We start from the raw sequence: 57223 nt of genomic DNA, 5'->3' as shown, positions 1-57223 counted from the left end.
GCACGACCACGGCACCGACCCCACCGACGCCGACTACGCCTACCTCCTGATGCCGGGTGCCACCCGGAGCGCCCTCGCCGCCCGCGCCGCCGACCGGCACTGGCTGACCGTCCTCGCCAACGACACCGACCACCAGGCGATCGCCGTGGACCCGCTCGGCGTAACCGCCGCCAACTTCTGGCGGGCCGGCACCGCGGGCCCGCTGGCCGCCGACGGCCCGGCCAGCGTGCTGCTCCACGAACGCCGCACCCCCGGCCCGGACGGCCGGACCGCGACGGTGTGCGCCGCGGCCCCCACCCGCACCGGCGACACCCTGGAGCTCACCTGGTCCCGGCCGGTCCGCGCGGTCCTCCGCCACGACCCGGCCGTCGAGGTCCTGGCCGCCGGCGACACCCTCCGCCTCCGCCTGACCCCCGGCACCGCCTGCGCCACCCACACCTGCACCGTGCTGCTGCGCTGACCGCCGCGCCCCGCCGCCAACCGTTGACCGACACAACATCACCCGGCTGGCGTTTGTCGGCACCACACAGACGCTGGACACCGCGTCCACCCCGCCACAGCCCAGTAGGAGGGCCACGGTCAGCGCGGTTCTGTACTGCCTGCCCACGAAATCGCGCCCGACGTTGTACGAAACCGACATCGGTGTGGGAGCCCTCGCCCACGTACCGTCGATACATGACCACTGTCGAAGATGTGCCCGCCGGCGCCAACGATGCCCGCGGGCGCGTCGCCGAACTGCACGCGATCCGTGAGCAGGTGCGGCGAGGCCCCAGCGAGCGAGCCACCGAAGCGCAGCGTGCCAAGGGCAAGCTGACGGCCCGCGAGCGGATCGACCTGCTGCTGGACGAGGGTTCCTTCAACGAGGTCGAGCCGCTGCGCCGGCACCGCGCCACCGGTTTCGGCCTGGAGTCCAAGAAGCCGTACACGGACGGTGTGATCACGGGCTGGGGCACGGTCCACGGCCGGACCGTCTTCGTCTACGCGCACGACTTCCGGATCTTCGGCGGTGCGCTGGGCGAGGCCCACGCCACCAAGATCCACAAGATCATGGACATGGCCATCCAGGCCGGTGCGCCCCTGGTGTCGCTCAACGACGGCGCCGGCGCCCGCATCCAGGAAGGCGTCTCCGCGCTCGCCGGCTACGGCGGCATCTTCCAGCGCAACACCAAGGCGTCCGGTGTCATCCCGCAGATAAGCGTCATGCTCGGCCCGTGCGCCGGCGGTGCCGCCTACTCGCCGGCCCTCACGGACTTCGTCTTCATGGTCCGTGAGACCTCACAGATGTTCATCACCGGCCCCGACGTGGTCCGCGCCGTCACCGGCGAGGAGATCACCCAGAACGGCCTGGGCGGCGCCGACGTGCACGCCGAGACCTCCGGCGTCGCGCACTTCGCCTACGACGACGAGGTCACCTGCCTCGAAGAGGTCCGCTACCTGCTGTCGCTCCTCCCCGCCAACAACCGGGAGAACCCGCCGACGGTGGCCTGCGAGGACCCCGCCGACCGCAGCTGCGAGGCGCTGCTCGACCTGGTCCCGGCGGACGGCAACCGCCCGTACGACATGCGCAAGGTCATCGAGGAGATCGTCGACGACGGCGAGTACCTGGAGGTCCACGAGCGCTGGGCCACCAACATCATCTGCGCGCTGACCCGCTTCGACGGCCGGGTGGTCGGCATCATCGCCAACCAGCCGCAGTCGCTGGCCGGCGTCCTGGACATCGAGGCGTCCGAGAAGGCCGCCCGCTTCGTCCAGATGTGCGACGCGTTCAACATCCCGATCGTCACGCTCCTGGACGTCCCCGGCTTCCTGCCCGGCGTCGACCAGGAACACGGCGGCATCATCCGGCACGGCGCCAAGCTGCTCTACGCGTACTGCAACGCCACCGTCCCGCGGATCTCCATCGTCCTGCGCAAGGCGTACGGCGGCGCCTACATCGTCATGGACTCCCAGTCCATCGGCGCCGACCTCACCTATGCCTGGCCCACCAACGAGATCGCCGTGATGGGCGCCGAGGGCGCGGCCAACGTCATCTTCCGCAAGCAGATCGCCGAGGCGGACGACTCCGAAGCCATGCGCACCCGCATGGTCAAGGAGTACAAGTCCGAGCTCATGCACCCGTACTACGCGGCCGAGCGCGGCCTGGTCGACGACGTCATCGACCCGACCGACACCCGTCGCACGCTCGTCCGCGCCCTGGAGATGCTGCGCACCAAGCACGCGGACCTGCCGGCCCGCAAGCACGGCAACCCGCCGCAGTAGCCCCGCCGCGCACGTACTTCCCCACACCCCGCCACGGAGAATCGAGACCGCCGTGAACCCTGCTCATGCCAGTGCCGTCACCGCCGCTCCCATCCGCGTCGAGAAGGGCCAGGCCAGCGAGGAGGAGCTCGCCGCCCTGACCGCCGTCCTCCTGGCCCGCGCCGCGCACCGGCCGTCGGCCTCGACCGGCCCGCGCCCCACGGCCGCCCGCTGGCGCCGCCTGGAACGCCAGATGGGCTTCCACGCCGCCACCAGCTGGCAACGCTGACGCGACGCCGACCCTGACGTCCACACGACGGCCCCCACACGGAAGTGCGGGGGCCGTCGTGCGTTGTGGTTGCGCGCGCCGTGGCGGCGGAACCCTCAACTCCGCGCCACCGCGGCGGGGGAGGGGGCTTCCTCAGGCCGTGCCCCCGGCGCATCCGGCAGCTTCAGGTACAGCGTCAGCACCGCCGCGACGACGTACAGCCCGGCGAAGATGAGGACGACCCCGGCGGGGCCCAGCGGGTCGAGGAAGACGCTGACGATGGCGGGGCCGACGAACGCCGCGCCGCCCGCGCCGAGGTTGAGGAGCGCCATCGCGCCGCCCTTGTTGTCCGGAGCGAGCGCCGGTACCAGCGCGGAGATGGAGACGAAGCCGGCGAGGGTGACGCCGTAGAGCATGCCGACGACCAGGGCGACCCCGTAGTGGGAGCCGACGGCCTTGGGGACGAAGTACAGGGTGAGGGTGGTCACCGCGCAGCCCAGGCCGCCGAAGGTGGCGATCGTGCGGCGCCAGCCGATCTTGTCGCCGATGACGCCGAAGAGCAGGTTGCAGAAGACGTTGGTGCCGTAGATGACGGCGAGCAGGGTCAGCCAGCGGCCCTCGCCGAATCCCAGTTCCTTGCCGAAGAAGGTCGGCAGGAAGACCAGGAAGCCGAACTCCGGGGCGGTGTTGATGATGCGGACGACGCAGCCGACGGCGACCTTGGGGTGCGTCCAGGCGATGGAGAGGCTGGAGACCAGCGACGGGACGGGGCGGACGTCCGGCGGGGCGAGCCGGGCGAAACCGGTGCGTTCGCGGACGCCGAGCAGGCAGCAGGCACCGCCCACGGCGATGATGCCGAGGGCGATCCAGAGGGTGCCGAAGGGGCCGAACCAGGGGTTGGTGGCGCCGGCGACGAGCGAGCCGAGGGTGGGCAGCCCGCCGGTGAAGGCGACGTAGAACCAGCCGACCGCGGTGCCCATCCGGGCCGCGGGCGCGGTGGCGGTGATCCAGACCAGGAAGCCGAACGCGAAGAGCGGGTAGCCGAAGCCGCGCAGGCCGTAGAAGACCAGCATCAGCGGGTAGTTCCGGGGGCCGAGCGCGAGGGTGAGGTAGAGGACGTCGAAGACGATCCAGACGGCCAGGCCCAGTTGCATCACCCGGCGCGGGCCCCACAGGTCGGAGAGTGCGCCGGAGAGCCAGGAGGCGAGCATCACCGTGACGCCGTAGGCGGTGATGACGTAGGAGGCGCGGACCTCGGTGCCGGCGCCGTGGTCGGCCATGAACGGCGCGATGAAGCCGGACTCCACCCCGTCGCCGACCATGAACAGCAACACGCCGAGATAGCCGAAGACCAGTGCCTTGGGGATGCCGATCCGGTCGAGGAGAGTGGGTGGTGCCATGGCGCGCCTCCGGCGGGTGCGGGTGGGGCGGGTGTGATGGGAGCAGCATGAATCCTGTGAACTTCACATGCAAGGTGTGATGCAGGGAATTCTTGGCGGCGCTTCTCACGGGATTGCCGGTGTTTTTGGCCGCCAGGGGTGACGCATCTGTGATCTGGGTGTTAAATCCAACAGGGACAGAAACAAAGGAGTGTGCCTGATGACCACCGAACACGCCGGCCTCGGACACCACCCCGAGACCTTCCGTGAGGACTGGCTGGAAGGACTGGCCGACGCCTACGCGCGCACGGTCCGCCGCGTCCCGGGCGCCTACGGAGTGGTCGGCCGGCACGCGCCCCGTCCCGGCAAGGTCGCACTCGTCATCGGCGGCGGCTCCGGTCACTACCCCGCCTTCGCCGGCCTGGTCGGCCCCGGCCTGGCCGACGCCGCGGCGGTCGGCGACGTGTTCGCCAGCCCCAGCGCCGAGCAGGTCTACCGCACCGCCCGGGCCGCGGACGGCGGCGCCGGCGTCCTGCTCTGCTACGGCAACTACGCGGGCGACGTCATGCACTTCGGCCTGGCCGCCCGCCGGCTCGCCGCCGAGGGCGTCGCGACCCGCACCGTACTGGTCACCGACGACGTGGCCAGCGGGCCGCCGCCGGTCGAGGGGCAGCCGATCGACCCGTCCCGGGACCGCCGCGGCGTGGCCGGCGACTTCTTCGTCTTCAAGGTCGCGGGCGCGGCCGCCGAACGCGGCGACGACCTGGCCGCCGTCACCCGGATCGCGACCCGCGCCAACGCCCTGACCCGCACCTTCGGCGCCGCCTTCGCCGGCTGCACGCTCCCGGGCGCGGCCGAGCCGCTGTTCACCGTCAACGCCGGCACCACCGAACTCGGCATGGGCATCCACGGCGAACCGGGCCTGCGCACCACCCGCCACCTCACCGCCGCCGAACTGGCCGACGAACTCGTCGGCAACCTCCTGCCCGAACTCCCCGAGCCCCCGGCCGGCGGCCGCGGCCGGGTCGCGGTCCTCCTCAACGGCCTGGGGCGCACCAAGTACGAGGAACTGTTCGTCGTCTACCGGCAGGTCGACCACCGCCTACGGGAGGCCGGCCTGCGCCCGTTCCGGCCCGAGGTCGGCGAGTTCGTGACCTCCTTCGACATGGCGGGCGTCTCGCTGTCGCTGATGCTCCTCGACGACGAACTGGCCGCGCTCTACGACGCCCCGTGCGACACCCCGGCGTTCCGCCGCCTGCCGGGCACGTACGCGGACGGCGACGACGAGCGGACGGACCGGGCCGATGGGCGGGCGGACCGGGCCGATGAGCGGGCGGACGGGGACGACGAGCGGGGCGCCCTCGCCGCTCCCGTACGGGACGCCGCGGCGCAACCCCTACGGGACGACATTTCCCCCACCGGGGGCATGCCCGTCGCGGCGGCGCTGCATGCCGCCCTGGAGCTGGTCGCCGCCAACGAGGACGAGTTGGGGCGGCTGGACGCGGTCGCCGGCGACGGCGACCACGGCATCGGCATCGTCCGGGGGCTGCGGGCCGCCGCCGCGGCGGCCCGGAAGGCCGAGCCGGGACCGGCCGACGACCCGCGGTCCGCCGGGGCCGCGCTGCTCGCCGCCGGCCTGGCGCTCGCCGACGCCTCCGGCGGCGCGTCCGGCGCGCTCTACGGCGCCCTGCTCGCCGAGACCGGCGCCGTCCTCACCCGGGCCTCGGACGGTGCCCGCGGCGCCGAACTGCTCGCCGACGCGATGGACGCCGCCCAACGGGCCGTCGCCGAACTCGGCGGCGCCGAGGTGGGGGAGAAGACCATGCTGGACGCCCTGGACCCGTTCCGCCGGGAACTGCGGGCCCGCATGGCGGAGGGCCTGCCCAAGGCATGGCGGGCCGCCGCGGAGGCGGCCACCCGGGCCGCCGCCGACACCGCCCACCTCACCCCGGCCCGCGGCCGCGCCGCCCGCATGGGCACGCTCGGCTACGGCCACCCGGACGCCGGCGCGGTCTCCCTCGCCCTACTCCTCACAGCGATCGGCACCACGCTGAACTGACCGCCGACCGCCGACCGCCGACCGCCTGACGCTCGACGTGCGCCGAGCGTCAGGCGGAGCGCTTCCCGGAGTCGCTCCCCGCCCCCGGCCAGATGAGCCACGCCTGCGTATCCGCCGGCTTCCCGAACCACCGCACCGCGCTCTCCGGCGAGCTGAGGCTGTAATACGCCCGGCCGCCGGCGCTGATCACCTGCGCCCGGCCGTCCTCGTACGCCAGCCCCCAGGCGGCGATATGCCCGTCGAACTCCCCGCCCCCGACGGGGTACTGCTGCGCGACGGCGAACAGCCGCGGGGCCAACTCGTTCGCCATGCTGACGAGTTCGGGGTGGAGGGTTCCCGTGTGCTCGGGGTTGTTGGCCTGTGACGCTACGGTTTCCATCAAGTCCTCCTGCTCGGGGAGTTGGGGGAGCCGGTGGAGTGGCTCACGTCACACACGGTAGCCCAGTTGGATATATATTGCTCTAGTGCCGAGTAGAAGAATTTATAGTCCACCTGTGTGGGTGACGGCGGTCGTTCCCGCCAGGTGAGGAGAGGGAAGCGGATGCCGTCGAGCAAGCCAGTCACCCTGCGGCAGCAGCGACTTGCCCTTGAGTTGCGGAGACTGCGGGAACGAGCGGGTCTCTCGTCGAGTGACGCGGCCAACCGTCTTGGCATCAAGCCAGCGCAGATCAGCAACATCGAAGCGGCCCGTCACGCAGTGAGTGCCGATCGGGTGCGGGCCTTCGCGGCGGGCTATGGCTGCGCGGATCTGGACTACATCGAGGGACTCGCTCGGATGACCGGAGGGCGGACGCGGGGCTGGTGGGAGGAGTACCGCGAGTTCCTGCCTGGTGGACTGGTCGATGTAGCGGAGCTTGAGCACTCCGCGACGGCCTTGCGCGTAGCAGTCGTGATCCACATGCCTGGGCTGCTACAGACGCCGGAGCACGCACGCGCGACCTTCCGTGCGAATGTTCCCCCTTTGCCGGCGCACGAATTGGAGCACCGCACCTCCTTCCGCATCAGAAGGCAAGTGGTGCTATTTGGCGATCGGCCGACTCCGTACACCGCGATCGTCCATGAGGCTGCCCTGAGGATGGGCTTCGGAGGTCCTGAAACGTCTCGCGGTCAGCTCAACTACCTTGCCGAGATGAGCGAACACGACCACATCTCGGTCGTCGTCATCCCGTTCGGTGACGCTTCAGTTCCCGTGTCTGGTCAGCCATACGTCTACGCCTCCGGCCCAGTTCCTGGACTGGATACCGTCGAAGTCGATACCGAGTACGGCTGTGATTTCATGCACGCCGAGGATCAGTTGGAGAAGTACCGGACTGTGCTGGACTACTTGGAATCCCGAGCTCTCACACCAGCCAAGTCGCGTGATCTGATCCACCGGATCGCAAAGAACGTCTGAGAGGAACGCCATGCCCATGCACGAGTGGCAGAAGTCTTCGTTCAGTGGCGAGGGCGCCCAGTGCCTCTACGTAGCGGCCCCCGACCGCGACACGATCAAACTCCGCGAGAGCGACGCCCCCGACGTCATCCTCACCACCACCCCCGCCAACCTCAAGGCGTTCATCCTGGGCGTCAAGGCCGGGGAGTTCGACCACTTCGTGGACGACTGAGGCGGCTGACGAGTACCTCCGGTGGCTACCCCCGGCCGGCATGACGAAGGCCCCCGCACCAACAGGTGTGCGGGGGCCTTTCGTCGTACCGCCGGGCGTCGGAGAACCGCGCCGTCAGGCGTTACCGGAGCCGGGCCATCAGCGCGTGCTCCACGAGCGTGATGAGCGCGCTCTTGGCCTCGCTGCGGTGCCGTGCGTCGGTGGTGAGGATCGGCGCGTCCGGGCCGATCTGGAGCGCTTCGCGGACCTCGTCGGGCGTGTACGGCTGGTGGCCGTCGAAGCCGTTGAGGGCGATGACGAAGGGCAGGCCGCTGTTCTCGAAGTAGTCGACGGCGGGGAAGCAGTCGGCGAGGCGGCGGGTGTCGACCAGGACGACGGCGCCGATGGCGCCGCGGACCAGGTCGTCCCACATGAACCAGAAGCGGTCCTGGCCGGGTGTACCGAAGAGGTACAGGATCAGGTCCTGGTCCAGGGTGATCCGGCCGAAGTCCATCGCCACGGTCGTGGTCGTCTTGTCCGGTGCGTGCGTGAGGTCGTCGATGCCCGCCGACGCGGAGGTCATCACGGCTTCGGTGCGCAGCGGGTTGATCTCTGAGACGGCCCCGACGAACGTGGTCTTGCCCACGCCGAAGCCGCCCGCCACCACGATCTTCGCCGAGGTGGTGGAGCGGGCTGCACCGCTAGAGCTTGCGAAGTCCACTGAGCACCCTTTCGAGCAGTGTCACATCTGGCTGTCCGCCGGCGGTCTCGTCCCCGCCGGGCTGATGGATGGCGACGAGTCCGGCCTCCGCCAGGTCGGCGACGAGGATCCGGGCGACGCCGAGGGGGATGGAGAGGAGGGCCGAGATCTCGGCCACTGATTTGATCTCGCGGCACAGGTGGCAGATGCGCTGGTGCTCCGGCAGCTGACCCTGCAACTTCGCGGGATCGGCGGTCGTGCTGACCAGCGCCTCGATGGCGAGCTGGTAGCGCGGCCGGGTCCGGCCTCCGGTCATCGCGTACGGCCGCACGAGCGGGTTGTTCATTCCGCCGGTGGGGGCGGGCTCGGGCTTCGGCCGCGGCGGCTGCACCGGCTGGATGCGCGGCGGCTGCGGCTGGTCGTACGGCGAGGGCTCGGAGGGCGGGGGCCCGTAAGGCTGGGAACGGTACGGGCCCTGCTGCTGAGCGGGACGCTGCGGCGACTGCGGCGGCTGGGGCCGCTGCGGCCTGCGGCTGGGCGTGGACGGGAAGTTGAAGCGGTTGTGATGGGTCTCGCCCTGGGGGCCGGACTGCTGTCCGGATCCATACGGGTAGCCGCTCGGGGGCGTTGCCACGTTTCCTCCTCCAACTTGCCTGTCTGACGCCGGTCGCGCCACCGAACCCTATGGTGCGGTGGCGGGAAACGCACTGCCTGTCTGCTAGTTGAGAAGGCTGCCCTGCAGTTCTGCGCGCAGATCGGGCGTCAGGACGGTGCCCGCGCGGTCGACCAGCAGGGCCATCTCGTAACCGACGAGGCCGATGTCGCACTCGGGGTGCGCCAGTACGGCCAGCGACGATCCGTCGGAGACGGACATGATGAAGAGGAAGCCGCGCTCCATCTCCACCACGGTCTGGTTGACGCTCCCGCCCTCGAAGATGCGGGACGCGCCGGAAGTCAGCGACGTCAGACCGGAGGCCACCGCCGCCAGCTGATCGGCTCTGTCACGAGGGAAGCCCTCGGACATCGCGAGGAGGAGACCGTCCGCGGAGACCACGACCGTGTGGGACACCCCGGGGGTGTTCTCCACGAAGTTGGTGATCAACCAGTTCAGATTCTGCGCCGCCTGGCTCATCGGGCTCACACTAACGCTCCTGATCGTAGGTGCTGCCGGGGCCGAAGCCCTGTTGGTCATTCTGGGGGACCCCCGAGGAGGGATCCGTGCCGGTGCCGGCGTTGCGCCCCTGCTGGACACCGCGGCGCAGATTGCTCAACCTGCCGCGGACGTCCTCCGGGGCGCGGGAGACCTGGGGGCCGCCCTGTGAACTCTGCTCCGCGGTGCCTTCGACCAGGTTGGCCTTGGGCACCCGCCGAGGGAGACCGGAAGCGGTGACCCCGCCCGCCGCCGGCTGGCGCAGTCGCCCCGCCCGCTGCCAGCGATCGTCGTTCTCGCTGCGCCAGATGGAGTCGTTGTCCTGACCGGTCTCCGGTGCGGGTTCCTGCTGGCCGTGCGGCGAGCCGGCTCCGCGGCGCGGAAGACCAGCCTCGGTCAGCGAGTGGATCACGCTCGCGGCGGGGCCGGGACCCTCGAATGTTACGCGCTCAGACGCATCAGCGGGAGCGGCAGTTGTATTCCGGTCAGATTCCGCTTCGGTTCCGAAGTGGCCCTCGTACGCAGGCGGTTCGGCCCAGCCGTTCAGCTGGCCGGTGTCCTGCGGGGCGTAGGGGTACTGGCCGGTGGTCTCGGCGGTGGTCGGTTCGCCGAACGCCTCGCCGCCGAAGGAGCGGTCGTCGTAGAGCGGCTGACCGGGCTCCGCATAGGGCGCGTGGTGCTCCGCGTAGGGCGCGGGGCGCTCCTGATACGGCGCGTGGTGCTCCTGGTGGCCGTCGAACGGCACCTCGTCGCGGAACAGCGGCCGGTGGTCCGTCGATTCGGGCGCCATCTGGCCGCCGGTCGCCTGGGCCTCCAGGGCCGCCCGGCGCTCCTCGCGCAGCCGCGAGCGACCCACCGGGTCCAGCTCGGCCGGGGCCGCGGGCTGCCCGTGGAACCCGTCGTCGAAGCCCAGCTCGGCGGCCGTGTGGAGGCTGCCCTCGTAGGCGGTCTGCTGGTGCTCGGGGACGATCCGGGAGACGGTGAAGGTGTCGTCGAACTGCTCTTCGTCGCCACCACCGCCGTGGGTGATCGCATCCGGCAGCATGACCAGCGACGTGGTGCCGGCCTGCTCGCCCGAGGGGCGCAGCTGGACCCGGATCCCGTGCCGGTCGGCCAGCCGGCCGACCACGAACAGGCCCATTCGCTGGGAGATCGCGGCGTCCACGCTCGGCGGGTTGGCCAGCTTGTGGTTGATGTCCGCGAAGTCCTCGGGGGTCAGCCCGATGCCCTTGTCGTGGATCTCGATCATGACCCGGCCGTCCGGCAGTCGGGTCGAGGCCACCTTCACCTTGGTCTGCGGGGAGGAGAACGTGGTGGCGTTCTCCAGCAGCTCGGACAGCAGGTGGATGAGGTCGGTCACGGCGGTGCCGTGGATCTCGCTCTCGGGGACGCCGCTGAGCTCTATTCGCTCGTACGACTCCACCTCGGACGTGGCCGCCCGCAGCACGTCGATCAGCGGCACCGGCTGGTTCCAGCGGCGGCCCGGCTCCTCGCCGGCGAGGATCAGGAGGTTCTCGCCGTTGCGGCGCATGCGCGTGGCGAGGTGGTCGAGCCGGAAGAGGTTCTCCAGCTGGTCCGGGTCGGCCTCGTTGTTCTCCAGGTGGGTGATCAGCTCCAACTGGCGCTCGATCAGGCCCTGGTTACGGCTGGAGAGGTTGGTGAAGATCGCGTTGACGTTGCCCCGCAGCAGCGCCTGCTCGGCGGCGAGCCGGACCGCCTCGCGGTGCACCTGGTCGAAGGCGCGGGCGACCTCGCCGATCTCGTCGGTGGTGGAGATCGGGATCGGCGTCACGCGGGTGTCGACCCGGCCCGGGTCGGTGCGGGAGAGCTGGTCGACCAGCAGCGGCAGCCGCTGCTCGGCGACGCCGAAGGCCGCGTTGCGCAGCTCCCGCATGTTGCGGCTCATCCGGCGGGCCATCAGCCCGGCCACCACGAAGGCGATGGCCAGCGCGGCCAGCACGATGCCGGAGTCGACGAAGGTGGACTGCTTGGCGTCCGAGGAGATCTGCGCGGCCTCGTTCACCGCCTTGTCCGCCAGGTCCTTCTCGATGGACCGGTACATGTCGAACTTGCCGGTGGCGGCCTGGAAGTAGGAGTCCGGAGTGATGCCCTTGAGGGCCAGCTCGTCCGGTGCCGCGCCGGAGGCGATCAGGGTGGACATCTGGTCCACCGACGGCGGGGCGTGGAACGGCTGGCCGGCCGCCTCCGCCTGCGACTTCGCCCGGGCGATCTGCTGCTGCGCCGCCTGCTGGAGCTTGGCGGCGTCCCCCTTCAGCCGCGCCACGTCGTCGGGCGTACCGCCGGAGGTGTACTCGCCGATGGCGATGCCCTCCAGGTAGCGATACGACGCGAACGCGGTCAGCTGGAGCTTGTGCTCCTTGCCGCCCTGCGGGGACGCCGGGTCGACCAGGAGGTGGGTGCCGATCGAGCGCTCCAGCGACTCGGCGGCCTTCGCCAGTGCGACGGCGTAGACGGTGCGCCCGTAGGAGGTGATGTTGCCGGTGCCCAGCCCGAGTTCGTTGGCGAACTCCATCAGCGGGTGCTGGATCTCGACGTAGCCCTCTTCGGTCTGCACACCGTGGAGCTTGGCGGTGAAGGCGACCTGCCGCAGCTGCGCCAGCTTGGGCTCGGTCTTCTGGAACAGCGCGAGCCGGCGGTTCAGGCCCGGCTTGTCCGGCATGTTCTTGGCAGCGTCGTGGAACGCCTGGCCGGCCGCGTCGGTGGCGTCCCGCGCCTCCTGGACGATCGGGTCGTCCTTGCGGCCCTTCAGCAGCGGGGCCGCGGTGCGGTCCCGCTCGTCGATGAGGGCGTTGCTGTAGGAAAGCGCGGCGCGAACGAGCTTCGCGGTGTTCTCCGCGTCCTGCGCCTCCTGCCAGGTGGCGAAGGAGTTGTTGACCCGCAGCCCGCCGAAGACCAGACCGACGAGGACCGGGATCAGCAGGATGGCGTTCAGTCGCGTGGCCACCCGCCAGTTGCGCGGGGAGTACTTACTGCCGCTCGCCGGAGGCTTCGCGGCCGAATTCTCGGGCGCGTCGGAAGCCGGAACGCCACCATCGCGGGGTGGCGGCGTGAAGTTGCCCCGCCGCGGTTCCTGCGGCTCGGGGCTCGTGGTGCTTCGCCTCACTCGACCAACAACCTCTCGGCGACGGCACGGTCTTGCAGTGCCGTTTCTTCTGGGCGTTACTACTCCGGAGTTCAGCGAATTTCAGCACGTCAGGGCAGTGCGTTCCAAACACTGCACAGAGCCGGAGCAGCTGATCAAGAGCGCCAGATAAAAGGGGCGTTAAGGGCGAGGCGCGGCAAAAGGCGGGAGAAATGTGAGCGCAGCGAAGCCGGGCATGCGCGTGCGGTGTCGAAGGCGAGCCGATTCACTGTCGAAACGTTATGAAGGCCCGGGCAGGCGTGTCGAAGGACACAGATCACCGTCCCCGCGATGCGGAACCGGTCCAGGGCAGGCGTCAGGAACCCCCGGTGACAACCCCCGTACGGCCCGCGCCGGACAACGGGCGGGCCGTCCGGCCGCCGCTACCGCAGCCGGGCCATCAGCGCGTGCTCCACGAGCGTGATGAGCGCGCTCTTGGCCTCCCCGCGATGCCGTGCGTCCGTGGTGATGATCGGGGTCCCCGGGCCGATCTGCAGCGCCTCCCGGACCTCGTCCGGGGTGTGCGCCTGCTGGCCGTCGAAGCCGTTGAGGGCGATGACGAAGGGCAGGCCGCTGTTCTCGAAGTAGTCGACGGCGGGGAAGCAGTCGGCGAGGCGGCGGGTGTCGACCAGGACGACGGCGCCGATGGCGCCGCGGACCAGGTCGTCCCACATGAACCAGAAGCGGTCCTGGCCGGGTGTACCGAAGAGGTACAGGATCAGGTCCTGGTCCAGGGTGATCCGGCCGAAGTCCATCGCCACGGTCGTGGTCGTCTTGTCCGGTGCGTGCGTGAGGTCGTCGATGCCCGCCGACGCGGAGGTCATCACGGCCTCCGTGCGCAGCGGGTTGATCTCCGAGACCGCGCCGACGAACGTGGTCTTGCCCACGCCGAAGCCGCCCGCCACCACGATCTTCGCGGACGTGGTGGAACGGGCCGGGCTCTGGCCGTGGCCGCCGTCAGAGCTTGCGAAGTCCACTGAGCACCCTCTCCAGCAGGGTCACGTCCGGCGTGCCGCCCGCCTCACCGCTGCCGCCCGGCTGGTGGATGGCCACCATCCCGGCTTCCGCCAGGTCCGCCACCAGGATCCGCGCCACGCCGAGCGGGATGTGCAGCAGCGCGGAAACCTCCGCCACCGACTTCACCTCGCGGCACAGGTGGCAGATCCGCTGGTGCTCGGGCAGCAGGCCGGGCAGCTGGGACGGGTCGGCGGTGGTGCTCACCAGCGCCTCGATGGCGAGCTGGTAGCGGGGCCGGGTCCGGCCTCCGACCATGGCGTAGGGGCGCACCAGCGGCTGGTCACCTTCGCTCCCGTACGGCGCTGAGCTGTAGGCGCCGTACGGGCCGGAAGTGGCGGGTGGCGGGGTCATGGATCCTCCGGACGGGACAACTGACGTGTCGTCGGGTTGGGCCGGTGGGGGGTACGGCGTGGATGGATGAGGGGTTACCGGGTGCGGTGCGGCGCTGCGGACGCCGCGGGCACTCAGTTCAGCAGACTTCCCTGGAGTTCTGCACGGAGATCGGGCGTCAGGACGGTGCCCGCACGGTCGACCAGCAGGGCCATCTCGTAACCGACGAGGCCGATGTCGCACTCGGGGTGCGCCAGTACGGCCAGCGACGATCCGTCGGAGACGGACATGATGAAGAGGAAGCCGCGCTCCATCTCCACCACGGTCTGGTTGACCGTGCCGCCCTCGAAGATGCGGGAGGCGCCGGAAGTCAGCGACGTCAGACCGGAGGCCACCGCCGCCAGCTGATCGGCGCGGTCGCGAGGGAAGCCCTCGGACATCGCGAGGAGCAGTCCGTCCGCGGAGACCACCACCGTGTGGGACACCCCGGGGGTGTTGTCCACGAAGTTGGTGATCAACCAGTTCAGATTCTGCGCCGCCTGGCTCATCGGACTCAACTAACGCTCCTGCTGGTGAGAGGGGTCGACAATGCCGTGGTTGCCGGTGGACGACGTCCCGGCCTGCCGGCCCTGCTGGATGCCCCGGCGGAGATTGGTCAGCCGGCCGCGCACGTCGCCGGGCGCGCGGGAGACCTGCGGACCGCCCTGCGGGGCCTGCTGCTGCGCGGTACCGGCGACCAGGTTGGCGCGCGGCACCCGACGGGGCAGCCCGGAGGTGGTGATCCCACCCGAGGCCGGCTGGCGGATCTGCTCCGCCTGTCGCCACGCGTCGTCGTTGGGCGAGGTGCGCCACTGCGCGGAGGCGTCGGCCGGTGCGCTGTCGCGGCGCCCGCCCGTCGGCACACCGCCCGTTGGCGCACCACCCGTCGGTACGCGGCCCGTCGGCACGCCTGCGGCCGGCACACCGCCGGCCGGCGTGTCACCGGGCGCGGCACCGTCCTGGCCGGCGTCGCGGCGCGGCATCGGCGGTACACCGGCGGCCGCCGAGGCCGGGGTGTTGAACCAGTTGGACTCGATGGTGTCGAAGATCGGCGTACGGCCGTCACCGGCGCCGGTGTCCGTGGCGCCGAGCGGACCATTGCCGAGCGGGTCGCCGCCGAGCGGGTCGCTGAGCGGATCGGCACCCAGCGGGTCACGGCCCGCCGGGGTACGACCGACGGCCGGCTGACGGCCCTGCCCGGCCTGCTCCGCCCGCTCGCCCTGGGGACGCGGGAACTGCCCGGTGGTCTCGAACGGTCCGGTTTCGAACTGTCCGGTGTCGGCGTTCGGTCGGGGGAACTGCCCGGTGGAATCCCGCTGCCCGGTCTCGAACGGTCCGCTGTCGAACTGTCCGGTGTCGGCATCGGGTCGCGGGAACTGCCCGGTGTCGGCGTTCGGCCGCGGGAACTGCCCGGTGGTCTCCCGCTGCCCGATGCCGAACTGTCCGGTCTCGAACTGTCCGGTGTCGGCATCCGGTCGCGGGAACTGTCCGGTGTCCCCGGGCCCGCCGGCCGCCCGGACCGGCTCGCGGCCGGCGGCGGGGGCGTCGTTCCGGCCCGCGCCGGGCCGCGGCCCGCCGAAGTCGGGCCGCGGGAACGCGGCGGTGTCGCCGGGGCCGGCGGCCGGCGCAGGCCGCTGGAAGGTGCCGGTGGTCTCCGGCTCCTCGTGGCCCCGCGGCCGGTCCTGCGCCTCGCGGGGCGCCAGCGGCCAGTCGTCCTGGGCGCCGCGGTCCCGGCGTACGCCCAGCGGCGCGCCGCCCGGCTGCTCGGTGTTCGCGGGAGCCGGTGCGGCCGCGCCGCCCGGCAGTTCGGCCGCCGGCCCGGAGTTCCGCGGCGGCAGCTGCGGGCGCTCCTCGCGAGGGGGCAGGCCGGTGGGCGGTGCCACGGTCGGGGTGCGGCCGTCGTCGGCTCCGCGGTCCGCGTCCGAGCCGCGGACCGGCAGCGCGGGCCGGGCACCGCCGGCGTCCGGACCGGCGTCGCCACCGCGGGCCGGCGCGGCCGGTGCGGTACGACCGCCGGGCGCCGGCGAGCCGAAGGCGTTCGGGGCACCACCGGCACCACCGGCACCACCGGGGCCGCCGCGGCCGGGCAGCGCGGGCCGCCCGCCGGGGCCGGAGCCGACCTGGCCGCGCGGCTGGAGCCCGGCGAGTCGGCTGGTGGGCGCGCCACCGCCGTCACCGGCGCTCTTGGCGGGGGTCGGTGCCGACTTCTTGCCGCCCTGGGCGAGATCGACCGGCAGCATGACGAGGGCGGTGGTGCCGCCGGAGTCGGACGGCCGCAGCTGGATGCGGATGCCGTGTCGCAGCGACAGCCGGCCGACCACGAACAGGCCCATTCGCCGGGACACCGAGACGTCCACGGTCGGCGGGCTGGCCAGCCGCTCGTTGATCGCCGACAGGTCCTCGGGGGAGAGGCCGATACCGGTGTCGTGGATCTCGACCAGGACGCGGCCGTCGGGCAGCGCGTGACCGGTCACCTTGACCTTGGTCTGCGGTGAGGAGAACGACGTGGCGTTCTCCAGCAGCTCGGCGAGCAGGTGCACGAGGTCGTTGACGACCCGGCCGGCGACCTCGGTCTGCGGGACCGCGTTCAGCTCGATCCGCTCGTACTGCTCCACCTCGGACGCGGCGGCCCGGAGCACGTCGACCAGCGGGACCGGACGGGTCCACCGGCGACCCGGCTCCTCACCCGCGAGGACCAGCAGGTTCTCGCCGTTACGGCGCATACGGGTGGCGAGGTGGTCGAGCTTGAAGAGCGAGGAGAGCTGGTCCGGGTCGGCCTCGCGGGACTCCAGTTCGGAGATCAGCGAGAGCTGACGCTGGATCAGACCCTGGGAGCGGCGCGAGAGGTTGGTGAACATCGCGTTGACGTTGCCCCGCAGCAGCGCCTGCTCGGACGCCAGCCGGACCGCCTCGCGGTGGACCTCGTCGAACGCCGCGGCCACCCGGCCGATTTCGTCCCGGCTGTGCACACCGACCGACTCGACGGAGGTGTCGACGTCCTGCGGGTCGGACTCGGACAGCTGCTTGACCAGCTCGGGCAGCCGGTCCTGGGAGACCCTCTGCGCGGTGTCCTGGAGCCGGCGCAGCGAGCGCACCATGGACCGGGCCACGACGAACGCGCCGATCAGCGAGACGCCGAGGACGAGCAGGATCACCGCACCGTTGATGATCGCGTCCTGGGTCGCGGCGTTGCGCAGCTCGCGGGACTTCTGGTCCATCTCGGAGAGCAGCGAGGTCTCGATCCGCGACATCTCGTCGATCTTGACGGTGTCGGAGTCGTACCAGTCGAGGTACTTGTACTCCTGGCTGCGGATGCCGCCCGTGCTGGAGAAGGCGCGGTGCGCGAACGCGTACGCGGCCTTGATCTCGTCGTTGTTGCCGTCCAGGCCGCGGGTGAGCGCACCGGCGTTGCCGCTGTAGATCTGCGAGAAGCGGTCCCGGGCCGCCTTCTCGTCGTCCTCGGCGGTACGGCCGGCCAGCCGGTCGTTGGCGGAGAGCTGCGGGCCGCCCGAGTGCGCCAGACCGGCACTGACCAGGGCGCGCTGCATCGACGCGTACTCCTTGGCGGACGAGAACGCCGCCAGGGCACGGGTGCTGCGGATCATCTCCGGGTTGCTGGTGGCCTGTGCCATGTCCTGCGAGAGGTCCAGCAGGGAGGAGATGAGCTGGTTGTAGGCGGTGACGGTCCGCGCGACGTTGTTGTCGTCCTTGTAGGCGTCGCCGCGGATCTGGTTGAGGGTGTTGAGCTGGCGGCCGATCTCCAGGATGGTCGCCCGGACGCCGGCCATGGTGGCGTCGTCCGGCTTGATGTCGCCGGTGGCCTGGTTGAAGGAGACCTTGGCCCGGTCGGTGGCCTCGCGCGGGGCGACCACACTGGCGTCGTCCTTGACGTTGCCGGTGCCGGCCAGCGGGCCGGCCGACTTGTCGCGCTCGACCTGGAGGGCGTCGGCCAGCTCGGTGGCCTGCCGGGTCATCTCCGTGAGCAGCTGCATCTTGTCGAGCTGGTCGATGTTGTCCAGCTCGGTGTTGACGCGCAGCGCGCCCAGGGTCGTCGCCGCGATCACGGGGAGCGCGAGCAGGGAGACCAGCCGGGTGCTGATGCGCCAGTTGCGCAGCGCTATTCGGTTGCCGGGCCCACTGGGGCCGTTCTTGGGCTTGCCGCCGTCCGCGGCGTCATCGCCCGGAGTCTGGCCGCGGTCTTTCCCGCCGCGCAGCTCCGGGTCCGCCGCAGCGTTGCCATCCCTCTTGAAACGTCCCTGCACTAGCGTCGCAACCTCTGGACCAGGCGTCCCACCGCGTGAACGGCGGGACGGTGTCGAGTCGAAAGGGGACCGCGAAGTCCCCCATGGCGGTCGTGAGTGACCGGCGGGCCGTCCCCTCTGGCCGAGAGAGCGACACCACCGCGCGGCGCTCCTTCGCACCCTGCGCGCCGGTGGAAACGTGCGGCGGTCCGTGGAATTCCAGCACAGTGCAGGATCTCCAACAAGAGCGGAGCCGGCCGCTGTGACATGGGTGACGCAATGTATGGAATGCGTTACGACCGGTAGAAGACGCTGCCCCTGATTTCGGACTTATGTCCGCGAGTCGCCCGCCCCCACCCCTTGTCCCAGGTGCGGTGATCAGGAGCGGAACGTGCGGTTCGATCCGTCAATGTCCGTTTCCGCCCTGGATGTTGATCACGCGAAATGCGGCATATGTCACATCCCTCGTGAGGAAACTCACAGGGAGATCGTCGACTTTCCCGCTGATCCGCAGGGAATAGCGCGCTTAGCCTGACGCTTTACACAGTTGCGTAAAACGACAACGCGCAAAAATGCAACGTTCGGCAACTCTTCCCGACCAGACGCGAGGCATACCGCAGTGAAGACGACGACGATGTTCCGCAACATAGCCAACCCGCGGCGCACCACCCTGGCCCACCTCAAGGACGCCGAGGACCTCGGCACCCCCGAGGTCCAGGAGCACACCGTCGACCTGCCCCGCCAGACCGCCAACCCCCGCCGCACCGTCCTGAACGACCTGCCGAAGCAGGACGTCACGGCCTGAATGGACGGCGGTGCGCCCATCCCCCCGCGATAGCCTGGAGTGTCAACTCCGGCCAATGATCATGAGGGGCAGCGGCAACCCGTGCGCATCGCCAGATTCTCCATCGACGGCAACGTCGGCTTCGGCGTCCTCGAAGGAGACGAACTCGACGTCATCAAGGGGCATCCGTTCGCGGAATTCGAGCGCTCGGGCCAGAAGGTCCCCCTCGAAAAAGTGCGGCTGCTGCCGCCGGTCCTTCCCAACAAGGTCGTGGCGATCGGCCGCAACTACGCCGAACACGCCGCCGAACTGGGCAACGAGGTCCCGGAGACGCCGGTCACCTTCTTCAAGCCGTCCACATCGGTGATCGGCCACGGCGACCCCATCGCCTACCCCTCCTTCTCCCAGGAGGTGCACCACGAAGCGGAGCTGGCCGTCGTCATCGGCCGGATGTGCCGCGAGGTGCCCCGCGAGCGGGTCAAGGACGTCATCCTCGGCTACACCTGCGCCAACGACATCACCGCGCGGGACGTCCAACGCCGCGAGAAGCAGTGGGCCCGGGCCAAGGGCTTCGACAGCTCCTGCCCCCTGGGCCCCTGGATCGAAACGGACCTGGACCCGAGCGACCTCACCATCCAGTGCACGGTCAACGGCGAACAGCGCCAGCTCGGCCGCACCAGCGACATGATCCGCCCCATCGAGGACCTGATCGTCCACATCACCGAGGCGATGACGCTGCTCCCCGGCGACGTCGTCCTCACGGGCACCCCGGCCGGAGTCGGCCCGCTCAACGTCGGCGACACGGTCGCCGTCACCATCGAAGGCATCGGCACTCTCACCAACAAGGTGATCAAGCGTGGCTAACGCGACCCCCGGAACCCCCGTCCGCGTACGTTTCTGTCCCTCCCCGACCGGCAACCCGCACGTCGGGCTGGTCCGTACCGCCCTGTTCAACTGGGCCTACGCCCGGCACACCGGCGGTCAGCTGGTCTTCCGCATCGAGGACACCGACGCGGCCCGCGACTCCGAGGAGTCCTACAACCAGCTGCTGGACTCGTTCCACTGGCTCGGCTTCGACTGGGACGAGGGCCCCGAGGTCGGCGGCCCGCACGAGCCCTACCGCCAGTCGCAGCGGATGGACCTCTACAAGGACGTCGCCGAGAAGCTGCTCGCCGCCGGCCACGCCTACCACTGCTACTGCACCACCGAAGAGCTCGACGCCCGCCGAGAGGCCGCCCGCAAGGCCGGCAAGCCCTCCGGCTACGACGGCGCCTGCCGCGACCTGACCGCCGAGCAGAAGGCCGCCCACGAGGCCGAGGGCCGCTCCTCGATCGTCCGCTTCCGGATGCCCGACGCGCCGATCACCTTCACCGACCTGGTCCGCGGCGAACTGACCTTCACCCCGGAGAACGTCCCGGACTACGGCATCGTCCGCGCCAACGGGGCGCCGCTCTACACCCTCGTCAACCCGATCGACGACGCCCTGATGGGCATCACCCACGTCCTGCGCGGCGAGGACCTGCTCTCCTCCACCCCCCGCCAGATCGCCCTCTACGGGGCCCTGATCGAGCTGGGCCTGGCCTCGGCCGTCCCCGCCTTCGGCCACCTGCCCTACGTCATGGGCGAGGGCAACAAGAAGCTCTCCAAGCGCGACCCCCAGGCCAACCTCAACCTCTACCGGGAGCGCGGCTTCCTCCCCGAGGGCCTGCTGAACTACCTGTCCCTGCTGGGCTGGTCGTTCTCCGCGGACGAGGACATCTTCACCATCCCCGAGATGATCGAGAAGTTCGACATCGCGGACGTCAACGCCAACCCGGCCCGCTTCGACCTCAAGAAGGCCGAGGCGATCAACGCCGAGCACATCCGCCGCCTGGACCTCAAGGACTTCATCGCGGCCTGCGCGCCCTGGCTGACGGCCCCGTTCGCCAACTGGGAGCCCGAGGACTTCGACCGGGCCGCGTGGGAGGCCATCGCCCCGCACGCCCAGACCCGCCTCACCGTCCTCTCCGACATCACAGCCAACGTCGACTTCCTCTTCCGCAAGGAGCCGGTCGACGACGAGGCGTCCTGGACGAAGGCCATGAAGGGCGACCCGGTGGCCCTGCTCACCACCGCCCGCGCCAACCTCGCCGCCGCCGACTGGACCGCCGGCCCCGAGCCCCTCAAGCAGGCCGTCCTCGCCGCCGGCGAGGAGCACGGCCTCAAGCTCGGCAAGGCCCAGGCCCCGGTCCGGGTCGCTGTCACCGGCCGCACCGTCGGCCTCCCGCTCTTCGAGTCCCTGGAGATCCTGGGCAAGGACCGCACCCTCCAGCGCATCGACGCGGCCCTGGCCCGGCTCACCGCCTGACCCGACCGCACCCCACGGGACCCACGGGCCCGGAAGCCACGAGCTTCCGGGCCCACTCCTTCTTCCCGCCCGCCCCTTGCCGCTAGATTCCCGATATGCCCCTCCACGCCGTCCTCTGGGACATCGACGACACCCTCTTCGACTACATCGGGTCCGACCGCACCGGCGTACTGCGCCACCTACGGACCGAGGGGCTGCTGGCCGCGTACGGCGGCGAGGCGGTGGCACTCACCCGCTGGCAGCAGGCGATGGAGACCGAGTTCGCCCGTTTCCTCGCGGGCGAGCTGGGGTTCCTGGACCAGCGCAGGGCCCGCGCCCGGACGTTCCTGGGCACCCCGCTGACCGACGCCGAGGCGGACGCCTGGTTCGGCCGCTACCTCGCCCACTACGAGGCGTCCTGGGAGCTCTTCCCGGACTCCGTGCCGGCCCTGGAGGCACTGGCCCCCCTGGTACGCCAGGCGGTGCTCTCGAACGCCTCCACCGCCAACCAGGAGCGCAAGCTGACCGCCCTGGGCATCCGGGAGCGCTTCGAGGCGGTGCTCTGCGCCGACGACCTGGGACACGCCAAGCCCGCCCCGGAAGCCTTCCAAGGGGCCTGCGCGGCCCTGGGACTGCCGCCGTCCGAGGTGCTCTACGTCGGCGACCGGCTCGACATCGACGGCCTGGGCGCCAGGGACGCCGGCCTGGCGGCCGTATGGCTGGATCGCACGGGCACCGACGAACAGCCGCCAGCCGGGGTGCACCGCATCCGCGGGCTGGCCGAGCTTCCCGAGTTGGTGCGCGGGGTTATCGGTTTTGGAGCACCCTCCACGATCAGGTAATGTTCTTCCTGCGCCGCCCGAGAGGGCCGAAAGGCCCGGACCGGAAAGCGCAGATCAAGGCAAAACCCCCGACTGGGGGTTGCACTTTGATGGCCTATGGTGTAATTGGCAGCACGACTGATTCTGGTTCAGTTAGTCTTGGTTCGAGTCCAGGTAGGCCAGCTCGCAGAGCTCATCTGCAAAGCCCCCGTTGTGTAGCGGCCTAGCACGCCGCCCTCTCAAGGCGGTAGCGCCGGTTCGAATCCGGTCGGGGGTACAGATCCTTCCCGGGGAGGCAGTACGGGTCGCACCCGCTGCCACTCACGCAGGATCGCTAGGGCCCCCGTTGTGTAGCGGCCTAGCACGCCGCCCTCTCAAGGCGGTAGCGCCGGTTCGAATCCGGTCGGGGGTACTGGTCTACACCACTATGGCCTATGGTGTAATTGGCAGCACGACTGATTCTGGTTCAGTTAGTCTTGGTTCGAGTCCAGGTAGGCCAGCTCGCAGAGCTCATCTGCAAGGCCCCCGTTGTGTAGCGGCCTAGCACGCCGCCCTCTCAAGGCGGTAGCGCCGGTTCGAATCCGGTCGGGGGTACATCGAGGAAAGGCCCTCCGCGTGATGCGGAGGGCCTTTCTGCTGTTCCGGGGAACTCCGGCGTTCAACGGCTCTGCGCGGCCGGGGAGTTGGTCCCGGTGCGGCGGCAGTGGCCCGTGGTGGGCGGGTAGTTGGGGCGGCCGGGGGCGGGGCGTCGAGAAGGTCGAGAAGTGGGCCGGCCGGCCGCCGCGGGGGAGCGGGGCCGGCCGGTGGGCGTCTCAGGAGCCGTTGCGGCGCAGGCCCTCGGAGAGGCGGGCGGCGGCGTCGATGACCGCCTGGGCGTGCATGCGGCCCGGGTGGCGGGTCAGGCGCTCGATCGGGCCGGAGACCGAGACGGCGGCCACCACGCGGTTGGAGGGGCCGCGGACGGGCGCGGAGACGGAGGCCACGCCGGGCTCCCGCTCGCCGATCGACTGGGCCCAGCCGCGGCGCCGCACGCCGGAGAGGGCGGTGGCGGTGAAGCGGGCGCCCTGGAGGCCGCGGTGCAGTCGCTCCGGCTCTTCCCAGGCCATCAGGATCTGGGCCGACGAGCCGGCCTTCATGGTCAGTGTGGAGCCGACCGGGACGGTGTCCCGCAGTCCGGACAGTCGTTCCGCCGCCGCGACGCAGATCCGCATGTCGCCCTGCCGGCGATAGAGCTGGGCGCTCTCGCCCGTCACGTCGCGCAAGTGCGTGAGCACCGGTCCGGCCGTGGCCAGGAGGCGGTCCTCGCCGGCCGCCGCGGCCAGCTCGGAGAGTCGCGGGCCGAGGATGAACCGGCCCTGCATGTCCCTCGCCACCATCCGGTGGTGTTCCAGAGCCACGGCCAGCCGGTGGGCCGTGGGTCGTGCAAGCCCGGTCGCCGCGACCAGCCCGGCGAGGGTGGCCGGACCGGACTCCAGAGCGCTCAAAACCAGAGCTGCCTTGTCGAGAACGCCGACGCCGCTAGAGTTGTCCATGCAACGATACTCGCGTCTCACAGTGTGAAACGCAAGTTCAATTTTCCAGCGAAGTCGTCACTCTGTAGATGCGGCCCTCGACCAGGGCCCGGCGTCACGCCCGCCAGGGGATATTCGCGGGTCACCGCGCACAGACGAGCAAGGCCGGCAAAGCGGCCGGCCGGAGGGAATGCGATGGGACGGACACTCGCGGAGAAGGTCTGGGACGACCACGTCGTCCGGCGCGCGGAAGGCGAGCCCGACCTCCTCTTCATCGATCTGCACCTGCTGCACGAGGTCACCAGCCCTCAGGCGTTCGACGGCCTGCGCAAGGCCGGCCGCGGAGTGCGCCGCACCGACCTGACCATCGCCACCGAGGATCACAACACCCCGACCCTCGACATCGACAAGCCGATCGCCGACCCGGTCTCGCGCACCCAGCTGGAGACCCTGCGCAAGAACTGTGCGGAGTTCGGTGTCCGGCTGCACCCGCTGGGTGACGTCGAGCAGGGCGTCGTCCACGTCGTGGGACCGCAGTTGGGGCTCACCCAGCCCGGCACCACCGTGGTCTGCGGTGACAGCCACACCTCCACCCACGGCGCCTTCGGTGCGCTGGCGTTCGGCATCGGCACCAGCCAGGTCGAGCACGTCCTGGCGACCCAGACGCTGCCGATGGCGCCGTTCAGGACCATGGCGATCACCGTCGAGGGTGAACTGCCCGAGGGCGTCACCGCCAAGGACCTGATCCTGGCGATCATCGCCAAGATCGGCACCGGTGGTGGCCAGGGATACGTGCTGGAGTACCGCGGCCCGGCCATCGAGAAGCTGTCGATGGAAGCCCGGATGACCATCTGCAACATGTCGATCGAGGCGGGCGCCCGGGCCGGCATGATCGCCCCCGACCGGACCACCTTCGACTACCTCCAGGGCCGCGACCACGCCCCCCAGGGCGAGGAGTGGGACGCCGCCGTGGCGTACTGGAAGACGCTGCGCACCGACGACGACGCGGTCTTCGACGCCGAGGTCGTCATCGACGCCGCGGCGCTGTCGCCGTTCGTCACCTGGGGCACCAACCCCGGCCAGGGCGCGCCGCTTTCGGCGAACGTCCCCGACCCGGCTTCGTACGAGGACCCCTCGGAGCGGTTCGCCGCCGAAAAGGCCCTGGAATACATGGGGTTGACGGCGGGTCAGCCGCTTCGCGAGATCTCCGTGGACACCGTCTTCGTAGGTTCGTGCACCAACGGACGGATCGAGGACCTGCGCTCCGCGGCGGCGGTTCTGGAAGGCCGTTCGGTCGCCGAGGGCGTGCGCATGCTGATCGTTCCCGGCTCCGTCCGGGTCTCGCTGGAGGCCGTCGCGGAGGGGCTGGACAAGGTCTTCACCGCGGCCGGCGCCGAATGGCGGCACGCGGGTTGCTCGATGTGCCTGGGCATGAACCCCGACCAGCTGGCGCCCGGTGAGCGCTCCGCGTCCACCTCCAACCGCAACTTCGAGGGTCGGCAGGGCAAGGGCGGTCGCACCCACCTGGTCTCGCCGCAGGTCGCCGCCGCAACGGCGGTTCTCGGCCACCTGGCCTCACCGGCCGACCTGTCCGACGCCGACGTCGCTACGCCCGCGGGAGTCTGAGAACCATGGAAGCTTTCACCACCCATACCGGCCGGGCCGTTCCGCTGCGCCGCAGCAACGTCGACACCGACCAGATCATCCCGGCCCACTGGCTGAAGAAGGTCACCCGGGACGGTTTCGAGGACGGGCTCTTCGAGGCGTGGCGCAAGGACCCGGAGTTCGTCCTCAACCAGGAGGCGTACAAGGGCGCCACCGTCCTGGTGGCCGGGCCCGACTTCGGCACCGGCTCCTCGCGTGAGCACGCCGTCTGGGCGCTGCAGAACTACGGCTTCAAGGCCGTCATCTCCTCGCGGTTCGCGGATATCTTCCGGGGCAACTCCCTCAAGAACGGCCTGCTGACGGTGGTCCTGCCGCAGGAGACCGTGGACCGGCTGCAGAAGCTGGTGGAGTCCGACCCCACCGCCGAGATCACCGTCGACCTGGTGGACCGCGAGGTCCGCGCCGAGGGCATCACCGCCGGCTTCGAGTTGGACGAGAACGCCCGTTGGCGGCTCCTGGAGGGTCTGGACGACATCAGCCTCACCCTTCGGGAGGAGTCCGACATCGCCGCCTACGAGGCGAACAGGCCGTCATTCAAACCGCGTACCATCGAGGTCTGACCTCGGGTTTTATGGCTCAAAGACTTATTGCGTACGATGCGCCCCCTGTGCAGTTGGCAGGGGGCGCATCGGCTTGTGGAGGCCGGTGTTGAGGCCCCGTGAAGCGACAACTCGCCGCAGATGGCACAATTAGCGCATGGAACGCGACGACCAACTCAAGCTCTACGGTTTCGTCGCCGACCGACTCAAGGACGCACACGCAAGGGTGCGGACACTGCAAGTCCCGGAGGGCGTACGGATGGCGCTGACCCGGAAGCTGCTTGTCATCACGGCCGCGGCTAAACACGATCTTGCGGACGCGGCAAGGCGTCTGGAGTGGTTCATGCACGACCTTGACGAAGGTCGTTATCCCGAAGATGTGCATGCCGATGGAAGTCCGTGAAGGTCGAGTCCGTTGCGGCACAAGGGTGATTAGCCCGTTTCGTGTTTGATTTGCGGTATATATCTGCCTAACGTGCGAAAAAGCTTGGAATCTCTCGTTCCAGCAATGTCTCCGAAGGGGAAGACGTGAACAAGGCGCAGCTCGTAGAAATCATTGCCGACAAGCTCGGTGGCCGCCAGAACGCCGCGGACGCGGTGGACGCAGTACTGGACGCAGTCGTCCGTGCAGTTGTCGCCGGCGACCGCGTTTCGGTCACCGGATTCGGCTCGTTCGAGAAGGTGGACCGCCCGGCCCGCTACGCGCGCAACCCGCAGACGGGTGAGCGGGTCCGGGTCAAGAAGACCTCGGTGCCCCGTTTCCGCGCCGGTCAGGGCTTCAAGGACCTGGTGAGCGGCTCGAAGAAGCTCCCCAAGGGTGGCGAGGTCGCCGTCAAGAAGGCGCCCAAGGGCAGCCTGACCGGCGGTGCCGCCATCAAGAAGGCCGCAGCGAAGAAGGCTGTTGCCAAGAAGGCCGCTGCCAAGAAGGCGGCGCCCGCGAAGAAGGTGGCGGTGAAGAAGGTCACCGCGAAGAAGGTCACCGCGAAGAAGACCACCGCGAAGAAGGCGGCGCCCGCGAAGAAGGCGGCGGCGAAGAAGGTCACCGCGGCGAAGAAGACCACCGCGAAGAAGACCACGGCGAAGAAGACCGCGCCCGCCAAGAAGACCACGGCGAAGAAGGCTCCCGCCAAGAAGGCCACGGCGCGCAAGACCACCGCCAAGAAGACCACCGCCCGCAAGCGGTAATTCCGCGGCGGCGACGCAACGCCAGGCGCCGGGCCGGTCTCCCTCCGGGGAGCCCGGCCCGCGGTGCGTACCGGCCCGGGGCGCCGTCTACGCTGGCCCCATGCAGGCCACGGCGTACACCTACGACGAGACGACCCGCTCCGGCAGCGTGCTGCTGGACGACGGGACCCCGCTGCCCTTCGACGCGGCGGCCTTCGACGCCGGCGGCCTGCTCCTGCTCCGGCCCGGTCAGCGGGTGCGGATCGAGGTCACCGGCGAGGGCGACGCCCGCCGGATCGTCCTCGTCACGCTCCAGACGCTCTGACCTGCGGCGGCACCACACAGCCCGGAGCGCCCGGCCGGTCCGCGGCACCGAAGACCCCCGAGCGGCCGGCCGAGCCCAGCACCCCCGCCCACTCCGCCCAACCCGGCACCCGCGGGGCCTGCCGCGCCGTGTGCGGCCCCACGCCCAGCGCCAGTGCGGCCCGTAGGTCGTCCCCGGTGTCCACGTCCCGGCGCACCGACGGCACGTCCGGTGCGGTGATCTCGTACGCCCCGGACGCCCGGTGCCGGGCCCGTGAGGCGCCCCCGAAAGCCGGTTCCAATTCCGTACCGGAAGTCGCGGACAGAAGTGTTGTCCCGATATCCGCCGCATCCGCGAGAAATGCCCGCGGAAATAGCGCGGCGGAATGGAGCACCCGCGTCAGCTCGGCCGGACGGAGCGCCGGCAGATCGGCGTTCAGCGCGGCGACCGGCGCACCGGGCCGCCGGGCCCGTACGACGGACGCGCCATGGGCCAGTGCGGCATTCAGCCCGTTGGCCGGAGCGTCCGGCACGATGCGCGCCCCCAGCGCCGCCAAGTGCTCCCCGGCCACCGGATCGTCCGTGACAACCGCCACATCCCGCACGTCCGCGCAGGCCAGCGCCGCCGCCACGGTGTCCAGCGCGAATGCCAGCGCCAACTTCGGCCGGAACTCCTCACCGGCGGCCCCGGAGAGCCTGCTCTTGGCCCGCACCAGCGGTTTCAGCGGCACTACGAGGCTCCAACCCACATCCGCTCCGTCTCTTCGCATCGGGATCATTCTCACCCGCCGCCGGAGCCTTTCCTGGAGTGGCGGGGTTACGGTGTTCTCGACATAGCGGGTACCCGGGGCGACACTTGTGCGGCTGCCGGCTCGCAGCAGCTTCGCAGGTCCCACAAGGAGGGTGTCCCAGTGTCCCGCCGCAGAATCGGCTTCTGGTACCGCTTGGCCGCGGTCATCTGCAAACCGCCGCTCTTGGTTCTGTTCAAGCGGGACTGGCGAGGAATGGAGCACATTCCGATCGACGGCGGTTTTATTACCGCGGTCAACCACAACTCGTATCTTGATCCGCTCTCCTATGCGCACTATCAGTACAACACCGGGCGGGTCCCCCGATTCCTCGCCAAGGCCGGACTCTTCAAGAGCGGCTTTGTCGGCGTGATGATGCGCGGCACCGGGCAGATCCCCGTCTACCGGGAAACCACCGACGCCGCCACCGCCTTCCGGGCCGCCGTGAACGCCATCGAGAAGGGCGAATGCGTCGCCTTCTACCCCGAGGGCACCCTCACCCGCGACCCGAAGATGTGGCCCATGCAGGGCAAGACCGGCGCCGCCCGGGTCGCGCTGCTGACGCAGGCGCCGGTCATCCCCGTCGCCCAGTGGGGCGCCAACGAGGCGATGCCGCCGTACGCCAAGGAGAAGAAGCTCCAGCTCCTCCCGCGCAAGACGCTGCGGGTCCAGGCCGGACCGCCGGTCGACCTCAGCGAGTTCTACGGCAAGGAGCCCACCGCCGAGGTGCTGCGCGCCGTCACCGAGAAGATCATGGCCGCCATCACCGCCGAGCTGGCCGGCATTCGCGGCGAGACCGCACCGGCCGAACCGTTCGACTACCGCAAGCAGATCGCCCGGGAGCGGCGGGCCGCCCGCGAAGCCGCCCGGGCCGCCGCGGCGGCCGGCACCGGCGACGCCGTCCTGGAACCGGCCGAGTCCACCGCACCGGCCGCACCCACGCAGCAGGCCCGAAGCAACCGACAGGCACAGGAGGATGAAGGCAAGTGACGCGCTGCGCCGTCTTCGGCACGGGGTCCTGGGGCACCGCATTCGCGATGGTGCTCGCCGACGCGGGCTGCGAGGTGACCCTGTGGGCGCGCAGAGCGGCCCTCGTCGACGCCATCAACACCGGCCGCACCAACCCGGACTACCTCCCGGGCGTTGAACTGCCCGAGGGCGTACGGGCCACCACCGACCCGGCCGAGGCCGCCCGCGGCGCGGACTTCACCGTGCTCACCGTGCCCTCCCAGACACTGCGCGCCAACCTCGCCGAGTGGGCGGCCCTGCTGCCCTCCGACACGGTCCTGGTCTCCCTGATGAAGGGCGTCGAACTGGGCACCGCCAAGCGCATGAGCGAGGTCATCGAAGAGGTCGCCAAGGTCCCCGCGGAACGCGTCGCGGTGCTGACCGGCCCCAACCTCGCCAAGGAGGTCGCCGCCCGACAGCCCGCCGCGGCCGTCGTGGCCTGCGTCGACGAGGACGTCGCCCGGCGCCTCCAGGCCGCCTGCCACACCGCGTACTTCCGCCCGTACACCAACACCGACGTGGTGGGCTGTGAACTGGGCGGCGCGGTCAAGAACGTCATCGCGCTCGCCGTCGGCATCGCCACCGGCATGGGCCTGGGCGACAACGCCAAGGCGTCCCTGATCACCCGCGGACTCGCCGAGACCACCCGGCTCGGCCTGGCCATGGGCGCCGACGCGCACACCTTCGCGGGCCTGGCCGGCATGGGCGACCTCGTCGCCACCTGCTCCTCGCCGCTCTCCCGCAACAACACCTTCGGCACCAACCTCGGCCGGGGCATGTCGCTGGCGGAGACCATCGCGGTCACCAAGCAGACCGCCGAGGGCGTCAAGTCCTGCGAGTCCGTACTGGATCTGGCCCGCCGGCACGGCGTCGACATGCCGCTCACCGAGACCGTGGTGGAGATCGTCCACGAGGGCAAGCCGCCCCTGGTGGCCCTCAAGCAGCTGATGTCCCGCAGCGCCAAGCCCGAACGGCACTGACCGCCCGCCCACCACCGGACCTTCCCCGAGCTCTCAGTTCCTCCCCCGAGCTCTCAGCTTCGTTCGAGCAGGGGGGACCCCCATGGGCAGGGGAGGCCCCGATCCCCTCGGCGACGCCGCTGGGTGGCGGCACCTCTTCCGTGCCGCCACGCCACCGATGGCCGCCGCGGCACTGACGCACCCCCTACCAGCAGGTACCCTCAAGCCGATATGAGCAGCGAGACCTCCTCCCACAAGCCCCGCGTCGCCGTCGTGTTCGGTGGCCGCAGCTCCGAGCACGCGATCTCCGTGGTCACTGCCGGAGCCGTGCTGGCCGCCATCGACCGCGACAAGTACGACGTGCTGCCCATCGGCATCACGACCGACGGCCGCTGGGCGCTGACCGCCGACGATCCCGGGCGGATGGCGATCACGGACCGGAAGTTGCCCAGCGTGGCCGAGCTCGCCGAGGGCGGTGACGGCGTCGTGGTGCTCTCCGCGGACCCCACCACCCGCGAGGTCGTCTACAGCGAGCCGGGCTCGGTCCCCAAGGTCCTCGGCGAGGTCGACGTCGTCTTCCCCGTGCTGCACGGACCGTACGGCGAGGACGGCACCCTCCAGGGCCTGCTGGAGCTGTCCGGGGTGCCCTACGTCGGCTCCGGCGTGCTCGCCTCGGCCGTCGGCCAGGACAAGGACTACATGAAGCGGGTGTTCGCCTCCTTCGGGCTGCCGGTCGGCCCCTACGAGGTCATCCGCCCGCGCGAGTGGGAGACGGACCCCGCGGCCGCCCGCAAGAAGATCGTGGACTTCGCCGGTGAGCACGGCTGGCCGCTGTTCGTGAAGCCCGCGCGCGCCGGCTCGTCCATGGGCATCAGCAAGGTCGACGACCTGGCCGGGCTGGACGAGGCCATCGAGGAGGCGCGGCGCCACGACCCCAAGATCATCGTGGAGTCGCTGCTGCGCGGCCGCGAGATCGAGTGCGGGGTGCTGGAGTTCGAGGACGGCCCGCGAGCCAGCGTGCCGGCCGAGATCCCGCCGGTCACCGCCCACGACTTCTACGACTTCGAGGCCAAGTACATCGACTCGGCCGACGGGATCGTGCCGGCGCCGCTGACCGAGGAGCAGACCGCCCAGGTCCAGGAGCTGGCGATCGCGGCCTTCGAGGCGGCGTCCTGCGAGGGCCTGGTCCGCGCGGACTTCTTCCTCCAGGACAACGGCGAGTTCGTGATCAACGAGATCAACACGCTGCCCGGCTTCACGCCCATCTCGATGTACCCGCGGATGTGGCGGGAGAGCGGCGTCAGCTACCCGGAACTCATCGACCGGCTCCTGCAGGCGGCCCTGAGCCGCTCCACTGGGCTGCGCTGAGCGGGCGGGCCTAGCTGGGCGGGGGGGCGGGCCTCGGGGGTGGGCGAACGGATCCCCTAGGGGGTGCGTGCGCCCCTTGCGGGCCCCAACGTGGCTGGGCCGGGCGGTATTCCGATGGGCGCCGCCCCAGGGGCCGCCGTCACGCTCCGACGGCCGGCCGGTGCCCGGCCCGCCTTCCGGCCCTCCTGCCGGCTCGCCTTCAGGGCGGACGACGGGAGCGCGACGACCGCTCCCCTGGGCCGGTCCGGTGGCTCCGGGCCGGACAGGTCCTTAAACCCCGGCCGGAATGGCCTTCTGTACCGCGCCCGCGAGATCGGGCAACACATCGATCTCCGGGGCGTACTTCCCCGGCACGGTCACCTCGACGTAGACCTTCCGCAGGACCGTCGTGAAGCGGTAGCCGTCGTCCTGCCGCTCGAAGAGCCACTGCACGCCGTTGACTTCCGCCGAGTCGGGGTTGGGGTTGTAATGTTCACTCCCGTGCCTGAGCACCTCCGGCTTGGGTACCCCGCAGCGCAGCTCCACGGCAGGATCGCCCCATATGGCAGTGAAGTCCGAGACCGGCTCGGCGGTACCCCGTTGCAGCCCGTCCACGGTCTGCGGCAGGTCCTGGTGGAGCGCCCGGCAGTGGCGCGCGGCCTCACCCGTGGGGGAGGGCGCCGCCACCTCCGTGGCGGACGAACAGCCCGCCACCGCGGACACCGCGGCGAGCAGGGGAAGGGCGGCCAGGTACCGGCGTCTCGCGCGTATCACCCGGCCGAGCATACGGGGGAGCTAGAGATGGACCACCGGGCAGGTGAGCGTCCGCGTGATGCCTTCCACTTGCTGGACCTTCGCGACCACCATGCGGCCCAGCTCATCGACGGTGTCCGCCTGGGCGCGCACGATGACGTCATAGGGGCCGGTCACGTCCTCGGCCGTCAGCACGCCGGGGATCTTCGCGATCACCTCGGCCACCGCCGAGGCTCTGCCGACCTCGGTCTGGATCAGGATGTAAGCCTGTACCACGGAACCTCCAGGGCGGCTACGAGGATCATGTGGGAAGAAGGGACGCCACGGTACCGCGTCACCGAGCGGAGCGGGGAGACCCGCGCGGTGAACACGGCCGGTGCGGCGCAGTCGTCAGCCACGTACGGACCGTCCGTACACATGGGAAGGGCAACAGCATGAAGGGCACCGTGGGCGAGCTGGGGGAATTCGGGCTTATCAGAGAGCTCACTTCCCGGCTCACCTCCACTCCCGCCGTACGGATCGGGCCGGGGGACGACGCCGCGGTGGTCACCGCGCCGGACCGCAGGGTCGTCGCCAGTACCGACATTCTCCTCGAAGGACGGCACTTCCGCCGCGACTGGTCCACCGCCTACGACGTCGGCCGCAAGGCCGCCGCGCAGAACCTCGCCGACATCGCGGCGATGGGCGCGGTGCCCACCGCGATCCTGCTCGGCCTGGTGGTCCCCGCGGAACTCCCCGCGACCTGGGCGACCGAGCTGATGGACGGGCTGCGCGACGAGTGCCAGGTGGCCGGCGCCGCGGTGGTCGGCGGGGACGTGGTCCGCGGCGACACCATCACCGTCGCCATCACCGCCCTCGGTGACCTGCGCAACCAGGAGCCGGTGACCCGGGCCGGCGCCCAGCCCGGCGACGTGGTCGCGGTGACCGGCTGGCTCGGCTGGTCCGCCGCCGGCCACGCGGTGCTCTCCCGAGGCTTCCGCTCCCCGCGCGCCTTCGTGGAGGCGCACCGCCGCCCCGAACCGCCCTACCACGCGGGCCCGGCCGCCGCGGGGCTCGGCGCCACCGCCATGACCGACGTCAGTGACGGACTCGTCGCCGACCTCGGGCACATCGCCGAGGCCAGCAAGGTCCGCATCGACCTCCGCTCCGCCAACATCGACATCCCCTCGCAGATGTCCGACATCGGTACGGCGGTCGGCGTGGACCCGATGCAGTGGGTGCTCAACGGGGGCGAGGACCACGCCATCGTGGCCACCTTCCCGCCCGACGTGAAGCTGCCGGCCCGCTGGAAGGTGATCGGCGAGGTCCTCAACCCCTCGGCGCTGCCCCAGGTGACGGTGGACGGCGCCCCCTGGGCCAAGGCCGGCTGGGACCACTTCGGCGACAACGGGGACCCCGAGTAGATTCGCGGCATGCAGATACCTCCCCGCGTGCTCACCGTCGCCGGCTCCGACTCCGGCGGCGGTGCCGGCATCCAGGCCGACCTGAAGACGATGCTGGCGCTGGGTACCCACGGCATGAGCGTGCTCACCGCCGTCACCGCGCAGAACTCCCTGGGCGTCCAGGGCGCCTGGGACCTGCCCGCCGAGGCGGTGCGCGCCCAGTTCCGCAGCGTCGTCGACGACATCGGCGTCCAGGCCGTCAAGACCGGCATGCTCTCCTCGGCCGAACTCGTCGAAACCGTCGCGGAGCTGCTCGCCGGCCTCACCGTCCCGGTCGTCATCGACCCCGTGGGCGTCTCCAAACACGGCGACGCGCTGCTGGCCGCCTCCGCGCTGGACGCGGTCCGCAGCAAGTTGCTGCCGACCGCGACGGTCGCCACCCCCAACCTCGACGAGGTGGCGCAGCTCACCGGCGTACGCGTGCACACCGTGGACGAGATGCGGCGGGCCGCCGACGCCGTCCTGGCCTTCGGGCCGCGCTGGGTGCTCATCAAGGGCGGCCACCTCCCGTCCGACGCGGCGGACGCGGCCGGCGACGCGGTCGACCTGCTCACCGACGGCAGGGCGGAGCACTGGCTGCGCGCCCCCCGGCACGACAACCGGCACACCCACGGCACCGGCTGCACCCTCGCCAGCGCCCTTGCCGCCAGGCTCGCCCAGGGCGACACCGTCCCTCAGGCGGCCGCGTCGGCGAAGGAGTACGTCACCGGCGCGATCGCGGCCGGCTTCCGGCTGGGCGCGGGCATCGGACCGGTCGACCACGGCTGGCGGCTGCGCGCCGCGCACTGACCACCGGGGGCCGTGCACCGACCACGGCGGGCGCGGCCCCGGAGGAACGGCAAGAAGCCGGCCCACCTTGACGGTGGACCGGCTTCCCTAGCAACCGGCGGGGCTGCGCTACGGCTAAGGCGTCAGCGCGAGACCTTGCCGGCCTTGATGCACGAGGTGCAGGCGTTCAGCTTCTTCGGCGTGCGCCCGATCACTGCACGCACCGTCTGGATGTTGGGGTTCCAACGACGGTTGGTGCGGCGATGCGAGTGCGAGACACTCTTGCCGAAGCCCGGCCCCTTGCCGCAGACGTCGCAGTTGGCAGCCACGGGTCACTCCAAAGACTTCAGATGCACTTACGGAAAGCCGGTCGGGTCGAGTGCATAGCCGTGCCGACGCCGACAGGAGAGGAATGGCCCGATTTTCATCGGGCAACCGGAGCAGCATACAACGGCCGCTCCTTCAGGACGAAACTACCACGGAGCCTCCGGCACCCGACCCGGCCGCCCGGGCGGACCGCGACTACTGTGCGGGTGCATCCCGCGACCTCAGGAGGACGACGTGCCCCACCCGCTCGACGCCGCCGCCGTCCGTACCTGGTGCGGACTGGCCCTGGAGGCGCTCGGACGGGAACGCGAGCGGATCGACGCGATCAACGTCTATCCGGTCGCCGACGGCGACACCGGCACCAACTGCTACCTGACGTTGGAATCGGCTGCCCGCGCGGTCGAGGCCGCCTTCGACGGCCATGGCTCCGCCGGCACCGCACCCGACCTCGCCGACGCCGTCGGCGCCATGGCGCACGGCGCCCTCATCGGGGCCCGCGGCAACTCCGGCACCATCCTCGCGCAGCTGCTGCGCGGTATGGCGCAGGTGCTGGCGGCCGCCCCGGCCGGTGGGACGGGCGCCGCGGACGCCCTGCGCCAGGCGCTGCGGCGGGCCGCGACGGCCGCGTACGAGGCGGTCGCGCATCCCGTGGAGGGCACCGTGCTGACCGTGGCGACGGCCGCCGCCGGTGCCGCCGAGCAGACCGCCGGCGGGGCCGCCGAGGTCGCCCGGGCCGCCCACCAGGGCGCTGCGGAGGCGCTGCGGGCCACCCCAGGACAGCTCGCGGTGCTCGGGAAGGCCGGGGTGGTGGACGCCGGCGGCTGCGGGCTGGTGGCCCTGTTGGGCGCGCTCGCCGACGCGCTGTCCGGGGAGGTCACCGCCGTCCCCGTCGCCGTACGGGCCGGTGGGCCGGTCCCGGAGGCGGCAGGCTGTGCGGCGGTGGCACAGGAGGCGGACGGCTGCGTCGATCCGCACGCCGGCGGGCCCGCCTTCGAGGTGATCTACCTGCTGGAGGCCGGCGACGCCGAGGTGGCCCGGCTGCGGACCCGGCTCGACCGGCTCGGCGACTCGCTGGTGGTGGTCGGCGGGGACGGCCTGTGGAACGTGCACGTCCACGTCGACGACGCCGGGGCCGCGGTGGAGGCCGGGATCGAGGCCGGCCGGCCGTACCGGATCCGGATCACCCACTTCGGCGCGGGTCCGCGGGCCCAGGAGCCGGCGCTGGCGGCCCGGGCCGTGGTCGCGGTGGTGCCGGGCGCCGGGCTCGCCGCACTGTGCGCGGAGGCCGGCGCGACCCCGGTGACGGTCCGTCCCGGGGAGCCGCCGGCCAGCGGCGAACTGGTCCAGGCGATCCGGCAGGCCCGTGCCCGCGAGGTGATGCTGCTGCCCAACGACCCGGAGCTGCGGCACACCGCCGCGGCCGCCGCCGAGCAGGCCCGGGCCGAGGGCGTACGGGTCGCCCTGATCCCCACCCGCTCCGCCGTCCAGGGCCTCGCGGCGCTGGCCGTGCACGAGCCGGACCGAAGCTTCGACCAGGACATGGTCGCGATGACCGCGGCGGCCGGCGCCACCCGCTACGCCGAGTTGGCCGTCGCCGAGCACCAGTCCTGGACGATGGCCGGGATCTGCCAGGCCGGGGACGTACTCGGCCTGATCGACGGCGATGTCGTGGTGATCGGGCCCGACCTCGCCCGGACCGCGATGACGGTGCTCGACCGGATGCTCTCCGCGGGCGGCGAACTGGTCACCCTGGTCCTCGGCGCGGACGTCCCCGATTCCCTCGCCGAACGGCTGGAGCGGCACGTCCGGGAACGCCATCTCGCGGTGGACACGGTCGTCTACGAAGGCGGCGAATACGCGGCGCCGCTGCTGATCGGCGTGGAATAGCGCACCGCACCGCGGGTATCGCGCCGGCCGCCGGAATACCGTCCGGTGTCGGAATTCCCGGCCGCGGAAAGCGGCGGTGGTGGCCCGTTGTCAGTGCCGTGGTGTGCAATGGAACGCGTGGCAGCGCTCGACGAACCCCTGAAGAAAATCCTCGGCGGCACCACCGCGAAGGTCCTGGCCGAGCATCTCGGCCTGGAAACGGTCGGCGATCTGCTGCACCACTATCCGCGGCGCTACGCCGAGCGCGGTGAGCTGACCCGGCTGGCCGACCTGCCGCTGGACGAACACGTCACGGTCGTCGCCCGGGTCGCCGACGCCCGCGTCCTCACGTTCAACCACGGCCGCGGACAGCGGCTGGAAGTGACCATCACGGACGGCAGCGGCCGGCTCCAGCTGGTGTTCTTCGGCAAGGGCATCCACAAACCGCACAAGGACCTGCTGCCCGGGAAGCGCGCGATGTTCGCGGGCAAGGTCTCGGTCTTCAACCGCAAACTCCAGCTGGCCCATCCGGAATACGAACTCCTCGACCGGGAAGCCGACGGCGAGGCCGGCGCGGTCGACGCATTCGCCAATCAGCTCATGCCGATCTACCCGGCGTGCCAGCAGATGGCGTCCTGGAAGATCACCAAGGCGGTCGACGCGGTCCTGCCCAGCGCGCAGGACGCCCTCGACCCACTGCCCCCGGGGCTGCGCGAGGGCCGTGGGCTGGTCCCGCTCACCGAGGCGCTGCTGAAGGTCCACCGTCCCGGCAGCAAGGCCGACATCGCCGATGCGCGGGCCCGGCTGAAGTGGGACGAGGCGTTCGTCCTCCAGGTCGCGCTCGCCCGCCGCCGCTTCGCCGACGCCCAACTCCCCGCCGTACCCCGGAGGTTGACGCCAGGCGGCATCCTCGACGCGTTCGACGCCCGACTGCCCTTCACCCTCACCGACGGCCAGACGAAGGTCAGCCGGGAGATCTTCGACGACCTGGCGACGGAGCACCCGATGCACCGCCTCCTCCAGGGCGAGGTCGGCTCCGGCAAGGCCCAGCCGTTGGACGCCCTGGTGCTCACCCCGCGCGGCTTCCGCCCCATGGGAGAGCTGACGGTGGGCGCCGAAGTGGTGGTGCCCAGCGGAGAGATCGCCCCGGTGGACGGGGTGTTCCCGCAGGGCGAGCGGGAGGTGTGGCGGCTGGTGCTCTCCGACGGCAGCACCGTCGAGTGCGACGACGAGCACCTGTGGATCGTCTCCGCCCGCACCACGGGGGAGCAGGTGCTGACCACCCGCGAGCTGCGGGCCGAACTACTGGACGCCGACGGCCGGCCCCGCTGGTCGATCGCCCCGGCCACCCCGGTGGACCTCGACGACGGCGGGGAGCGGCCGCTCGACCCGTACGCACTGGGGCGGACGCTGGGCGCGGGCGGCACCGGCCCGGCCGGCCGCGGCGTCCCCGACGCCTACCGCAACGCCCCCGTCAAGGACCGCCGGGCGCTGCTGGCGGGCCTGCTGGCCGCCGGTGGCGAACACCTCGGCACCGACGGCGTCTTCCGCGCCGCCCCGGCCCCGCTGGCCGCCGACGTCGCCTGGCTGGCGCGCTCCCTCGGCGGCACGGCCCACACCGCCCCGGTGGGCGACGGCGGTCACGACGTCACGGTGGCGCTCCCCGAGGAGGGCGGCGCGGTCGGCGGTGCCTTCCGGCGCGCCGTCCGCGCCGTCGAGCACGTCGGCCGCAAGCCCGTCCAGTGCATCAGCGTCGGGCACCCCTCCCACGCCTACGTGACCGACCACTTCACGGTCACCCACAACACCATGGTCGCGCTGCGCGCCATGCTCGGCGTCGTCGACAGCGGCGGCCAGGCGGCGATGCTCGCGCCGACCGAGGTGCTGGCCCAACAGCACCACCGCTCCGTCACGGAGATGATGGGCGATCTCGCGGAGGCAGGGATGCTGGGCGGCGCGGAGCGGGGCACGAAGGTGGTGCTGCTGACCGGTTCGATGGGGGCCGCGGCCCGCCGCCGGGCGCTGCTGGACCTGGTCACCGGCGAGGCCGGCATCGTCATCGGGACACATGCCTTGATCGAGGACGTGGTGCAGTTCCACGACCTGGGCCTGGTCGTCGTCGACGAGCAGCACCGCTTCGGCGTGGAGCAGCGCGACGCCCTGCGCTCCAAGGGCAAACAACCCCCACACCTGCTGGTGATGACCGCGACGCCGATTCCGCGGACGGTCGCCATGACCGTCTTCGGCGACCTGGAGACCTCGGTCCTGGACCAGCTCCCCGCCGGTCGTTCGCCGATCGCCAGCCACGTGGTGCCCGCCAAGGACAAGCCGCACTTCCTCGCCCGCGCGTGGGAGCGGGTCCGGGAGGAGGTGGTCGCCGGCCACCAGGCGTACGTGGTCTGTCCGCGGATCGGCGACGACGAGGAGGCCGCGCCCAAGGGGAAGATGGCCAAGGCCGCCCCGGCGGAGCCGAGTTCACCGGAGGACCTGGCCGAGAAGCGCCCCCCGCTGGCGGTCCTCGACATCGCCGAGCAGTTGCGGAAGGGCCCGCTGGCCGGACTCCGGGTGGCGGTGCTGCACGGCCGGATGGCCCCGGACGACAAGGACGACGTGATGCGCCGGTTCGCCGCCGGCGAGCTGGACGTACTGGTCGCCACCACCGTCATCGAGGTCGGCGTCAACGTCCCCAACGCCACCGCCATGGTGATCATGGACGCGGACCGCTTCGGCGTCTCCCAGCTCCACCAGCTCCGCGGCCGGGTGGGCCGCGGCTCGGCGCCCGGCCTGTGTCTGCTGGTCAGCGAGATGCCCGAGGCCAGCCCGGCCCGCGCCCGGCTCGCCGCGGTCGCCGCCACCCTCGACGGCTTCGAGCTCTCCCGCATCGACCTCGAACAGCGGCGTGAGGGCGACGTCCTCGGCCAGGCCCAGTCCGGCGCCCGCTCCTCGCTCCGGATGCTCGCGGTCATCGACGACGAGGAAGTGATCACGGCGGCCCGCGAGGAGGCCACCGCCCTGGTCACCGCCGACCCCGAGCTGACCGGCTGCCCCGAATTGCGGACCGCGCTGTCCGCCCTGTTGGACGACGAACGGGAGCAATATCTGGACAAGGGCTGAGCCGCGGACCCGGACCGACCGCGACCCGAGCCGTGAGAACGATCACGGTCGGGTGGCGCCGAGGGCGGACCCGCCCCGCAGGGGACGGACATATCGTGGGAGAGCGGAGCCCGCCGGGGCGCCCGCCCTCTCGACCACGCTCAACGTAAGGACGGGCCCATGACCCGCGTGATCGCCGGTACGGCCGGCGGCCGCCGCCTCGCCGTACCACCGGGCAACGGCACCCGCCCCACCTCCGACCGGGCGCGCGAGGGCATGTTCTCCACCTGGGAGGCGCTCGACGGCCCGCTCACCGGCGCCCGGGTGCTCGACCTCTACGGCGGCTCCGGCGCGGTCGGCCTGGAAGCGCTCTCCCGCGGCGCCGCGCACGTCCTGCTGGTCGAGGCCGACTCCCGCGCGGTCCGCACCATCAGGGAGAACGTCAAGGCGGTCGGCCTGCCCGGTGTCGAGGTCCGGGCCGGCAAGGCCGAGCAGATCGCCGCGACCCCGGCCCCCGGAGCCCCGTACGACATCGTCTTCCTGGACCCGCCGTACGCGGTCGGCGACGACGACCTGCGGGAGATCCTGCTCACACTCCGTGGTCAGGGGTGGCTTGGCGCCGAGGCACTCGTCACCGTGGAGCGGAGCACCCGGGGTGGCGCGTTCGGCTGGCCGGACGGATTCGAAGCGATCAAGGCCCGTCGCTACGGCGAGGGGACGCTTTGGTACGGTCGCGCCGCTTCGGCGTCAGCCGAACCGACGTCAGCAACCCTGTCATGAACGGACCGGAGAGCGAGGAGACGAAGTTGCGCCGCGCCGTCTGTCCGGGGTCCTTCGACCCCATCACCAACGGGCACCTGGACATCATCGCCCGGGCCTCCAGGCTGTACGACGTCGTCCACGTCGCCGTGATGATCAACCAGTCCAAGCAGGGCCTGTTCACGGTCGAGGAGCGGATCGACCTGATCCGGCGGGCCACCGCCGAGTACGGCAACGTCGAGGTCGAGTCCTTCCACGGCCTGCTCGTCGACTTCTGCAAGCAGCGCGACATCCCCGCCATCGTCAAGGGCCTGCGCGCGGTCAGCGACTTCGACTACGAACTCCAGATGGCCCAGATGAACAACGGCCTCTCCGGGGTGGAGACGCTCTTCGTGCCGACCAACCCCACCTACAGCTTCCTCTCCTCCAGCCTGGTCAAGGAGGTCGCGGCCTGGGGCGGCGACGTCTCCCACCTGGTCCCGCCGTTCGTCCTGGACGCGCTGACCGAACGGCTCCGCAACAAGCCGTGATCCGGCACCCGGTGCGGTAGGAACGACGCCGAGCTGACGGTTCGTCAGCAGGTGTCGGGGCGGGGGCTCCTGGCCGTACAGTCGTCCCGTTCCGTCCTTCCGATCCTGCAGAGAGTGGCGAGTCCAAGGTGGACGTCCAGAAGAAGCTCGACGACATCGTCGCAGCCGTCGGCAGCGCCCGGTCCGTGCCCATGTCGGCCTCGTGCGTGGTCAACCGCGCCGATCTGCTCGCCCTGCTGGAGGAAGTGCGCACCGCACTTCCCGGCTCCCTCGCGCAGGCCCAGGAACTCCTCGGCGGGCGCGAGCAGGTGGTGGAGCAGGCACGCGTCGAGGCCGAGCGGATCATCGAGTCCGCGCACAGCCAGCGCGGCTCGCTGCTCTCGGACACCGAGGTGGTCCGGCAGGCCCAGGACGAGGCCGACCGGATCCTGGCCGAGGCCCGCCAGGAGGCCGACGAGATCCGCGTCCAGGCCGACGACTACGTCGACAGCAAGCTCGCCAACTTCGAGGTCGTGCTCACCAAGACCATCGGCTCCGTCGACCGCGGACGCGAGAAGCTGCTGGGCCGCGGCCCGGGCCTGGACGAGCAGGGCTACGAGGACGTCGAGGCCCCCGAGCGCAGCGCCGACCCGGAGACCCTCAGGCAGCGCGCCGACGCCTACGTGGACACCAAGTTCGGCGCCTTCCAGGCCGTTCTGACCAAGACCCTGGAGGCGGTCGGCCGCGGCCGCGACAAGCTCCAGGGCGCCCGCCCGATCGACGAGCTCGGCGACCACCTCGCCGCCCAGAACGACCCGCAGACCGCCGCCCCACTACAGGCCGACGCGGACTACCTCGCCGGCCTGGCGGGCGTCACCACGATCCAGGGCACCGAGCAGCCGGCGCCCCAGGAGGCGCCCCACACCCCGCAGCCCGGCTACTACGACGGCCAGGTCGCCGCCTACCAGCAGCCGGACGGCTACTCCTACCAGCAGCCCGACCAGGTCACCTACACCCAGCACCAGGACCCCTACGGCTACGACTGGCAGCAGGCCCAGCAGCCCGTCGCCCAGGCCCCCCAGCAGGGCTACGACCCGGGCGTCGACTACCACGCGCCGCACGTCCCCCCGCAGCCACAGCACGCCCCCCAGGCCCACGGCGATCACCCCGGAACCCTGGACGAGACCAGCCTCTTCGACACCAGCCTGATCAACCTCGACCAGCTACGGCAGTACGAAGAAGGCCGGCACTAGGCCCCGTCCGGCCCCGCGCCGGGTGGACGACGGATGCGGATTGGGCCTATCGGGAACCGTCCAGTATCCTGGCTCTTCGGTCGTGTGTATGCCCGCGATCACTGCTGCCCGCACGCCGGACTCCCGGTGTTGGACGGCCGATACCGCAGTACAGAAAGCAGGAAAGCCATCAACGCCCGCCTCGACCACCGTGCCCCGCTCGTGTTCGACACACGCGAGCTGGGTCGTCGTCCCGGCACGCTCAAGCGGCTCTCCCGCTCCGTCGAGGCCCCCGCGGCCCTCGGCAACGAGGTCATCGGAGCGCCCGAGGGCAGTCCGGTCGAACTCGAACTCCGCCTGGAAGCGGTCATGGACGGGGTGCTTGTCACAGGCACCGCCCGTGCGACCGTGACGGGGGAGTGCGTAAGGTGTCTGGAGCCGCTGGAGCGAGTGCTCGAAGCGGACTTCCAGGAGTTGTTCTCCTACCCCGACGCCGATGTCCGGACCACAGAGTCCGGCGACGACGCCGAGGACGAGGAGGACACCTTCCACATCGAGGACGACTTGTTCGACCTCGAACCCGTGCTGCGGGACGCGGTGGTGCTGGCACTGCCGCTGCAGCCGGTGTGCCGGGAGAACTGCCCGGGCCTGTGCTCCGACTGTGGGGCGCGGCTGGCGGACGACCCGGACCACCATCACGACGCCGTCGACATGCGCTGGGCGGCACTGCAGGAACTCGTCGAGTCCAACCAGGACCGAGAGACGGACAATGAACCCCGCGACGGCGGGGATGAACCTCAGGAGAAGTAGCCGTGGCTGTTCCGAAGCGGAAGATGTCGCGCAGCAACACGCGCCACCGCCGGTCGCAGTGGAAGGCTGCGGTCCCCACCCTGGTTGCGTGCGAGCGCTGCCAGGAGCCGAAGCTGCAGCACATCGCGTGCCCGAGCTGCGGCACCTACAACAAGCGCCAGGTCATCGCGGTCTGAGCGGCTGGTGACAGGCACTGTGTCTAGCCCGAAGAAGGCAGAAGACGGTCCTTCGGCACCCCGCAAGCACGGAGTCGAAACGGCACCGGCGGACACGGCCTCGTCCCTCTCGCTTCTGGAAGGGCGGCTCGGGTACACACTTGAGTCCGCCCTTCTGGTGCGTGCGCTGACGCATCGCTCGTACGCCTACGAGAACGGCGGTCTGCCCACCAACGAGCGGCTCGAATTCCTTGGGGATTCGGTCCTCGGCCTGGTGGTCACGGACACGCTGTACCGCATCCACCCCGACCTGCCGGAAGGCCAACTGGCCAAGCTGCGGGCCGCGGTGGTCAACTCGCGGGCGCTCGCCGAGGTGGGCCGCGGCCTCGACCTCGGCGCTTTCATTCGCCTCGGACGGGGCGAAGAGGGCACGGGCGGCCGGGACAAGGCCTCCATCCTCGCCGACACCCTGGAAGCGGTGATCGGCGCGGTCTATCTCGACCAGGGCCTCGACGCGGCCGGCGAGCTGGTGCACCGGCTCTTCGATCCGCTCATCGAGAAGTCCTCCAGCCTGGGCGCCGGCCTCGACTGGAAGACGAGTCTCCAGGAGCTCACCGCGACCGAGGGCCTCGGTGTCCCGGAATATCTGGTCACCGAGACCGGCCCGGACCACGAGAAGACCTTTACTGCTGCTGCCCGCGTCGGTGGTGTCTCGTACGGCACCGGCACCGGCCGCAGCAAGAAGGAAGCCGAGCAACAGGCGGCCGAGTCCGCATGGCGCGCGATCCGCGCCGCGGCGGACGAAGCGGCCGGGAAGACGCCGGACGGCGACGACCCAGCTCAGGCTTCCGGCGACACCCCGTCGCCGGCACACTGAAATCCCCGCTTCTGACCCCTCCCGGGTGGCTCCTACTGCCGCTCCGGGCGGGGTCAGAAGTCTTTTCCGGAGTCCTGTGACTCTCCTTGAGAAGCGTGAGGAGCGCCCGTGCCCGAGCTGCCCGAGGTCGAGGTCGTCCGCCGTGGCCTTACGCGCTGGGTCACCGGCCGCACCATCGACACCGTCGAGGTCCGCCATCCGCGCGCCATCCGCCGGCACACCGCCGGCGCGGACGACTTCGCCGCCCGGCTCAAGGGGCTGCGCGTCGGCCCGGCCCGCCGCCGCGGCAAGTACCTCTGGCTCCCGGTGATCGGCGGCGGCCCGGCCACCCAGAGCGCCGCCGAGGGCATCGCCCCGGTCCTCACCCCGTCCGTCACCCACGGCCTGGCGATCCTCGCCCACCTCGGCATGAGCGGGCAGTTGCTGGTCCAGCCGCAGGACGCCCCCGACGAGAAGCACCTGCGGATCCGGATCCGCTTCACCGACACCGACACCCCGGCCGGCGGCGAGGCCACCGGCACCGAGCTGCGCTTCGTCGACCAGCGCACCTTCGGCGGCCTCTCGCTGCACGACACCGTGCCCGGCGACCCCGACCTGCTCCCCGACGTGATCGCGCACATCGCCCGGGACCCGCTCGACCCGGCCTTCGACGACGCCGCCTTCCACGACGCGCTGCGCCGCCGCCGGACCACGATCAAGCGCGCGCTCCTCGACCAGACCCTGATCAGCGGCGTCGGCAACATCTACGCCGACGAGGCGCTCTGGCGCTCCCGGCTCCACTACGACCGGCCGACCGCCACCTTCACCCGCCCCCGCACCGCCGAGCTGCTCGGGCACGTCCGGGACGTGATGAACGCCGCACTGGCCGTCGGCGGCACCAGCTTCGACAGCCTCTACGTCAACGTCAACGGCGAGTCCGGCTACTTCGAGCGCTCGCTGGACGCCTACGGCCGCGAGGACGAACCCTGCCGCCGCTGCGGCACGCCCATCCGCCGCCGCCCCTGGATGAACCGGTCCAGCTACTTCTGCCCCCGCTGCCAGCGCCCGCCGCGGCCGAGCTGACCGGGACCGGGCGGGCCACCGGCGTCCGCCTCAGAAGCCGAAGTCCTGGGTCCACCACGGGCCGCCCGGACCGAAGTGGGCGCCGACACCAAGGGACTTGTACTCGCAGTTGAGGATGTTGGCGCGGTGTTCCGGGTCGTTCATCCACGAATCCATCGCGGACCGGGCGTCGGTCTGGCCCCGGGCGATGTTCTCCCCGCCCACGTCCGCTACGCCCTGGGCACGGGCCCGGTCCCAGGGTGTGTGGCCGTCCGGATCGGTGTGGCCGAAGAACCCGCGCCGCGCCATGTCGTCGCTGAACCGCTGGGCCAGACCGGCCAGGTCACTGTTGGCGGCGACCGGCGAGCAGCCCACCCGGGCGCGCTCCTGGTTGACCAGCGAGAGCACCTCGGCCTCGGCCGCGGACTCGGTGCTGCCGCCGGCACCCGGGGCGGCGGTCGGGGACGCCGACTGCCGGGGCGCCGCGGTGGTCGGCCGGTCGGTGGGCCGTGCGGAGGGCCGGTCGCCGGTCTCCCGGGACGGGGACGCGGTCGGCCGGGTCGACGACGGGGAGGCGCTGGGGGAGGGGGACGAGACCACGGAGCCCGGGGACCCCGGGGACCCTGGGGTGGCAGCCCGTCCGGTACCCCGGGACGCGGTGTTCCCGCTGTCGCGGTCCGCCGCGTCCGTGGCCCCGGGCACCGGAGCGGCGGAGCTCTCCTGCGGCTGGGCGTCCGGCAGCGCATCGGCGCGTACCCGGTCGGTGGGGTCGACGCCGCTCACCTCGAACCGGCCGCCGCCGGGGATGAGCCCGGACGCCACCGCCACCGCGCCCATCGCCACCGCGGCGGAGGCGCCGAGCAGTCCCGTGCGCACCGGCGCGGTCCGGCGGGCCGCCCGGTGGCCGCGGCGACCGGTGGCCGCACCTGTCGGACCGTCAACGGGCCCCGCATACGGGCGTTCCGGAACGTGGGGAGCAGAGCGTCGATGGCGGCCCATCCGCAGAACTTCCTTCCGTCCAGCGTCAAGAAAGACTCACTCGAAAGGGTGAGTCCTCGCTGTCGGGGGACTGTACCGAATGACGTCAGGGGCGGATGTGCTTGCTGAGCAATTGGCCGGTTAACGTGCACACATGGAAGACGAGGTGCGGATGACCGCGTGGGTACGCGGGCTGGTCCAGGAAGTTGGGTTCCGCTGGTTCACCCGAGCGAACGCCTTGCGGATCGGCGGGCTCGCCGGTTTCGCGGTCAATCTCGGCGACGGACGCGTCCAGGTCGTCGCCGAAGGGCCGAAGGAACACTGCGAGCAGTTGCTGGAGTGGCTACGCACCGGAGACACGCCCGGCGCCGTCGACGGCGTCACTGAGATTTGGGCCACGCCGCGGGGCGGCTACGACGGCTTCGAGATCCGCTGACCGGGCCGGGAAGAGCCGCCCGGACGGCCGCGCCAAGGGCGCCCGCGGGTGCACCACGGCGAGCTGCTCACAGGAGATAAGCCCTGGTGGTTGCCAACTCGGCCGACCCGTGCAAGGCTGCCGCTGTACGGATGATCTCTACGCCCCGCGGGCCCTTTCTGGAGAGTCGGCGCCATGTCCTGGCGGCTGCGCACTCTCAGGTGCCCGAGGATACGGGGTGTGATCGTGTTGACCCCCCATCCGTTTGGTGAGACTCTGGAATCCCCGCGCACCTTAGCTGTTTGGCATTGAGTACACCTGGAGAATGACAAGCACCGCGGGTGCGAATCCCTCACGACCCACACCGCTTCGGTCGGTCACTCATTGTGGAGGACCATCCATCATGGCAAAGGCGCTTCTCGGTTACGTCGGCGGCTCCGACCCCCGAGTCCTCTCCGAGATGCGACGGCTTCAGCAGCGCGTCCAGGACCTCGAATCCGAACTCATTCGGATGCAGGCCGAGAATGACATGCTCTGCGCTGCCGCGCGTCGCGACGACTCGGTACTCGACATCGACGTACCCCAGGCGGAGCCCGCGCTCACCTGACCCCGATCACCTCATTCCGATCAAGGTCGGAAGGGCTGCACGCCAGCCGCTTGAGGCACCGCTCTTCAAGATCTGCAAGGGACGCTTCGGCGTCCCTTCGTCGTTTCCCCGCTCCGTCTTCGGTAATTCCCCCGGCCGTGCGCTGTGCTTTTCCGCGCCGTCCGGACACCTGGGTGTCCTCCGGTCACTTTCGTACCGTGGAGTTTCCCCAGCCCCTCGGTGTCGTCCTTACCGCATGATGTGCCCCTCCCTTTACCCGGTGAAACCGTCCGCTCCTTTCCCCGGTGGAACCGGACGGGCGACGACGGTGGATACCCGGGGGCCGTAAGGGGGCGTGGCGGCTGACGGAATGTTGCGGAGGAGGGCCGGGGAGCGGCGGGTAGAGTTCAAAGGCGTGCATCTGAAGAGTCTGACCCTGCGAGGCTTCAAGTCCTTCGCCTCCGCCACGACGCTGCGGTTCGAACCGGGTATCACCTGTGTCGTGGGCCCCAACGGTTCCGGCAAGTCCAACGTCGTGGACGCGCTGTCGTGGGTCATGGGGGAGCAGGGCGCCAAGTCGCTGCGCGGCGGCAAGATGGAGGACGTCATCTTCGCCGGGACGACCGGGCGGCCGCCGCTCGGCCGCGCCGAGGTCTCGTTGACGATCGACAATTCCGACGGTGCGCTGCCCATCGAATACGCCGAAGTCACGTTGACCCGGATCATGTTCCGGAACGGCGGCAGCGAGTACCAGATCAACGGTGACACCTGCCGGTTGTTGGATATCCAGGAACTCCTCTCCGATTCCGGTATCGGCCGCGAAATGCATGTGATCGTCGGCCAGGGCCAGCTCGATTCCGTCCTGCACGCCGATCCGATGGGCCGTCGGGCGTTCATCGAGGAGGCGGCCGGCGTGCTCAAGCACCGCAAGCGCAAGGAGAAGGCGCTGCGGAAGCTGGAGGCGATGAAGGCCAATCTCGCCCGCGTCCAGGACCTGACCGACGAGCTGCGGCGGCAGCTCAAACCACTGGGGCGGCAGGCCGCGGTGGCTCGGCGGGCCGCCGTCATCCAGGCCGATCTGCGCGATGCCCGACTGCGGCTGCTCGCCGACGACCTCGTCGCGCTGCGCCGGGCGCTGGCCGCGGAGATCGCCGACGAGGCGGCGCTGAAGGAGCGTAGGGAGGCGGTGGAGGCGCGGCTGCGCACCGCCCAGCAGCGGGAGGCGGCCCTGGAGGCGGAGGTGCGTGCCCTCACGCCGCGGGTGCAGCGGGCCCAGCAGACCTGGTACGCGCTGTCCCAGCTCGCCGAGCGGGTGCGCGGCACGGTCTCGTTGGCCGAGGCCCGGGTCCGGAGTGCCGCGGCGGCCCCGCCGGAGGAGCGGGGTGGCCGGGACCCCGAGGACCTGGAGCGGGAGGCCGCCCGGATCCGCGAGCAGGAGGCGGAGTTGACGGCCGCGCTGGAGGCGGCGAGCCGGGCGTTGGAGGACACCGTCGAACACCGGGCCGCGCTGGAACGGCAGTTGGCGGACGAGGAGCGGCGGCTGCGGGACGTCGCGCGGGCCCTGGCCGATCGGCGCGAGGGGCTGGCCCGGCTCAGCGGGCAGGTCACCGCCGCCCGCGGCCGGGCCGCCTCGGCGCAGGCGGAGATCGGCCGGCTGGTCGAGGCCCGGGACGCCGCCCGGACCCGGGCGGTCGCGGCCCAGGAGGAGTACGAGCAGCTCAAGGCCGAGGTCGACGGGCTGGACGCGGACGACGCGGAGGTCGGTGGGCGGTACGAGGCGGCGCGGCGGGAGCTGGCGGAGGCCGATTCCGCGTTGACCGCCGCGCGGGAGGCGCTGACCGCGGCCGAGCGGGAGCGGGCCGCGACCGCCGCCCGGCACGATGCGCTCGCCCTCGGGTTGCGTCGTAAGGACGGCACCGGCGCGCTGTTGGCCGCCGCGGACCGGATCGGCGGACTGCTCGGACCGGCGGCCGAACTGCTCACCGTCGCGCCCGGCTTCGAGGTCCCGGTGGCGGCCGCGCTGGGCGCCGCGGCGGACGCGGTCGCGGTCACCGACCCGGCCGCCGCCGCGGAGGCGCTGCGTCTGCTGCGCAAGGAGGACGCCGGGCGGGCGGCGATGGTGCTGGGCGGCACCCGGCCGGCCCGGGTGCCGGCGCCGGCCCGGGCGAGGGAGGCCGTGGCGGCGGTGGAGGTCGCCGAGCGGGCCGGCGGGGGGTCGTCCAGCGGGGCCGGCGGGGCCGGTGGGGCCGGTGGGAGTGGCGCGGCCGGGGTGCCGGGGACCGCCGGCGGGCCGGTGCCGGCGCATGAACTGGTCCACGGGCCAAGGGAGTTGACCGCCTCGGTGGCCCGGTTGCTGCGTGATGTGGTGGTGGTCGGGACGCTGGAGGAGGCCGAGGAGCTGGTGGTGGCGCGGCCGGAGCTGACCGCCGTCACCGCGGAGGGCGATCTGCTCGGGGCGCACTTCGCCCAGGGTGGTTCGGCGGGGGCGCCCAGCCTGCTGGAGGTGCAGGCGTCCGTCGACGAGGCGGCGGCGGAACTCACGGAGCTGGCGGCCCGCTGTGACGAACTGGCCGAGGGACGACGGGCCGCGGAGCTGCGGCGTACCGAGTGCGCCGCGCTGGTCGAGGAACTGGATGCCCGGCGGCGTGCGGCCGATCGGGAGAAGTCGAAGGTCGCCGGGGACCTGGGGCGGCTCGCCGGGCAGGCGCGGGCCGCCGCGGGGGAGGCGGAACGGTCCGCCGCGGCCGCCGCCCGGGCAGAGGAGGCGCTGGCGCGGGCCACCGAGGAGGCGGAGGAACTGGTCGCGCGGCTGGCGGCGGCCGAGGAGGACCCGGGCGCGGAGGACGAGGAGCCCGACACCTCGGTCCGCGACCGGCTGGCGGCCGACGGGGCCAACGCCCGGCAGACGGAGATGGAGGCCCGGCTCCAGGCGCGGACGCACGAGGAGCGGGTCAAGGCGCTCGCCGGGCGGGCGGACGGGCTGGACCGGGCGGCGCGGGCCGAGCGCGAGGCGCGGGCGCGGGCCGAGCGGCGGCGGGCCCGGCTGCGGCACGAGGCGGCGGTGGCCGGGGCGGTGGCCTCGGGCGCGCGGCAGTTGTTGGCGCACATCGAGGTGTCGGTGGTCCGGGCCGAGGAGGAGCGGGCCGCGGCGGAACGCGGTAAGGACGAGCGGGAGCGGACGCTGGCCACCGAGCGCGAGCAGGGCCGGGAGCTGGTGGCCGAGCTGGACAAGCTGACCGATTCGGTGCACCGCGGTGAGGTGCTGGGCGCGGAGAAGCGGCTGCGGATCGAGCAGTTGGAGGGCCGGGCGCTGGAGGAGCTGGGGGTGGAGCCGGCCGCGCTGGTCGCGGAGTACGGTCCCGACCAGCTGGTCCCGCCGTCCCCGCCGGCCGAGGGCGAGGCGCTGCCCGACGACCCCGAGCACCCGCGGAACCAGCCGGTGCGTTACGTCCGGGCCGGGCAGGAGAAGCGGTTGAAGGCCGCTGAGCGGGCGTATCAGCAGCTCGGGAAGGTGAACCCGCTCGCGCTGGAGGAGTTCGCGGCGCTGGAGGAGCGGCACCAGTTCCTCAGCGAACAACTTGAAGACCTGAAGAAGACCCGGGCGGATCTGCTGCGGGTGGTCAAGGAGGTCGACGAGCGGGTCGAGCAGGTCTTCACCGAGGCGTACCACGACACCGCGCGGGAGTTCGAGGGCGTCTTCGCGCGCCTCTTCCCGGGCGGCGAGGGGCGGCTGGTGCTGACGAACCCGGACGACATGCTGGCGACCGGGGTGGACGTGGAGGCGCGCCCGCCGGGGAAGAAGGTCAAGCGGCTCTCGCTGTTGTCGGGCGGTGAGCGGTCGCTGACCGCGGTGGCGCTGCTGGTGTCGATCTTCAAGGCGCGGCCCAGCCCGTTCTACGTGATGGACGAGGTCGAGGCGGCGCTGGACGACACCAACCTGCAGCGGCTGATCCGGATCATGGAGGAGCTCCAGGAGAGTTCGCAGCTGATCGTGATCACGCACCAGAAGCGGACGATGGAGGTCGCCGACGCGCTCTACGGCGTGTCGATGCAAGGGGACGGCGTCTCGAAGGTGATCAGCCAGCGGCTGCGCTGAGCCGGGCGGGCGAGCCCGTCGTGCCGGAGGCTCGTGACCGCTCTTCTTCACTCCCTGAAGATCAATTCAGAACTTGAATGAAGTCTGCCGCAGTCGGGTGAGGAAGACGTCAGCTTTGGGGTATTGACTTCGAAACTTAAAGGCATAGTCTCTGCAACGTTGCTTTTACCTTCAAGTGGTGGGTACCCCCAACGTGTGCACCACTTGTAGGGCCAGCCCCCTACGCCCGGCAGCGCAGCCGGGCCACTGGAGTTCACGTTGACCAGCACCGCGCAGCCGACGGTCCCGGAAGGCCGCAAGGCCCATCCGGACCACCTCGGCCATGTCATCTTCATCACCGCGGCTGCCGCGATGGGCGGCTTCCTCTTCGGCTATGACAGCTCCGTGATCAACGGCGCCGTCGAGGCGATCCGCAGCCGCTACGACGTCGGGTCCGCCGTCCTTGCGCAGGTGATCGCCGTTGCCCTGATCGGCTGCGCCATCGGTGCCGCCACCGCCGGCCGGATCGCCGACCGGATCGGCCGGATCCGGGTCATGCAGATCGCCGCGGTGCTGTTCACCATCAGCGCCATCGGCTCCGCGCTGCCGTTCGCCCTGTGGGACCTGGCGATGTGGCGCATCCTGGGCGGCATCGCGATCGGTATGGCCTCGGTCATCGGCCCGGCCTACATCGCCGAGGTCTCGCCGCCCGCCTACCGCGGCCGGCTCGGCTCCTTCCAGCAGGCTGCCATCGTCGTCGGCATCGCCATCTCCCAGCTCGTCAACTGGGGCATCCTCAACCTCGCCGACGGTCAGCAGCGCGGCAAGATCGCCGGCCTGGAAGCCTGGCAGTGGATGCTCGGCGTGATGGTCATCCCCGCCATCCTCTACGGTCTGCTCTCCTTCGCGATCCCCGAGTCGCCGCGCTTCCTGATCTCCGTCGGCAAGCTCGGCCGCGCCAAGGAGGTGCTCTCCGAGGTCGAGGGCCACACGGTGGACCTCGACGCCCGGGTCACCGAGATCCAGGACGCGATGCGCAGCGAGCACAAGTCGACCTTCAAGGACCTGCTCGGCGGCAAGGGCGGCTTCCTGCCGATCGTCTGGGTCGGCATCGGACTCTCCGTCTTCCAGCAGCTGGTCGGCATCAACGTCGCCTTCTACTACTCCTCGACGCTGTGGCAGTCGGTCGGCGTCAACCCGGAGAGCTCGTTCCTCTACAGCTTCACCACCTCGATCATCAACATCATCGGTACCGTGATCGCGATGATCTTCGTCGACCGGATCGGTCGCCGTCCGCTGGCGCTGATCGGCTCGGCCGGTATGGCCGTCGCGCTCGGCCTGGAGGCCTGGGCCTTCTCCGCCAAGACCGCGGCCGGCACCCTGCCGTCCACCGAAGGCACCGTGGCCCTGATCGCCGCGCACGGCTTCGTCCTCTTCTTCGCCCTCTCCTGGGGCGTCGTGGTCTGGGTCTTCCTCGGTGAGATGTTCCCCAACAAGATCCGGGCCGCCGCGCTGGGCGTCGCCGCCTCCGCGCAGTGGATCGCCAACTGGGCGATCACGGCCAGCTTCCCCAGCCTCTCCGACTGGAACCTGTCCGGCACCTACGTGATCTACATGGTCTTCGCTCTGCTCTCGATCCCCTTCGTGCTCAAGTTCGTGAAGGAGACCAAGGGCAAGGCGTTGGAGGAGATGGGCTAACCCCCCGCCAGTCCTCTCCTCAGTTCTCGCTGCTGCCCCGGCTCACCCGAGCCGGGGCAGCGGTGGTTTCCGCGGCCGGGCGCACCGGGCCGGCCATCGGGCCGGTCCGGTGGATCAGGGTCGGGCAGGCCCTACCCGAGGAGCGGGCTGCCCTCGGGTATCTCCACCCAGCGGCGGGGCGGGCCGGTCACCGGCCCCGGGTCCGTCACCCGCAGGCCGGCCGCCGCGGAGGCGTACCCCAACTCGCTCGCGCCGTACAGGTCCTCCGGCCGGGACCAGCTCCAGAAGCGGTAGTGCCAGTGCCCCTCGGGCTCGTCGCCGTACGGCGGGAGGCCGATCTCCTCGGTCAGCTCGGTGCGACCGTCGCGGGAGAGCGTGCCGAAGGTGCCGCCGTCGGGGTTGAAGTACAGGCCGTAAGCGGCGGTGCCCAGCGAGAGGGCGTCCAGTACCGGGTCGGTGCTCAGCAGATACGAGGACGGCTGGAGCAGGACGCAGCCGCCGGCCACCCCCGTCACGCCCACCCAGCGGTGGGACTCCTCGGCGTCGTACATGTCGACGTCGTACGGGCCGGCGTCGTACGGATCCGCACCGGGGTCCGGAGCGAGCACCGGGCAGTCGTCGGGATCCCGGCCCAGGCGCCGGATCGCCTCGGCCTCGTCGATCCCCGCCACGAACGCCACCGAGACGCCCTCGGTGTGCACCCCCCGGAACACCGCCGCCCGCTCGTCCGCTTCCTGCTGCGCGGCCCGCTCCTCGGGCGTCGGCGGCACCGCTCCCGGCAGCTCGGCGAACAGCGGGGCCAGGGCGGTGGTCAGCGCCAGGTGGCCGGGGGAGCGGCCGCCGGCCTGCGGGCGCCAGGCGTCGGCGCCGGCCCGCAGCAGCAGCGCCGCATTCTCCTCCGCGCCGTGGCAGACGGCGTGCCACAGCGGGGTGCAGCCCTGGTCGTCGGGCACGTCCACCGCCGCGCCCCGGTCCAGGAGCGCCGCGACGGCCGTGGGGGAACCATGGGCGGCGGCCAGATGCAGCGGGGCCTCGCGGTTGCCGGGCGCGAGGGCGCCGGGGTCGGCGCCGTTGGCCAGCCGGGCCAGCACCAGATCGGTGTCCCGCCAGTGGAACGGGGCCAGGAGCTCCCAGTCGCCGCGTGCGGGATCCGGCGCGGGCGGGGACCACGGCTGCGGCTCGGGCGGTTGGGCCATGATCTCCGCCGGCCCCAGACTGAGGCTGAGGAACCCCCGCGACTCCTCACCCACCGCCCGAGGGGTCGGCGATGCGGCGTCCGGCCAGATCTCCCGCGCCTCGCCGGCCGCCGCCCGCAGCGGCCCGGCGTCGAAGACGATGACCGTCTCGGGCACCTGCTCGTCCGGCCACTCGACGACCAGCCGGGTGGCGCCGGCGGGTGGCAACTGCGAGAGGTGCAGCTCCAGTTCGTAGTGGAAGGCGCCGCCGCTGCCGCCGCTCAGTCGCAGCGCCGGACGAGGCGGCCCGGCCATCGGTCCGGGCGGGCCGTCGAGCGTGGTGACCTTCCGTCCGTCGGCCAGCAGCAGACCGCAGCGCAGCGCTCCGCCGCCCGGATGACCGTACGGCGACGTCCGGCCGCCGGGGCGGATCCGCCGCAGGAAGACCGACAGCCGCATCGTCACCGACCTCGGCCAGACCTGCCAGCCGGTGAGTACGATCCGCACGTCAGGGCCCGCGCCGGCCTCGGCGACCTGCGCGAGCTGCGCCGGGACGAACCAGTGGGAAGGCGCGAACTCCTCGTCATCCCCGGGCGCATAGGCGCACAACTCCAGGGTCTCGTCGGGTGGTTCGGCTGGGGGCGCGGACGCGGGCAGACCGTCGAAGAAGTTCATGCCTCGATCGTGGCACCCGCCACTGACAATCGACCGCGCCGCGGGCGCCGCCCCCTTCGCGTCAGCCCGTCAGCCCGTCAGCCGTGGCAGCACCCGCTCCGCGAACAGCCGCAGCGACCGCCACCCCTCCTCGACCGGCATCCCGCCGCACAGCGGATGCAGGATCAACGCGCCCCGGGCGCCGTCCTCTTGGGCCAGCCGGACCCCGGCGTCCGGCGTGACGATCCGGTACACGCCCTCCGCGCGCAGCGCCGCGGTGTCCTGCGCGGCGGACCGTACCGCGGAGCGCGCCCCGGCGGACTGCCAGGCCGCGTACCGCTGCGCCTCGTACAGCAGGTGACCGCCGTACTCGGCCCAACTCCGGTCCGGGTCCTCGGAGAGGTGCAGCAGGCAGGTGCGCCGCGGCGGCTGGAGCACCCAGCCGGCGGTCCCGGCCGCGGCGCACTGCTCGTGGTAGTAGCGCTCCAACTCCGGCAGGTGGGCGCTGGGGAAGAACGGCAGCCCCAGGCGGGCCGCGCGCCGGGCCGCGGGCCGCGAGGCGCCCCCGATGAGCAGCGGCGGATGCGGCCGGGAGTACGGGCGCGGGGTGACCGTGACCGTGCGCCCCTGGTAGCGGAACGGTTCACCGGTCCAGGCGTCCAGCAGCGTCCGGAGCACCTCGTCCTGGAGGGCGCCGCGGTTCTGCCATTCCTTACCGTGGGCCGCGTACTCCTCGGGCCGGTAGCCGAGGCCGGCGACGGTGATCAGCCGGCCGGCGCCGAGCAGATCGAGTACGGCGATGTCCTCGGCCAGCCGAAGCGGGTCGTGCAGCGGGGTGATCAGGGCGGAGACGGTGACGCCGATCCGGCGGGTGGTGCCGAGGACGGCGCCCGCGAAGGCGAGCGGTGAGGGCATCCAGCCGTTGTCGGTGGCGTGGTGCTCCTCGGTCTGGATCATGCCCAGGCCGTGCGCGTCGGCGTACCCGGCCATCTCGACGGCGGCCCGGTAGCGGGCGGAGAGCACCTCGGGCGCGGCCGGCGGGCCGGCGAGGTTGAAGCGCACGACCGTGGTGGGTGCGGTGGTGCCGGCGGACATGGCAGGTCCCCTTCGCCGGAGCAGGTGGCGAAGGGGACCGTAGCTGACGATACGTCAGTTAACCAGGGTGGTGGTCGAGAACCGGCCGGCGGTCAGCCGACCTCGACGGCCGGCCGCTGCCCCTCGTCCTCCGTGACCGGAGCCGACGCCGGGGCCTCGTTCTCCTGGGCGGCCGGCAGAGCCGCGAAGACCGCCGCGCCGATCAGGATGGTGGCGACCCAGCCCAGGCCGTTCTCGCCGATCCAGGTGCCGGCCAGCGGACCGGTGAACCACTGCACCTTGGTGAAGCACAGGCCCGCGATCAGCGCGACCGCCCAGGCCGTCATGGCCTGCCAGCAGAAGCCGCCCTTGTACCAGTAGCGGCTGGCGGGGCCGATGGTCATCAGGCTCTCCGCGTGGTAGCGGACCGCCTTCTTGCGGCGGCGGGCCATGTCGATGCCGTAGACGCCGATCCAGGCGGAGAAGGAGACCGCGAGCAGCGTCAGGAAGGCGATGAACTGGCCCACGAAGTCCTTCGCCACCAGCATCATGAACAGCCCGCCGACCAGGCTGATGACGGCGTTGATGCTGACCGCCAGGGAGCGCGGCAGCTTGACGCCCATGGTCTGCGCGGTGAAGCCCGCGGAGTACATCGACAGGCTGTTGATCAGCATCATGCCGATCAGTGCGGTGATCAGGTACGGGATCGCGATGGCCGACGGCAGCACCTGGCCCAGGAAGGACATCGGGTCGGTGTTCTGGTTGGCCAGCTCCGGGTTGGAGACGGCCATCACGCCACCCATGACCACCATCGGGACCAGCACCAGGGCGGCGCCGGAGACGGTGGTGCCGACGATCTTCTTGCCGGAGGCCGAGTGCGGGAGGTAGCGCGCGAAGTCCGGGCCGGTGGGCACCCAGCTGAGGCCGCCGGCCGCGATGGTGCCGATGCCCGCGATCATCATCGCGCCGCTGCCCGGCGACTTGGCGAAGATGGCGCCCCACGGCATCTCGACGATCAGGTACACCAGGACGACGACGCTGATCAGGCTGAAGAGGTACGTGGAGTACTTGTTGCAGACGTTGAGGGCCTTGCGGCCCATCCCGCTCACCAGGAAGGTGCAGGCGACGAAGCCCAGCAGGGTCACCACGACCAGCACGTTGTTGGTCTGGATGCCGAACACCAGGTGGAGCACGGTCAGGATCGCGTAGGCGCCGCTGACCGCGTTGATCGTCTCCCAGCCGAAGCGGGCGACCCACAGGATCGCGCCCGGGAAGTAGTTGCCGCGCACGCCGAAGGCGGCCCGGGAGAGCATCGCGCCCGGCGCGCCGCCCCACTTCCCGGAGACCGACAACAGGCCGACGATCCCGAAGGAAAGGGCCGACGCGATCGCGGCGACCACCAGCACCTGCCAGAAGTTCAGGCCGTTGTTGATCACCAGGGAGGCGCCCATGGTGAGCAGCAGCACGCTGATGTTGGCCGCAACCCAGGTCGGGAAGAGTTCGCGGACCCGACCCCGGCGTTCATGGTCCGGAACCGGCTCGATGCCGCGCGTTTCGACGGCGCCGTCGGCTTCG

Annotated in this window: 52 protein-coding genes and 5 tRNA genes (2 of these 57 running past the window's edge); 38 read left to right on the top strand and 19 right to left on the bottom strand. The window is 71.3% G+C overall.

Annotated elements, in window-relative coordinates; all coding sequences use genetic code 11:
- From ACFVT2_RS23455 to ACFVT2_RS23445, 3 genes are all read left to right on the top strand, one after another.
- Positions 1–460: the 3' end of a polysaccharide lyase 8 family protein gene (locus ACFVT2_RS23455; RefSeq protein WP_390020972.1), read on the top strand. 2030 nt of this gene lie to the left of the window's left edge; only the last 460 of its 2490 coding nucleotides appear in the window; its start codon lies beyond the left edge, outside the window; it ends in the stop codon at positions 458–460.
- A gap of 215 nt (positions 461–675) precedes the next feature.
- On the top strand, positions 676–2259 hold the full coding sequence (locus ACFVT2_RS23450) for an acyl-CoA carboxylase subunit beta (protein WP_390020970.1): 1584 nt from the start codon (positions 676–678) through the stop codon (positions 2257–2259).
- Positions 2260–2311: 52 nt separating this feature from the next.
- Positions 2312–2527 carry an acyl-CoA carboxylase epsilon subunit gene (locus tag ACFVT2_RS23445; RefSeq protein ID WP_390020967.1) on the top strand — a complete coding sequence of 72 codons (216 nt, stop codon included), beginning with the start codon at positions 2312–2314 and terminating at the stop codon, positions 2525–2527.
- A gap of 95 nt (positions 2528–2622) precedes the next feature.
- Here ACFVT2_RS23445 and ACFVT2_RS23440 read toward each other — a convergent pair whose 3' ends face one another.
- Positions 2623–3906, bottom strand: coding sequence for an MFS transporter (locus ACFVT2_RS23440; RefSeq protein ID WP_390020964.1), 1284 nt, complete (start codon positions 3904–3906; stop codon positions 2623–2625).
- Positions 3907–4105: 199 nt separating this feature from the next.
- Between ACFVT2_RS23440 and ACFVT2_RS23435 the strand changes: the two genes are divergently transcribed.
- A complete protein-coding gene (locus ACFVT2_RS23435) occupies positions 4106–5944 on the top strand; it encodes a dihydroxyacetone kinase family protein (RefSeq protein ID WP_390020962.1) in 1839 nt (612 codons plus the stop codon).
- Between the two features lie 49 nt (positions 5945–5993).
- Here ACFVT2_RS23435 and ACFVT2_RS23430 read toward each other — a convergent pair whose 3' ends face one another.
- A complete protein-coding gene (locus tag ACFVT2_RS23430) occupies positions 5994–6323 on the bottom strand; it encodes a hypothetical protein (protein WP_390020959.1) in 330 nt (109 codons plus the stop codon).
- Positions 6324–6485: 162 nt separating this feature from the next.
- On the opposite strand from ACFVT2_RS23430, the gene ACFVT2_RS23425 reads away from it, so the two are divergent.
- Together ACFVT2_RS23425 and ACFVT2_RS23420 are read left to right on the top strand one after the other, a co-directional pair.
- Positions 6486–7337 carry a helix-turn-helix domain-containing protein gene (locus ACFVT2_RS23425; RefSeq protein WP_390020956.1) on the top strand — a complete coding sequence of 284 codons (852 nt, stop codon included), beginning with the start codon at positions 6486–6488 and terminating at the stop codon, positions 7335–7337.
- 10 nt (positions 7338–7347) lie between these two features.
- On the top strand, positions 7348–7548 hold the full coding sequence (locus ACFVT2_RS23420) for a DUF397 domain-containing protein (RefSeq protein WP_390020954.1): 201 nt from the start codon (positions 7348–7350) through the stop codon (positions 7546–7548).
- A 121-nt stretch (positions 7549–7669) separates the two neighbouring features.
- Here ACFVT2_RS23420 and ACFVT2_RS23415 read toward each other — a convergent pair whose 3' ends face one another.
- The 8 genes from ACFVT2_RS23415 to ACFVT2_RS23380 form a co-directional block, all read right to left on the bottom strand.
- Positions 7670–8248: an ATP/GTP-binding protein gene (locus ACFVT2_RS23415; protein WP_390020951.1), complete on the bottom strand. Its 579-nt coding sequence runs from the start codon at positions 8246–8248 to the stop codon at positions 7670–7672.
- Positions 8229–8861: a DUF742 domain-containing protein gene (locus ACFVT2_RS23410; RefSeq protein ID WP_390020949.1), complete on the bottom strand. Its 633-nt coding sequence runs from the start codon at positions 8859–8861 to the stop codon at positions 8229–8231. Before ACFVT2_RS23410 ends, ACFVT2_RS23415 begins: the two co-directional genes overlap by 20 nt.
- Before the next feature lie 84 nt (positions 8862–8945).
- Positions 8946–9359 carry a roadblock/LC7 domain-containing protein gene (locus tag ACFVT2_RS23405; protein ID WP_018542541.1) on the bottom strand — a complete coding sequence of 138 codons (414 nt, stop codon included), beginning with the start codon at positions 9357–9359 and terminating at the stop codon, positions 8946–8948.
- Positions 9360–9369: 10 nt separating this feature from the next.
- Positions 9370–12501: a nitrate- and nitrite sensing domain-containing protein gene (locus ACFVT2_RS23400; RefSeq protein WP_390020946.1), complete on the bottom strand. Its 3132-nt coding sequence runs from the start codon at positions 12499–12501 to the stop codon at positions 9370–9372.
- A 401-nt stretch (positions 12502–12902) separates the two neighbouring features.
- Positions 12903–13496 (bottom strand): ATP/GTP-binding protein, encoded by a 594-nt coding sequence (locus tag ACFVT2_RS23395; protein WP_390020943.1) that lies wholly within the window; start codon positions 13494–13496, stop codon positions 12903–12905.
- Complete coding sequence (locus tag ACFVT2_RS23390; RefSeq protein WP_390020940.1) at positions 13477–13887, bottom strand: DUF742 domain-containing protein; 411 nt, start codon at positions 13885–13887, stop codon at positions 13477–13479. The genes ACFVT2_RS23395 and ACFVT2_RS23390 overlap by 20 nt, the downstream gene beginning before the upstream one ends.
- Positions 13888–14000: 113 nt before the next feature.
- Positions 14001–14414, bottom strand: coding sequence for a roadblock/LC7 domain-containing protein (locus ACFVT2_RS23385; protein WP_039632486.1), 414 nt, complete (start codon positions 14412–14414; stop codon positions 14001–14003).
- A gap of 9 nt (positions 14415–14423) precedes the next feature.
- A complete protein-coding gene (locus ACFVT2_RS23380; protein ID WP_390020938.1) occupies positions 14424–18167 on the bottom strand; it encodes a nitrate- and nitrite sensing domain-containing protein in 3744 nt (1247 codons plus the stop codon).
- A 598-nt stretch (positions 18168–18765) separates the two neighbouring features.
- Between ACFVT2_RS23380 and ACFVT2_RS23375 the strand changes: the two genes are divergently transcribed.
- The 9 genes from ACFVT2_RS23375 to ACFVT2_RS23335 all read left to right on the top strand — a co-directional run bounded on the left by ACFVT2_RS23375 (position 18766) and on the right by ACFVT2_RS23335 (position 22671).
- Positions 18766–18951, top strand: coding sequence for a hypothetical protein (locus tag ACFVT2_RS23375; protein WP_390020936.1), 186 nt, complete (start codon positions 18766–18768; stop codon positions 18949–18951).
- A gap of 81 nt (positions 18952–19032) precedes the next feature.
- A complete protein-coding gene (locus ACFVT2_RS23370) occupies positions 19033–19794 on the top strand; it encodes a fumarylacetoacetate hydrolase family protein (RefSeq protein WP_390020934.1) in 762 nt (253 codons plus the stop codon).
- Positions 19787–21277, top strand: coding sequence for a glutamate--tRNA ligase (gene gltX / locus ACFVT2_RS23365; RefSeq protein ID WP_390020931.1), 1491 nt, complete (start codon positions 19787–19789; stop codon positions 21275–21277). The genes ACFVT2_RS23370 and gltX overlap by 8 nt, the downstream gene beginning before the upstream one ends.
- A 95-nt stretch (positions 21278–21372) precedes the next feature.
- A complete protein-coding gene (locus ACFVT2_RS23360) occupies positions 21373–22098 on the top strand; it encodes an HAD family hydrolase (RefSeq protein WP_390020929.1) in 726 nt (241 codons plus the stop codon).
- Between the two features lie 90 nt (positions 22099–22188).
- Positions 22189–22260 (top strand) — tRNA-Gln (locus ACFVT2_RS23355).
- Positions 22261–22281: 21 nt separating this feature from the next.
- Positions 22282–22354 (top strand) — tRNA-Glu (locus tag ACFVT2_RS23350).
- 62 nt (positions 22355–22416) lie between these two features.
- A tRNA-Glu gene (locus ACFVT2_RS23345) sits at positions 22417–22489 on the top strand.
- A 16-nt stretch (positions 22490–22505) separates the two neighbouring features.
- Positions 22506–22577 (top strand) — tRNA-Gln (locus tag ACFVT2_RS23340).
- Between the two features lie 21 nt (positions 22578–22598).
- Positions 22599–22671, top strand: a tRNA-Glu gene (locus ACFVT2_RS23335).
- Between the two features lie 218 nt (positions 22672–22889).
- Here the strand turns inward: ACFVT2_RS23335 and ndgR are convergent.
- Complete coding sequence (gene ndgR, locus ACFVT2_RS23330) at positions 22890–23609, bottom strand: IclR family transcriptional regulator NdgR (protein ID WP_100599612.1); 720 nt, start codon at positions 23607–23609, stop codon at positions 22890–22892.
- A 174-nt stretch (positions 23610–23783) separates the two neighbouring features.
- Here ndgR and leuC point away from each other — a divergent pair, with 174 nt between their 5' ends.
- The 5 genes from leuC to ACFVT2_RS23305 all read left to right on the top strand — a co-directional run bounded on the left by leuC (position 23784) and on the right by ACFVT2_RS23305 (position 27281).
- Positions 23784–25214, top strand: coding sequence for a 3-isopropylmalate dehydratase large subunit (gene leuC, locus ACFVT2_RS23325; RefSeq protein ID WP_390020926.1), 1431 nt, complete (start codon positions 23784–23786; stop codon positions 25212–25214).
- Between the two features lie 5 nt (positions 25215–25219).
- The gene (leuD, locus tag ACFVT2_RS23320; protein ID WP_390020923.1) at positions 25220–25813 is read left to right on the top strand and encodes a 3-isopropylmalate dehydratase small subunit; all 594 of its coding nucleotides are present in this window, start codon (positions 25220–25222) and stop codon (positions 25811–25813) included.
- 136 nt (positions 25814–25949) lie between these two features.
- The gene (locus ACFVT2_RS23315) at positions 25950–26195 is read left to right on the top strand and encodes a hypothetical protein (RefSeq protein WP_100599609.1); all 246 of its coding nucleotides are present in this window, start codon (positions 25950–25952) and stop codon (positions 26193–26195) included.
- 125 nt (positions 26196–26320) lie between these two features.
- Positions 26321–26977 carry an HU family DNA-binding protein gene (locus tag ACFVT2_RS23310; RefSeq protein WP_390020920.1) on the top strand — a complete coding sequence of 219 codons (657 nt, stop codon included), beginning with the start codon at positions 26321–26323 and terminating at the stop codon, positions 26975–26977.
- Positions 26978–27077: 100 nt separating this feature from the next.
- Complete coding sequence (locus tag ACFVT2_RS23305) at positions 27078–27281, top strand: hypothetical protein (protein ID WP_221906833.1); 204 nt, start codon at positions 27078–27080, stop codon at positions 27279–27281.
- Here the strand turns inward: ACFVT2_RS23305 and cofC are convergent.
- On the bottom strand, positions 27262–28029 hold the full coding sequence (cofC, locus tag ACFVT2_RS23300) for a 2-phospho-L-lactate guanylyltransferase (RefSeq protein ID WP_390020918.1): 768 nt from the start codon (positions 28027–28029) through the stop codon (positions 27262–27264). The two genes, ACFVT2_RS23305 and cofC, sit on opposite strands and share 20 nt — an antisense overlap.
- A gap of 141 nt (positions 28030–28170) precedes the next feature.
- Here cofC and ACFVT2_RS23295 point away from each other — a divergent pair, with 141 nt between their 5' ends.
- The 3 genes from ACFVT2_RS23295 to ACFVT2_RS23285 all read left to right on the top strand — a co-directional run bounded on the left by ACFVT2_RS23295 (position 28171) and on the right by ACFVT2_RS23285 (position 31382).
- Positions 28171–29037, top strand: coding sequence for a lysophospholipid acyltransferase family protein (locus tag ACFVT2_RS23295; RefSeq protein WP_390020916.1), 867 nt, complete (start codon positions 28171–28173; stop codon positions 29035–29037).
- Positions 29034–30035, top strand: coding sequence for an NAD(P)H-dependent glycerol-3-phosphate dehydrogenase (locus ACFVT2_RS23290; protein WP_390020914.1), 1002 nt, complete (start codon positions 29034–29036; stop codon positions 30033–30035). The genes ACFVT2_RS23295 and ACFVT2_RS23290 overlap by 4 nt, the downstream gene beginning before the upstream one ends.
- Before the next feature lie 210 nt (positions 30036–30245).
- The gene (locus ACFVT2_RS23285; RefSeq protein WP_390020912.1) at positions 30246–31382 is read left to right on the top strand and encodes a D-alanine--D-alanine ligase family protein; all 1137 of its coding nucleotides are present in this window, start codon (positions 30246–30248) and stop codon (positions 31380–31382) included.
- 270 nt (positions 31383–31652) lie between these two features.
- On the opposite strand, the gene ACFVT2_RS23280 is transcribed toward ACFVT2_RS23285, so the two are convergent.
- Together ACFVT2_RS23280 and ACFVT2_RS23275 are read right to left on the bottom strand one after the other, a co-directional pair.
- Complete coding sequence (locus ACFVT2_RS23280) at positions 31653–32147, bottom strand: DUF3515 domain-containing protein (protein WP_390020909.1); 495 nt, start codon at positions 32145–32147, stop codon at positions 31653–31655.
- Positions 32148–32156: 9 nt separating this feature from the next.
- Positions 32157–32390, bottom strand: coding sequence for an Lrp/AsnC family transcriptional regulator (locus ACFVT2_RS23275; RefSeq protein WP_018541151.1), 234 nt, complete (start codon positions 32388–32390; stop codon positions 32157–32159).
- 158 nt (positions 32391–32548) lie between these two features.
- Between ACFVT2_RS23275 and ACFVT2_RS23270 the strand changes: the two genes are divergently transcribed.
- Together ACFVT2_RS23270 and thiD are read left to right on the top strand one after the other, a co-directional pair.
- Positions 32549–33517, top strand: a complete 969-nt coding sequence (locus ACFVT2_RS23270; protein ID WP_390020906.1) for a thiamine-phosphate kinase — start codon at positions 32549–32551, stop codon at positions 33515–33517.
- A gap of 9 nt (positions 33518–33526) precedes the next feature.
- Positions 33527–34345: a bifunctional hydroxymethylpyrimidine kinase/phosphomethylpyrimidine kinase gene (gene thiD / locus ACFVT2_RS23265; protein WP_390020903.1), complete on the top strand. Its 819-nt coding sequence runs from the start codon at positions 33527–33529 to the stop codon at positions 34343–34345.
- Between the two features lie 122 nt (positions 34346–34467).
- Here thiD and rpmB read toward each other — a convergent pair whose 3' ends face one another.
- The gene (gene rpmB, locus ACFVT2_RS23260) at positions 34468–34653 is read right to left on the bottom strand and encodes a 50S ribosomal protein L28 (protein WP_006602870.1); all 186 of its coding nucleotides are present in this window, start codon (positions 34651–34653) and stop codon (positions 34468–34470) included.
- 232 nt (positions 34654–34885) lie between these two features.
- Here rpmB and ACFVT2_RS23255 point away from each other — a divergent pair, with 232 nt between their 5' ends.
- The 9 genes from ACFVT2_RS23255 (at position 34886) to mutM (ending at position 45014) form a co-directional block, all read left to right on the top strand.
- The gene (locus tag ACFVT2_RS23255; protein WP_390020900.1) at positions 34886–36538 is read left to right on the top strand and encodes a DAK2 domain-containing protein; all 1653 of its coding nucleotides are present in this window, start codon (positions 34886–34888) and stop codon (positions 36536–36538) included.
- Positions 36539–36646: 108 nt separating this feature from the next.
- Complete coding sequence (locus tag ACFVT2_RS23250) at positions 36647–39631, top strand: helicase-related protein (RefSeq protein ID WP_390020898.1); 2985 nt, start codon at positions 36647–36649, stop codon at positions 39629–39631.
- Positions 39632–39790: 159 nt separating this feature from the next.
- Positions 39791–40390, top strand: a complete 600-nt coding sequence (gene rsmD / locus ACFVT2_RS23245) for a 16S rRNA (guanine(966)-N(2))-methyltransferase RsmD (protein WP_390020895.1) — start codon at positions 39791–39793, stop codon at positions 40388–40390.
- Between the two features lie 26 nt (positions 40391–40416).
- Positions 40417–40899 carry a pantetheine-phosphate adenylyltransferase gene (coaD, locus tag ACFVT2_RS23240; protein ID WP_390021001.1) on the top strand — a complete coding sequence of 161 codons (483 nt, stop codon included), beginning with the start codon at positions 40417–40419 and terminating at the stop codon, positions 40897–40899.
- 128 nt (positions 40900–41027) lie between these two features.
- The gene (locus tag ACFVT2_RS23235; RefSeq protein WP_390020892.1) at positions 41028–42131 is read left to right on the top strand and encodes a cell division initiation protein; all 1104 of its coding nucleotides are present in this window, start codon (positions 41028–41030) and stop codon (positions 42129–42131) included.
- Between the two features lie 201 nt (positions 42132–42332).
- Positions 42333–42920, top strand: coding sequence for a YceD family protein (locus ACFVT2_RS23230; RefSeq protein WP_390020890.1), 588 nt, complete (start codon positions 42333–42335; stop codon positions 42918–42920).
- Between the two features lie 2 nt (positions 42921–42922).
- Positions 42923–43096: a 50S ribosomal protein L32 gene (gene rpmF, locus ACFVT2_RS23225; protein ID WP_039632438.1), complete on the top strand. Its 174-nt coding sequence runs from the start codon at positions 42923–42925 to the stop codon at positions 43094–43096.
- A 7-nt stretch (positions 43097–43103) separates the two neighbouring features.
- Positions 43104–43952 carry a ribonuclease III gene (gene rnc, locus ACFVT2_RS23220; RefSeq protein WP_390020888.1) on the top strand — a complete coding sequence of 283 codons (849 nt, stop codon included), beginning with the start codon at positions 43104–43106 and terminating at the stop codon, positions 43950–43952.
- Positions 43953–44060: 108 nt separating this feature from the next.
- Positions 44061–45014 (top strand): bifunctional DNA-formamidopyrimidine glycosylase/DNA-(apurinic or apyrimidinic site) lyase, encoded by a 954-nt coding sequence (gene mutM / locus ACFVT2_RS23215; RefSeq protein ID WP_390020885.1) that lies wholly within the window; start codon positions 44061–44063, stop codon positions 45012–45014.
- Positions 45015–45044: 30 nt separating this feature from the next.
- Here the strand turns inward: mutM and ACFVT2_RS23210 are convergent, their stop codons facing one another.
- Positions 45045–45992, bottom strand: coding sequence for a CAP domain-containing protein (locus ACFVT2_RS23210; protein ID WP_390020882.1), 948 nt, complete (start codon positions 45990–45992; stop codon positions 45045–45047).
- Between the two features lie 133 nt (positions 45993–46125).
- On the opposite strand from ACFVT2_RS23210, the gene ACFVT2_RS23205 reads away from it, so the two are divergent.
- The 4 genes from ACFVT2_RS23205 to ACFVT2_RS23190 all read left to right on the top strand — a co-directional run bounded on the left by ACFVT2_RS23205 (position 46126) and on the right by ACFVT2_RS23190 (position 52745).
- Positions 46126–46407, top strand: a complete 282-nt coding sequence (locus tag ACFVT2_RS23205) for an acylphosphatase (protein WP_100599589.1) — start codon at positions 46126–46128, stop codon at positions 46405–46407.
- Positions 46408–46789: 382 nt separating this feature from the next.
- The gene (locus ACFVT2_RS23200) at positions 46790–46993 is read left to right on the top strand and encodes a hypothetical protein (RefSeq protein WP_390020879.1); all 204 of its coding nucleotides are present in this window, start codon (positions 46790–46792) and stop codon (positions 46991–46993) included.
- Between the two features lie 394 nt (positions 46994–47387).
- Positions 47388–51068, top strand: coding sequence for an AAA family ATPase (locus tag ACFVT2_RS23195; protein WP_390020876.1), 3681 nt, complete (start codon positions 47388–47390; stop codon positions 51066–51068).
- A 258-nt stretch (positions 51069–51326) separates the two neighbouring features.
- A complete protein-coding gene (locus ACFVT2_RS23190; protein ID WP_390020874.1) occupies positions 51327–52745 on the top strand; it encodes a sugar porter family MFS transporter in 1419 nt (472 codons plus the stop codon).
- A 131-nt stretch (positions 52746–52876) separates the two neighbouring features.
- Here ACFVT2_RS23190 and ACFVT2_RS23185 read toward each other — a convergent pair whose 3' ends face one another.
- The 3 genes from ACFVT2_RS23185 to ACFVT2_RS23175 all read right to left on the bottom strand — a co-directional run.
- Positions 52877–54595: an ankyrin repeat domain-containing protein gene (locus ACFVT2_RS23185; protein WP_390020871.1), complete on the bottom strand. Its 1719-nt coding sequence runs from the start codon at positions 54593–54595 to the stop codon at positions 52877–52879.
- 69 nt (positions 54596–54664) lie between these two features.
- The gene (locus ACFVT2_RS23180) at positions 54665–55669 is read right to left on the bottom strand and encodes an LLM class flavin-dependent oxidoreductase (protein WP_390020869.1); all 1005 of its coding nucleotides are present in this window, start codon (positions 55667–55669) and stop codon (positions 54665–54667) included.
- A gap of 92 nt (positions 55670–55761) precedes the next feature.
- Positions 55762–57223 carry the 3' portion of a purine-cytosine permease family protein gene (locus tag ACFVT2_RS23175; RefSeq protein WP_390020867.1) on the bottom strand. Its footprint extends 38 nt past the window's final position, so the window shows 1462 of its 1500 coding nt (coding positions 39–1500); the start codon falls outside the window, past its right edge; it ends in the stop codon at positions 55762–55764.

This window comes from Streptomyces sp. NPDC058000, from assembly GCF_042886435.1.
Taxonomy (GTDB): domain Bacteria; phylum Actinomycetota; class Actinomycetes; order Streptomycetales; family Streptomycetaceae; genus Streptomyces.
This window is presented reverse-complemented; position numbering and strand designations above follow the sequence as displayed.

Coding starts and splice junctions, on each gene's coding strand:
- ACFVT2_RS23450 (WP_390020970.1), top strand. CDS start 676: ATGACCACTGTCGAAGATGTGCCCGCCGGCGCCAACGATGCCCGCGGG.
- ACFVT2_RS23440 (WP_390020964.1), bottom strand. CDS start 3,906: ATGGCACCACCCACTCTCCTCGACCGGATCGGCATCCCCAAGGCACTG.
- ACFVT2_RS23435 (WP_390020962.1), top strand. CDS start 4,106: ATGACCACCGAACACGCCGGCCTCGGACACCACCCCGAGACCTTCCGT.
- ACFVT2_RS23430 (WP_390020959.1), bottom strand. CDS start 6,323: ATGGAAACCGTAGCGTCACAGGCCAACAACCCCGAGCACACGGGAACC.
- ACFVT2_RS23425 (WP_390020956.1), top strand. CDS start 6,486: ATGCCGTCGAGCAAGCCAGTCACCCTGCGGCAGCAGCGACTTGCCCTT.
- ACFVT2_RS23420 (WP_390020954.1), top strand. CDS start 7,348: ATGCCCATGCACGAGTGGCAGAAGTCTTCGTTCAGTGGCGAGGGCGCC.
- ACFVT2_RS23405 (WP_018542541.1), bottom strand. CDS start 9,359: ATGAGCCAGGCGGCGCAGAATCTGAACTGGTTGATCACCAACTTCGTG.
- ACFVT2_RS23390 (WP_390020940.1), bottom strand. CDS start 13,887: ATGACCCCGCCACCCGCCACTTCCGGCCCGTACGGCGCCTACAGCTCA.
- ACFVT2_RS23385 (WP_039632486.1), bottom strand. CDS start 14,414: ATGAGCCAGGCGGCGCAGAATCTGAACTGGTTGATCACCAACTTCGTG.
- ACFVT2_RS23360 (WP_390020929.1), top strand. CDS start 21,373: ATGCCCCTCCACGCCGTCCTCTGGGACATCGACGACACCCTCTTCGAC.
- ndgR (WP_100599612.1), bottom strand. CDS start 23,609: ATGGACAACTCTAGCGGCGTCGGCGTTCTCGACAAGGCAGCTCTGGTT.
- leuC (WP_390020926.1), top strand. CDS start 23,784: ATGGGACGGACACTCGCGGAGAAGGTCTGGGACGACCACGTCGTCCGG.
- leuD (WP_390020923.1), top strand. CDS start 25,220: ATGGAAGCTTTCACCACCCATACCGGCCGGGCCGTTCCGCTGCGCCGC.
- ACFVT2_RS23315 (WP_100599609.1), top strand. CDS start 25,950: ATGGAACGCGACGACCAACTCAAGCTCTACGGTTTCGTCGCCGACCGA.
- ACFVT2_RS23305 (WP_221906833.1), top strand. CDS start 27,078: ATGCAGGCCACGGCGTACACCTACGACGAGACGACCCGCTCCGGCAGC.
- cofC (WP_390020918.1), bottom strand. CDS start 28,029: ATGCGAAGAGACGGAGCGGATGTGGGTTGGAGCCTCGTAGTGCCGCTG.
- ACFVT2_RS23285 (WP_390020912.1), top strand. CDS start 30,246: ATGAGCAGCGAGACCTCCTCCCACAAGCCCCGCGTCGCCGTCGTGTTC.
- ACFVT2_RS23280 (WP_390020909.1), bottom strand. CDS start 32,147: ATGCTCGGCCGGGTGATACGCGCGAGACGCCGGTACCTGGCCGCCCTT.
- ACFVT2_RS23270 (WP_390020906.1), top strand. CDS start 32,549: ATGAAGGGCACCGTGGGCGAGCTGGGGGAATTCGGGCTTATCAGAGAG.
- thiD (WP_390020903.1), top strand. CDS start 33,527: ATGCAGATACCTCCCCGCGTGCTCACCGTCGCCGGCTCCGACTCCGGC.
- ACFVT2_RS23250 (WP_390020898.1), top strand. CDS start 36,647: ATGGAACGCGTGGCAGCGCTCGACGAACCCCTGAAGAAAATCCTCGGC.
- rsmD (WP_390020895.1), top strand. CDS start 39,791: ATGACCCGCGTGATCGCCGGTACGGCCGGCGGCCGCCGCCTCGCCGTA.
- ACFVT2_RS23210 (WP_390020882.1), bottom strand. CDS start 45,992: ATGGGCCGCCATCGACGCTCTGCTCCCCACGTTCCGGAACGCCCGTAT.
- ACFVT2_RS23205 (WP_100599589.1), top strand. CDS start 46,126: ATGGAAGACGAGGTGCGGATGACCGCGTGGGTACGCGGGCTGGTCCAG.
- ACFVT2_RS23200 (WP_390020879.1), top strand. CDS start 46,790: ATGGCAAAGGCGCTTCTCGGTTACGTCGGCGGCTCCGACCCCCGAGTC.
- ACFVT2_RS23185 (WP_390020871.1), bottom strand. CDS start 54,595: ATGAACTTCTTCGACGGTCTGCCCGCGTCCGCGCCCCCAGCCGAACCA.
- ACFVT2_RS23180 (WP_390020869.1), bottom strand. CDS start 55,669: ATGTCCGCCGGCACCACCGCACCCACCACGGTCGTGCGCTTCAACCTC.